This is a genomic window from Rhodococcus ruber NBRC 15591 (assembly GCF_001894945.1).
Classification (GTDB): Bacteria; Actinomycetota; Actinomycetes; order Mycobacteriales; family Mycobacteriaceae; genus Rhodococcus; species Rhodococcus ruber.
The window spans coordinates 229042-286712 of the sequence record NZ_BCXE01000021.1; the positions used below are offsets into that span (position 1 = coordinate 229042).

At 71.2% G+C, this 57671-nt stretch carries 52 protein-coding genes (2 of these 52 only partly in view); 20 read left to right on the forward strand and 32 right to left on the reverse strand.

What is annotated here, in order from left to right; all coding sequences use genetic code 11:
• The 7 genes from RR3_RS14145 to RR3_RS14175 form a co-directional block, all read right to left on the reverse strand.
• Positions 1-1225, reverse strand: partial view of an ammonium transporter gene (locus RR3_RS14145; RefSeq protein ID WP_010592763.1) — the 5' portion only. It extends 83 nt beyond the left edge of the window; 1225 of the gene's 1308 nt are visible here — the first part of the coding sequence; it begins with the start codon at positions 1223-1225; its stop codon lies off the left edge, out of view.
• Between the two features lie 457 nt (positions 1226-1682).
• On the reverse strand, positions 1683-3290 hold the full coding sequence (gene ftsY, locus RR3_RS14150; protein ID WP_017680545.1) for a signal recognition particle-docking protein FtsY: 1608 nt from the start codon (positions 3288-3290) through the stop codon (positions 1683-1685).
• Complete coding sequence (gene smc / locus RR3_RS14155; protein WP_017680544.1) at positions 3287-6922, reverse strand: chromosome segregation protein SMC; 3636 nt, start codon at positions 6920-6922, stop codon at positions 3287-3289. Before smc ends, ftsY begins: the two co-directional genes overlap by 4 nt.
• Before the next feature lie 25 nt (positions 6923-6947).
• Positions 6948-7235: an acylphosphatase gene (locus RR3_RS14160; RefSeq protein ID WP_003939033.1), complete on the reverse strand. Its 288-nt coding sequence runs from the start codon at positions 7233-7235 to the stop codon at positions 6948-6950.
• On the reverse strand, positions 7235-8161 hold the full coding sequence (locus RR3_RS14165; protein WP_017680543.1) for an SMP-30/gluconolactonase/LRE family protein: 927 nt from the start codon (positions 8159-8161) through the stop codon (positions 7235-7237). The genes RR3_RS14160 and RR3_RS14165 overlap by 1 nt, the downstream gene beginning before the upstream one ends.
• Positions 8162-8187: 26 nt before the next feature.
• Positions 8188-8625 (reverse strand): OsmC family protein, encoded by a 438-nt coding sequence (locus RR3_RS14170; RefSeq protein WP_017680542.1) that lies wholly within the window; start codon positions 8623-8625, stop codon positions 8188-8190.
• A 19-nt stretch (positions 8626-8644) separates the two neighbouring features.
• Entirely contained in the window at positions 8645-9592 is a 948-nt protein-coding gene (locus RR3_RS14175) for a LysR substrate-binding domain-containing protein (protein ID WP_017680541.1), read from the reverse strand.
• A gap of 114 nt (positions 9593-9706) precedes the next feature.
• Between RR3_RS14175 and pcaH the strand changes: the two genes are divergently transcribed.
• The 9 genes from pcaH (at position 9707) to RR3_RS14220 (ending at position 17948) form a co-directional block, all read left to right on the forward strand.
• Positions 9707-10459, forward strand: a complete 753-nt coding sequence (gene pcaH, locus RR3_RS14180; protein WP_017680540.1) for a protocatechuate 3,4-dioxygenase subunit beta — start codon at positions 9707-9709, stop codon at positions 10457-10459.
• Positions 10456-11136: a protocatechuate 3,4-dioxygenase subunit alpha gene (pcaG, locus tag RR3_RS14185; RefSeq protein WP_026137707.1), complete on the forward strand. Its 681-nt coding sequence runs from the start codon at positions 10456-10458 to the stop codon at positions 11134-11136. The genes pcaH and pcaG overlap by 4 nt, the downstream gene beginning before the upstream one ends.
• A gap of 147 nt (positions 11137-11283) precedes the next feature.
• The gene (locus tag RR3_RS14190) at positions 11284-12480 is read left to right on the forward strand and encodes a cation:proton antiporter (protein WP_017680538.1); all 1197 of its coding nucleotides are present in this window, start codon (positions 11284-11286) and stop codon (positions 12478-12480) included.
• Positions 12481-12556: 76 nt separating this feature from the next.
• Positions 12557-13261 carry a TetR/AcrR family transcriptional regulator gene (locus RR3_RS14195; RefSeq protein ID WP_017680537.1) on the forward strand — a complete coding sequence of 235 codons (705 nt, stop codon included), beginning with the start codon at positions 12557-12559 and terminating at the stop codon, positions 13259-13261.
• 31 nt (positions 13262-13292) lie between these two features.
• Positions 13293-14207, forward strand: coding sequence for an ABC transporter ATP-binding protein (locus RR3_RS14200; protein WP_010592776.1), 915 nt, complete (start codon positions 13293-13295; stop codon positions 14205-14207).
• The gene (locus RR3_RS14205; protein ID WP_017680536.1) at positions 14204-15805 is read left to right on the forward strand and encodes an ABC transporter permease; all 1602 of its coding nucleotides are present in this window, start codon (positions 14204-14206) and stop codon (positions 15803-15805) included. The genes RR3_RS14200 and RR3_RS14205 overlap by 4 nt, the downstream gene beginning before the upstream one ends.
• 57 nt (positions 15806-15862) lie before the next feature.
• Entirely contained in the window at positions 15863-16441 is a 579-nt protein-coding gene (locus RR3_RS14210) for a TetR/AcrR family transcriptional regulator (RefSeq protein WP_017680535.1), read from the forward strand.
• On the forward strand, positions 16438-17172 hold the full coding sequence (locus tag RR3_RS14215; RefSeq protein WP_017680534.1) for an ABC transporter ATP-binding protein: 735 nt from the start codon (positions 16438-16440) through the stop codon (positions 17170-17172). Before RR3_RS14210 ends, RR3_RS14215 begins: the two co-directional genes overlap by 4 nt.
• Positions 17169-17948, forward strand: a complete 780-nt coding sequence (locus RR3_RS14220) for an ABC transporter permease (protein WP_017680533.1) — start codon at positions 17169-17171, stop codon at positions 17946-17948. Before RR3_RS14215 ends, RR3_RS14220 begins: the two co-directional genes overlap by 4 nt.
• Positions 17949-18031: 83 nt before the next feature.
• Here RR3_RS14220 and RR3_RS24920 read toward each other — a convergent pair whose 3' ends face one another.
• The 3 genes from RR3_RS24920 to nhaA all read right to left on the reverse strand — a co-directional run bounded on the left by RR3_RS24920 (position 18032) and on the right by nhaA (position 22573).
• On the reverse strand, positions 18032-18178 hold the full coding sequence (locus RR3_RS24920; protein ID WP_017680532.1) for a hypothetical protein: 147 nt from the start codon (positions 18176-18178) through the stop codon (positions 18032-18034).
• Positions 18179-18204: 26 nt separating this feature from the next.
• The gene (locus RR3_RS14225) at positions 18205-21207 is read right to left on the reverse strand and encodes a UPF0182 family protein (RefSeq protein ID WP_017680531.1); all 3003 of its coding nucleotides are present in this window, start codon (positions 21205-21207) and stop codon (positions 18205-18207) included.
• A 139-nt stretch (positions 21208-21346) separates the two neighbouring features.
• Positions 21347-22573, reverse strand: a complete 1227-nt coding sequence (gene nhaA, locus RR3_RS14230) for a Na+/H+ antiporter NhaA (protein WP_010592782.1) — start codon at positions 22571-22573, stop codon at positions 21347-21349.
• Between the two features lie 591 nt (positions 22574-23164).
• Here nhaA and RR3_RS25180 point away from each other — a divergent pair.
• Complete coding sequence (locus RR3_RS25180) at positions 23165-23440, forward strand: hypothetical protein (RefSeq protein WP_225222746.1); 276 nt, start codon at positions 23165-23167, stop codon at positions 23438-23440.
• Positions 23437-24291: an SDR family oxidoreductase gene (locus RR3_RS14240; RefSeq protein WP_234420184.1), complete on the forward strand. Its 855-nt coding sequence runs from the start codon at positions 23437-23439 to the stop codon at positions 24289-24291. The genes RR3_RS25180 and RR3_RS14240 overlap by 4 nt, the downstream gene beginning before the upstream one ends.
• Positions 24292-24300: 9 nt before the next feature.
• Here the strand turns inward: RR3_RS14240 and RR3_RS14245 are convergent, their stop codons facing one another.
• The 11 genes from RR3_RS14245 to RR3_RS14295 form a co-directional block, all read right to left on the reverse strand.
• Positions 24301-24771, reverse strand: a complete 471-nt coding sequence (locus RR3_RS14245) for a hypothetical protein (protein ID WP_230831617.1) — start codon at positions 24769-24771, stop codon at positions 24301-24303.
• Positions 24772-24864: 93 nt separating this feature from the next.
• Complete coding sequence (gene mutM, locus RR3_RS14250; RefSeq protein ID WP_017680528.1) at positions 24865-25734, reverse strand: bifunctional DNA-formamidopyrimidine glycosylase/DNA-(apurinic or apyrimidinic site) lyase; 870 nt, start codon at positions 25732-25734, stop codon at positions 24865-24867.
• Between the two features lie 6 nt (positions 25735-25740).
• Positions 25741-26502: a ribonuclease III gene (gene rnc, locus RR3_RS14255; protein WP_010592787.1), complete on the reverse strand. Its 762-nt coding sequence runs from the start codon at positions 26500-26502 to the stop codon at positions 25741-25743.
• A gap of 20 nt (positions 26503-26522) precedes the next feature.
• On the reverse strand, positions 26523-26705 hold the full coding sequence (gene rpmF, locus RR3_RS14260; protein WP_003939052.1) for a 50S ribosomal protein L32: 183 nt from the start codon (positions 26703-26705) through the stop codon (positions 26523-26525).
• Positions 26706-26707: 2 nt separating this feature from the next.
• Complete coding sequence (locus tag RR3_RS14265; protein WP_017680526.1) at positions 26708-27322, reverse strand: YceD family protein; 615 nt, start codon at positions 27320-27322, stop codon at positions 26708-26710.
• 117 nt (positions 27323-27439) lie between these two features.
• Positions 27440-28201: a DivIVA domain-containing protein gene (locus RR3_RS14270; RefSeq protein ID WP_010592789.1), complete on the reverse strand. Its 762-nt coding sequence runs from the start codon at positions 28199-28201 to the stop codon at positions 27440-27442.
• A gap of 167 nt (positions 28202-28368) precedes the next feature.
• Positions 28369-28863: a pantetheine-phosphate adenylyltransferase gene (gene coaD, locus RR3_RS14275; protein ID WP_003939055.1), complete on the reverse strand. Its 495-nt coding sequence runs from the start codon at positions 28861-28863 to the stop codon at positions 28369-28371.
• The gene (gene rsmD, locus RR3_RS14280; RefSeq protein ID WP_228287162.1) at positions 28860-29492 is read right to left on the reverse strand and encodes a 16S rRNA (guanine(966)-N(2))-methyltransferase RsmD; all 633 of its coding nucleotides are present in this window, start codon (positions 29490-29492) and stop codon (positions 28860-28862) included. Before rsmD ends, coaD begins: the two co-directional genes overlap by 4 nt.
• Positions 29449-32850, reverse strand: a complete 3402-nt coding sequence (locus RR3_RS14285) for a pyruvate carboxylase (RefSeq protein ID WP_010592791.1) — start codon at positions 32848-32850, stop codon at positions 29449-29451. Before RR3_RS14285 ends, rsmD begins: the two co-directional genes overlap by 44 nt.
• Before the next feature lie 184 nt (positions 32851-33034).
• Entirely contained in the window at positions 33035-35338 is a 2304-nt protein-coding gene (gene recG / locus RR3_RS14290) for an ATP-dependent DNA helicase RecG (protein WP_040271770.1), read from the reverse strand.
• Between the two features lie 59 nt (positions 35339-35397).
• Positions 35398-37035 carry a DAK2 domain-containing protein gene (locus tag RR3_RS14295; protein WP_017680525.1) on the reverse strand — a complete coding sequence of 546 codons (1638 nt, stop codon included), beginning with the start codon at positions 37033-37035 and terminating at the stop codon, positions 35398-35400.
• 197 nt (positions 37036-37232) lie between these two features.
• On the opposite strand from RR3_RS14295, the gene rpmB reads away from it, so the two are divergent.
• Together rpmB and RR3_RS14305 are read left to right on the forward strand one after the other, a co-directional pair.
• On the forward strand, positions 37233-37424 hold the full coding sequence (gene rpmB, locus RR3_RS14300; RefSeq protein WP_003939060.1) for a 50S ribosomal protein L28: 192 nt from the start codon (positions 37233-37235) through the stop codon (positions 37422-37424).
• A 204-nt stretch (positions 37425-37628) separates the two neighbouring features.
• Positions 37629-38420: an enoyl-CoA hydratase-related protein gene (locus RR3_RS14305; RefSeq protein WP_010592795.1), complete on the forward strand. Its 792-nt coding sequence runs from the start codon at positions 37629-37631 to the stop codon at positions 38418-38420.
• 68 nt (positions 38421-38488) lie between these two features.
• Here RR3_RS14305 and RR3_RS14310 read toward each other — a convergent pair whose 3' ends face one another.
• Genes RR3_RS14310 through RR3_RS14320 form a run of 3 tightly spaced genes read right to left on the reverse strand, consistent with a single transcriptional unit; the run spans position 38489 to position 40682 of the window.
• Positions 38489-39166, reverse strand: a complete 678-nt coding sequence (locus RR3_RS14310) for a uracil-DNA glycosylase (RefSeq protein WP_010592796.1) — start codon at positions 39164-39166, stop codon at positions 38489-38491.
• An 18-nt stretch (positions 39167-39184) separates the two neighbouring features.
• Positions 39185-39706: a gamma carbonic anhydrase family protein gene (locus RR3_RS14315; RefSeq protein WP_010592797.1), complete on the reverse strand. Its 522-nt coding sequence runs from the start codon at positions 39704-39706 to the stop codon at positions 39185-39187.
• 10 nt (positions 39707-39716) lie between these two features.
• A complete protein-coding gene (locus tag RR3_RS14320) occupies positions 39717-40682 on the reverse strand; it encodes a thiamine-phosphate kinase (protein WP_072786457.1) in 966 nt (321 codons plus the stop codon).
• Between the two features lie 90 nt (positions 40683-40772).
• Between RR3_RS14320 and RR3_RS14325 the strand changes: the two genes are divergently transcribed.
• On the forward strand, positions 40773-41369 hold the full coding sequence (locus RR3_RS14325) for a DUF3515 domain-containing protein (protein ID WP_010592799.1): 597 nt from the start codon (positions 40773-40775) through the stop codon (positions 41367-41369).
• Positions 41370-41392: 23 nt separating this feature from the next.
• Here the strand turns inward: RR3_RS14325 and scpC are convergent, their stop codons facing one another.
• Positions 41393-42946: a succinyl-CoA:acetate CoA-transferase ScpC gene (gene scpC / locus RR3_RS14330; RefSeq protein WP_017680522.1), complete on the reverse strand. Its 1554-nt coding sequence runs from the start codon at positions 42944-42946 to the stop codon at positions 41393-41395.
• A 404-nt stretch (positions 42947-43350) separates the two neighbouring features.
• Between scpC and RR3_RS14335 the strand changes: the two genes are divergently transcribed.
• The 6 genes from RR3_RS14335 (at position 43351) to RR3_RS14360 (ending at position 49749) form a co-directional block, all read left to right on the forward strand.
• The gene (locus tag RR3_RS14335) at positions 43351-45453 is read left to right on the forward strand and encodes a RecQ family ATP-dependent DNA helicase (RefSeq protein WP_026137702.1); all 2103 of its coding nucleotides are present in this window, start codon (positions 43351-43353) and stop codon (positions 45451-45453) included.
• Between the two features lie 141 nt (positions 45454-45594).
• Entirely contained in the window at positions 45595-46134 is a 540-nt protein-coding gene (ectA, locus tag RR3_RS14340; protein WP_026137701.1) for a diaminobutyrate acetyltransferase, read from the forward strand.
• A gap of 43 nt (positions 46135-46177) precedes the next feature.
• Positions 46178-47458, forward strand: a complete 1281-nt coding sequence (ectB, locus tag RR3_RS14345; RefSeq protein WP_010592803.1) for a diaminobutyrate--2-oxoglutarate transaminase — start codon at positions 46178-46180, stop codon at positions 47456-47458.
• A gap of 55 nt (positions 47459-47513) precedes the next feature.
• The gene (locus RR3_RS14350; protein ID WP_010592804.1) at positions 47514-47909 is read left to right on the forward strand and encodes an ectoine synthase; all 396 of its coding nucleotides are present in this window, start codon (positions 47514-47516) and stop codon (positions 47907-47909) included.
• A gap of 49 nt (positions 47910-47958) precedes the next feature.
• Entirely contained in the window at positions 47959-48894 is a 936-nt protein-coding gene (locus RR3_RS14355; protein ID WP_017680520.1) for a D-isomer specific 2-hydroxyacid dehydrogenase family protein, read from the forward strand.
• Positions 48895-48915: 21 nt separating this feature from the next.
• The gene (locus RR3_RS14360) at positions 48916-49749 is read left to right on the forward strand and encodes an NAD-dependent protein deacetylase (RefSeq protein ID WP_064066182.1); all 834 of its coding nucleotides are present in this window, start codon (positions 48916-48918) and stop codon (positions 49747-49749) included.
• A 10-nt stretch (positions 49750-49759) separates the two neighbouring features.
• Here RR3_RS14360 and proB read toward each other — a convergent pair whose 3' ends face one another.
• The 7 genes from proB to RR3_RS14395 all read right to left on the reverse strand — a co-directional run.
• Positions 49760-50860 carry a glutamate 5-kinase gene (gene proB, locus RR3_RS14365; protein WP_010592807.1) on the reverse strand — a complete coding sequence of 367 codons (1101 nt, stop codon included), beginning with the start codon at positions 50858-50860 and terminating at the stop codon, positions 49760-49762.
• A 26-nt stretch (positions 50861-50886) separates the two neighbouring features.
• Positions 50887-52341, reverse strand: coding sequence for a GTPase ObgE (obgE, locus tag RR3_RS14370; protein ID WP_010592808.1), 1455 nt, complete (start codon positions 52339-52341; stop codon positions 50887-50889).
• Between the two features lie 200 nt (positions 52342-52541).
• Entirely contained in the window at positions 52542-52805 is a 264-nt protein-coding gene (gene rpmA / locus RR3_RS14375; protein WP_003939075.1) for a 50S ribosomal protein L27, read from the reverse strand.
• 36 nt (positions 52806-52841) lie between these two features.
• Positions 52842-53153, reverse strand: coding sequence for a 50S ribosomal protein L21 (gene rplU / locus RR3_RS14380; protein WP_003939076.1), 312 nt, complete (start codon positions 53151-53153; stop codon positions 52842-52844).
• 202 nt (positions 53154-53355) lie between these two features.
• On the reverse strand, positions 53356-56565 hold the full coding sequence (locus RR3_RS14385) for a translation initiation factor IF-2 N-terminal domain-containing protein (RefSeq protein WP_040271720.1): 3210 nt from the start codon (positions 56563-56565) through the stop codon (positions 53356-53358).
• 389 nt (positions 56566-56954) lie between these two features.
• Positions 56955-57374: a nucleoside-diphosphate kinase gene (ndk, locus tag RR3_RS14390; RefSeq protein WP_006937234.1), complete on the reverse strand. Its 420-nt coding sequence runs from the start codon at positions 57372-57374 to the stop codon at positions 56955-56957.
• A gap of 16 nt (positions 57375-57390) precedes the next feature.
• Positions 57391-57671: the 3' portion of a DUF4233 domain-containing protein gene (locus RR3_RS14395; RefSeq protein WP_010592810.1), read on the reverse strand. Its footprint extends 145 nt past the window's final position; 281 of the gene's 426 nt are visible here — the last part of the coding sequence; the start codon falls outside the window, past its right edge; the stop codon is at positions 57391-57393.

A 57671-nucleotide genomic window follows, 5' to 3' on the forward strand; every position in this document is an offset into this window, starting at 1 on the left:
CCCGCCAGCCGAGCGGCTTGAGCGCGAAGGCGACGATCGCGGTGACGATGCCGGTGTAGACCAGGGCGAATACTGCGATGACGATCTGGATCACGAGCTGCTTGTAGTCGCCGCCGTAGAACAGTCCCGTCTCGGTGCCGAGGAAACCGATCGCGACGGTGCCCCACAGGCCCGCGACGAGGTGCACGCCGACGACGTCGAGGGAGTCGTCGTACCCGAACCTGTACTTCAGGCCGACCGCCAGGGCGGACAGGACGCCCGCGACCGCGCCGAGCACGATGGAGCCCACCGGGCTGAGCGCACCGGCCGCCGGAGTGATGGCGACCAGGCCGGCGACGGCACCCGAGGCGGCACCGAGGCTGGTGCCCTTGCCGTCGCGGATCCGTTCGGCGAGGAGCCAGCCGAGGATCGCGGCGGCGGTGGCCGTGGTGGTGTTGACCCAGGCCAGGCCGGCCACGCCGTCGGCGGCGAACGCGGAGCCGGCGTTGAACCCGAACCACCCGAACCACAGCAGCGCGGCGCCGAGCATGACGAACGGCAGGTTGTGCGGACGGAAGGCCGTGCGGCCGAACCCGGCGCGCTTGCCGATGATCAGCACCAGGACGAGCGCGGCGATGCCGGCGTTGATGTGCACGACCGTGCCACCGGCGAAGTCGATGGGCGCGACGGTCGCGACGAGCCCGCCCTCACCGTCGTCGGAGGTGCCGAAGATCTTGGCGGCGAGGCCGTCCTCGGAGCCGGAGAGCAGGCCGCCACCCCACACCATGTGGGCGAGGGGGAAGTACGCGACGGTGACCCAGACGGCGGCGAAGGTCAGCCAGGTGCCGAACTTCACGCGTTCGGCGAGGGCACCGCTGATCAGGGCGGTGGTGACGACCGCGAAGGTCACCTGGAAGGCGATGTCGATGATCTGCGGATAGTCGCCGAGACCGGGCAGGAACTCACCGGCGTCGTCGTAGATGGCGCCCTGCAGACCGAACATCTGGAACGGGTTGGCGAAGATGCCCCCGATGTCCTCGGTGCCGTAGGACATCGACCAGCCCCACAGCACGTAGATCACCGCGATGACCGCCATCGCCCCGAAGGACATCATCATCATGTTCAGGACGGCCTTCGTGCGCGACATGCCACCGTAGAAGAACGCCAGACCGGGCGTCATCAACAGCACCAGGGACGCCGATATCAGCATCCATGCCGCGTCGCCGGTGTTCACCACTTCCTCCACTTGCAACCTCCCTGTTGGCCGCGCCGGTCAGCGCGTCGTCGAGAGAAGAATGCTGTGGTGATGTTTCGGTGGGAGCGCCGCGCTGTTTCAGCGCAGTGAACGCAAATCGGACATGTGTTTCGTTCGTGTTTCGCCGCGAACCCGGCCGCCGTGGACCGTCCTCCGCGTCTCCCCGACGGTGGTCGCGGGAGGCGACGGCGGCGGGTCGGCGGGACTCGGGCCGGACGGATCCGGCGGGACCGGGTGGCCAGCGCGGCGAGCTCCCGCAGGAGCCTCTCGTCGCTGCTTCCCCGTCGCCACCCGCTCCCGCGGGATCCGTCCGGCACCTGTTTCTACCGAACCCGAGTGGCAGATGGGAACCGAGTGACGATTTGTTATCTTTCCGTGACAAAAACCGGCCACCCGGTCGGAGGCCGGGTGGCCGGGGTCGGTCGCGAGGCGGCGGGGTGCCGGGGCGTCAGCCCAGCAGGGCGTCGACGAATGCCCCCGGCTCGAACGGCGCGAGATCGTCCGCGCCCTCCCCGAGTCCGACGAGCTTCACCGGGACCCCGAGTTCGTGCTGGACCTGGAACACGATTCCGCCCTTGGCGGTGCCGTCGAGCTTGGTCAACACCACGCCGGTGATGTCGACGACCTCGGCGAACACGCGCGCCTGCATCAGGCCGTTCTGCCCGATCGTCGCGTCGAGCACCAACAGCACCTCGTCGACCGCGGCCTTCTTCTCCACGACCCTCTTGACCTTGCCGAGCTCGTCCATCAGACCGGTCTTGGTGTGCAGGCGGCCGGCGGTGTCGACGAGCACGGCGTCCACGCCCTGCTCGGTACCCCGGGCGACGGCGTCGAAGGCGATCGCGGCCGGGTCGGCCCCCTCCTTGCCGCGCACGACCTCGGCCCCGACCCGCTCGGCCCACGTCTGCAACTGGTCGGCGGCCGCCGCCCGGAAGGTGTCGGCGGCGCCCAGCAGGACGCGGCGGCCGTCGGCGACGAGGACCCGGGCGAGCTTGCCGGTGGTGGTGGTCTTCCCGGTGCCGTTGACCCCGACGACCAGCAGCACCGCCGGGTGATCCTGGTGCGGCAGGGCCCGGATCGACCGGTCCAGCTCCGGGTGCAGCGCCTCGACCAGCACGTCCCGCAGGACGGCCCGGGCCTCGGCCTCGGTGCGCACGCTGCGGGCGGCCATCTGCACGCGCAGCCGCTCGACGATCTGCGTCGTGGTCGCGGCGCCGAGGTCGGCGATCAGCAGGGTGTCCTCGATCTCCTCCCACGAGTCCTCGTCGAGGTCGCCACCGCCGAGCAGACCGAGCAGGCTCTTGCCCACGGCCGACTGCGACCGCGCGAGCCGGCCACGCAGCCGGTCCAGCCGGCCCTCGGTCGGGGCGATCTCCTCGATCGGCGGCACCTGCGGGACCGGCGCAACCTCGGGCTCGACGGCCGGTGGCGCGATGACCTCGGGTTCGGCGGCGGGAGCCGGCGGGGCTTCCTCCACCGGCGGGGCCTCCTCCACCGGCGGGGCCTCCTCCACCGGCGGGGCCTCCTCCACCGGCGCGGCTTCCTCCACCGGTGCGGTCTCCTCGACCGGCGGGACGACCTCGGACGGTGCCGGCGCCGTCTGCGGCTCGACGCCGGGGACGGGCTCGACCCGGGGTGCCGGTTCGACGGTGGGGGCGGCGCCGGCTTCCGGAGCCTGCTCGGGTTCGACCGTCGGTGCCGGAGCCTCCGAGACCTCCGCCGGCAGTGGCACGACCTTCGGTTCCGGGAGCACCGTGGATTCCGGAGCGACCGGCGGTTTGGGGGACGCCGGCGGTTCCGGGATCACCGGAGGTGTGGGGGCCGGCCGCTCGACCGGCTGCGGTGGCGCCGTCGCGGTCGCACCCTGACTGAAGCTGAATCCGCCCGCAGCCTTGTAGCCGCCGGATCGGTCCTTCTGCTCGGTGCTTTCGAGCTGCGGTGTCTGCTGCGCTGTCAGCGACACCTGCCGCCTCCGGTACAGCGTCAAGCCGACGACGAGCGCGACGAGGAGGACGGCAAGCGCCGCCGCGATGGCTATCCAGGCTCCGGTACTCACGCCCCCATACTGTCAGGCGCGGCGGCGGCGTTCAGCTCTGGGCGAGAAAGATCCTGACCGCGCATCCGCTGGGAGATGACACGGGTGATGCCGTCACCGCGCATGCTGACTCCGTACAGGGCGTCGGCGATCTCCATCGTCGGCTTCTGGTGGGTGATGACGATGAGCTGGGACTTTTCCCGCAGCTGCTCGAACAACCCGATCAGCCGGCGCAGGTTCGTGTCGTCGAGGGCGGCCTCCACCTCGTCCATCACGTAGAACGGCGACGGCCGGGCCCGGAAGATCGCCACGAGCATCGCCACCGCGGTCAGCGACTTCTCGCCTCCGGAGAGCAGCGACAGCCGCTTGACCTTCTTGCCCGGCGGCCGGGCCTCGACCTCGATGCCGGTGGTGAGCATGTCCGACGGATCCGTCAGCACGAGGCGGCCCTCGCCGCCGGGGAAGAGCTTGGCGAACACCTGCTCGAACTCGCGCTCGACGTCCGCATAGGCCTCGGTGAACACCTGCAGGATGCGGGCGTCGACGTCGGCGACCACGCCGAGCAGGTCCTTGCGGGCGTTCTTGACGTCCTCGAGCTGCGTGGCGAGAAAGTTGTACCGCTCCTCGAGGGCGGCGAACTCCTCGAGCGCCAACGGGTTGACCTTTCCCAGGGTCGCCAGGTCCTTCTCCGCGCGCTTGGCGCGCCGCTCCTGGGTGGCACGGTCGTACGGCTGCGGCTGCGGCGCGACGACCTGCTCGCCGCGCTCGCGCGCCTGCTCGAACTCGGCGATCTCGAGTTCGCTGGGCGGCAGCGGCACGTCGGGGCCGTACTCGGCGACCAGGTCGTCGGGTGCTATGGCGAACTGCTCGACGACGGCCTGCTCGAGCTGCTCGATCCGCAGCGCCGCCTGCGCGCGGGCGACCTCGTCCCGGTGTACCGCGTCGGTGAGCTGGGCGCGCTGCGCGCCGAGGTCGCGTACCCGTTCCTTGACCCGGTCGAGTTGTTCGGCGCGCTCGGCGCGCTGACGGGTCAGCTCGTCGCGGTGGGCCGATGCGGCGGCGATCACCTCGTCCAGGTGGGCGGCGACCCGGGCTCCGGACTCGGCCACGGCCGCGGCGACGGTCGCGGCCTGCCTGCGGGCCCGCTGCGCCCGCTCGGCGCGGGCCCGCGCCTCCCGTTCGGCCTGGGCGGCACGGCGCAGCGAGTCCGCCTTGCCGCGCAGCGCCTGGGCGCGTTCCTCCGCGGTGCGGGCCGCAAGCCTCGCCTCCATCTCCACCGCCCGGACCTCGGCGAGGGCGGCCGCGGCGACCTCCCGGTCGAGGGCCGTCGCGTCCGTGCCGGGGTCGGCGCCGTCGTCGCCCTGCTCCTGCTCGGCCAGCCGCAGCCGCTCCTCGAGCTCGACGACCTCCCGGCGGGCCGTGTCCCGTTCCGTCTCGGCGCGGGTGCGCTGCGCGGCGAGCCGCTCGGACTCGGCGTGGGCGGCGCGCGCGGCCTGCCCGAGCCGGCCCAGTTGCTCGTACACCGCGGACATCGCGGCGTCGGATTCGTTGAGGGCCGCGAGGGTCTGTTCGGCCACCTCGGCACGTGCCGCCTGCTCGGCCAGGGCCCCGGCGAGGGCCGCCGAGAGTTCCTCGGAGCGCCGCACCGCGCGGTCGAGGTCGGTGCGGGACGCGTCGATCGCGGCCTGCACCTCGAGCGTGCTCGGCGCGCGCCCGGAGCCGCCGACGACCCAGCCGGAGCCCGCGAGATCACCGCTGCGGGTCACGGCCCGCAGGTCGGGACGCACGTGGCACAGTTCGATCGCGGAGGGCAGGTCGTCCACGACGACGGTGCGCGCGAGCAACGCGTCGAGTCCGCCGCGCAGTTCCGGCGGGCAGTCGATCACGCCCCGCACCCAGCGTGCCCCGGCCGGCAGGCTCGCCGGCTCGGACGGTGCGGTGGTGCCGCCGGCGACGAACGCGACCCGGCCCTGGTCGGCGTCCACCAGCGCGGCGACGGCCGCGGCGGCCGCCGGGACGGAGTCCGCGGCGAGCGCATCGGCGGCCGGGCCCATCGCCGCTGCGACGGCGACCTCGTATCCGGCCTCGACGCGGACGCGTTCCGCGAGCGGCCCCGCCAGTCCGAGATCGGGACGGTGCTCGAGGAGCCAGGCGGCGCCGTCCTTGCGTTCGAGGCCCATCGACAGCGCCTCGATGCGCGCCCCGAGGGAGGCGACCTCCTTGCCCGCCGCGCGCTCGGCGTCCTGCAGTTCCTGCACGCGCGCGTCGGCGAGCCGCAGGGCCTCGAGGGCGCGTTCGTGCTGGGCGTCGGCGTCGATCTCGCCGGCGTCGAGGTCGTCGATGCGGGCCTGGGCCGTCTCGAACTCGGCCTGGGCGGCGACACCCCGCAGCCGGGCCTCCTCGATGGCGACGGTCAGCCGGGTGACCTCCGCGTCGATGGACTCGGCGCGCGTGCGCACGGTCTCGACCTGTCCGGCCAGGCGCGCGAGTCCCTCCCGCCGGTCGGCGACGGCCCGCACCGCGGCCAGGTGCGCCCGCTCGGCGGCCGCGGCGGCCTCCTCCTGGGCGGCGAGTTGCTCCTTCGCGGCTTCGAGGGTGCCGTGGGCGATCTCGACCGCCTCGAGCAGGTCGGCCTCCTCTTCGGCGATCCGGTCGGCGCGGGCCTCCATCTCGTCCGGGTCCTGGCCGTCGCGGGCCGCCGGGGCGGTGTCGAGGTGGCGGGCGCGTTCCTGGGCGATGCGCACGGTGGCACCGAGGCGTTCGGCGAGCGCGGACAGGCGGAACCAGGTCTGCGACGCGGCCTCGGCGCCGGGGGTGAGCCGAGCGACCGCCTCCTCGTGGCGTGCGAGTTCGGCGTTGGCGTCGTCCAGCTCCGCAGCGACGTGGTCGAGTCGTTCGCGCAGGACGCGTTCCTGCTCGTCCTGATCGGCGAATTCGGCGCGCCGGGTGACGAGGTCGTCGGCGGCGAGCCGCAGGCGGGCGTCGCGCAGGTCGGCCTGGATGGTCTGGGCGCGGCGCGCCACCTCGGCCTGACGGCCGAGCGGTTTGAGCTGGCGGCGCAGCTCGGCGGTGAGGTCGGTCAGGCGCGCCAGGTTGGCCTGCATCGCGTCGAGCTTGCGGACCGCCTTCTCCTTGCGCTTGCGGTGTTTGAGGACACCGGCAGCCTCCTCGATGAAGGCACGGCGGTCCTCCGGCCGGGACTCGAGGATGGCGGAGAGGCGGCCCTGACCGACGATGACGTGCATCTCCCGGCCGATGCCGGAGTCGGACAACAGTTCCTGCACGTCCATCAACCGGCACGAGGTCCCGTTGATCTCGTATTCCCCCGCGCCGTCGCGGAACATCCGCCGGGTGATGGACACCTCGGAGTACTCGATGGGCAGCGCGCCGTCGGAGTTGTCGATGGTGAGGGTGACCTCGGCCCGGCCCAGGGGCTGCCGGCCGGCGGTGCCGGCGAAGATGACGTCCTGCATCTTGCCGCCGCGCAGCGCCTTGGCGCCCTGCTCGCCCATCACCCAGGTGAGGGCGTCGACGACGTTGGACTTGCCGGAACCGTTCGGCCCCACGACACACGTGATGCCCGGTTCGAACCGCAGAGTCGTCGCGGACGCGAAAGACTTGAAGCCCTTGAGCGTCAGACCCTTCAAATACATGTGCGAGAACCTTACCGGCGGACCGTCACCGCTCGACGAAGCCGGTCAGGTCGCCGCGCGCCGGCTCCCAGCTCTCCACCACCAGCCGCACCGTGCCCGGGGTCTCGCCCGAGCGCAGCGCGGCGAGCAGGCGTTCGAGGGCGTCGCGGGGGCCCTCGGCGATGACGAGCACGCGTCCGTCGGGGTGGTTGGTGGCGTGACCGACGACGCCGAGTTCGAGGGCGCGCGAGCGGGTCCACCAGCGGAATCCCACACCTTGGACGTACCCGTGCACCCAGGCGGTGAGCCGGACCGCATCCGGCGACGACTGCATCACGACGGCTCCCCGGCATCGCGGACCGGACGCACGGCGTGGACGGAGCCGTCGAATCCGGTGGTGTAGAGGACGTCCGGGTCCCAGCCGGGACCGTCGCCGAACGCGACGGCGGAGACGAAGGGGACCCCGGTGGCGATCGTGCAGCCGGCGCCGGTCACCGGGTCGACGCGCAGGATCCTGCCGGCGACGTTGAGCGGGACGTACAGCGCACCGTCGGGCCCCACGTCGAGGTCGTCGGCGGTTTCGAGGGGGCCGGGACCGGACGGGTCCAGAGTCCGGGCCGGGCCGTCGAGATCGTCGGCGTCGAGCGCATGAATCCGGGTGGTCGGATCGAATGTTGTTGCTGCATACACGGTTTTGCCTTCGATCGCGAGTCCGTTGACGGAACCGAGGTCGGTGCGGAGCGTCTCCGGGGCGCGGCCGTCGACCGGGACCCGGGTCAGGCCCGGGGGGCTGCCCAGATTCCGGCTGACGAGGAAGTCCCCGCCGGGGAGGCGGACGAGGCCGTTGGGCATCGTGAGGCCCGCCGCGACGGTGCGGCGCGCCCCGGTGCCGAGGTCGACGGCCTCCAGGGTGCCGTCGGTGCGGCCGAGCAGCCCGGAGACGGTGCCGTTGCCCGTCGTGAAGAACGCGGTGCCCTCGTCGACGACGATGCCGCCGGGCGCCGGGACCTCGGCCACCACGGTGTCGGCCCGCCCGTCGGGGGTGAGGGTCAGCAGCGACCCGCCGCCCGCCGGGGTGGACGCCGAGGCCAGCAGTCCGCCCCGGCCGTCGAAGGCGAGGTTCTCGAGGATGCCGAGCCCGGACGCGACGACGTCCACCCGCCACGGCGTGCAGCTCGTCGGGGCGGACGCGGCCGCCGCCGGCGCTCCGCCCGCGAGGAGCCCGACGGCGAGCGCGAGTCCGGCCGCTTTGCGATCCATCCGCCCTCCCTGCCGATATCCGCCGCTCACGCGTCCCGAACGATGTTCAGCGTCACCTTGGTGCCGGCCTCGAGGGTACGGCCGACGGTGCACACCTTGTCGACGGATCGCTCCACGAGCGCGACAAGACGCCGTTGCGCCTCCTCGTCCAGCTCGCTGAGGTCCAGCACCATCTCCTCGACGAGGTGCGGGTACACCTCGTTCTCCCGGTCCGCAGCGCCGGAGACCCGGATCGTGGCGTCGTAGTCGTCGCCGAGCCGGCGCGAGAGCGGGAAGTCCGAGCTCATCCCCGAGCAGGCCGCCAGCGCGATCTTCAGCAGCTCGCCGGGGGTGAAGACGCCGTCGACGGTCTCCGATCCGATCAGCACCTCGGCACCGCGGGAGCTGCGACCGGTGTAGCGGCGGGTGCCGGTGCGCTCGACCCACAGCTCGGTCGTCGGGGTGTCGGAAGTCTGTTCAGCCATGCGGGAGATCCTGCCATGATCACCCGACGGCCAGTTCGCGCAGGATCGCGACGAGCTCCTCGGCGGCGACGGGCGTGTCGGCGCTGGTGCGGCGCAGCAGCCCGACGGGTTCGGCGGTGCCGGGCGTGGGCACCGGCAGCCGCACGAGCGTGCCGTCGTCCAAATCGCCCTGCGGGACCCGCTCGGGGGTCAGCCACACGGCGTCGCCGGTGCGCACCAGCCCGCGCGCGACCGAGACATCGAGGGTCTCGATGATGCCGGACGGCAGCCGCAGCCCGTGCCGGGCGAGGAAGCCCTCGGTGTGGTGCCGCGGCACCGTGCCGGCGGTGGCGACGACGAGGGGATGATCCAGCACCGCCGGCACCGACACCGGACCCTCGGCCAGCGGATGATCCGGGCGCACGACCAGGGCCAGCGACTCGGCGTACAGAAGTTCGAACGAGAGCCCCCGCATGGTCTCCGGGTCGGCCGTCCGGCCGAGGACGAAGTCGAGTTCGCCCGCGCGCACCGCGCCGAGGAGGGCGGTGTTCGGGCCCGTGCGGATCTGTACGCCGACGTGTGGGCGCCGGTCCCGAAACCGGGTGATCGCGCCGGGCAGCAGGGTGCTCGCGACGGTGGGCAGGGCGCCGACCCGCACCGGGGCAACGGCCGGTTGTCCCGTTCCGGCCAGCACGCCTGCGGCGGATGCCAGCGCATCCGTGACCTCGACGGCACGACTCAGGAATTCTTCCCCGGCCCGCGTGAGCCGGGCGCCGTGCCGTCCCCGGTCCACGAGGCGCGCGCCGGAGAGCGCTTCGAGCTCGTTGAGGGTCTTGGTGACCGCCGGCTGGCTCAGGTGCAGCCGGGCGGCAGCCCGGCCGAGGTTGCCCTCCTGGGCGACGGCGACGAAACACGTCAGGTGACGTAACCGGATGCGATCGAGAAGCCGCGATGCCCGGTCACCCGGTGGGACACCCTCACTTTGCATCACTGAAAGTTATGCAAGATCGCCGAAATCGTCAATTTACATGACTCTTGCTCACCCATAGCGTGATGCACATCCCGTCCGTCGCAGTGCGACAGTTCCCAGGAGTACCGCCTCATGATCATCGCCGCCCCCGGCGCCGCGTCCGGCGAGTTCGTCGAACGCGACCACACCCAGCACCCGCCCGCGCTGACCCCCGGATACCGCACATCGGTGTTGCGTTCCCCACGCAATGCACTGATCGCACCGCGCCCCACGCTCTCGGAAACGACCGGGCCGGTGTTCGACCCGCGCGAGCTCGGCGAGAAGGACAACGACCTCATCCTCAACTTCGCCAAGGACGGCCTGCCGATCGGTGAGCGCCTGATCGTGCACGGCTACGTACGCGACGAGTTCGGCAACCCGGTGAAGGGCGCCCTGGTCGAGGCCTGGCAGGCCAACGCCGGCGGCCGCTACCGCCACAAAAAGGACCGCTACCTCGCGCCGATCGACCCGAATTTCGGCGGGTGCGGCCGCATGATCACCGACGAGAACGGCTACTACTTCTTCCGCACCATCAAGCCCGGGCCGTACCCGTGGGCCAACAGCACCAACGCCTGGCGGCCCGCGCACATCCACTTCTCGATCAACGGCACCGGCTGGGCACAGCGCCTGATCACCCAGATGTACTTCGAGGGCGACCCGCTCATCGAGCGCTGCCCCATCGCGAAGACCGTTCCGACGCTGGACCAGCTGCGCAGCCTGATCGCACAGGAGGATCCCGCCAACAACGCTCCCTTCGACGCGCGTACCTACCGCTTCGACCTCACCCTGCGCGGCCGCCGCGCCACCTTCTTCGACAACATCACCCTTCCCGGAGCCCCCCGATGAGCCTTTCCCCGCACAGCATGATCGCGCGCCGCCCGGAGACCCCCTCGCAGACCGGCGGCCCGTACGTCCACATCGGGCTCGCGCCGCAGCAGGCCGGGTTCGACATCTTCGACCACAACTTCGGCAACGTCCTCACCACGCCGGAGACGAAGGGCGAGCACATCACCCTCGAGGGCCGCGTGTTCGACGGCACCGGCACCCCCGTGCGCGACGTGCTGATCGAGATCTGGCAGGCCAACGCCGCCGGCAGGTACGCCCACCCCGGCGATTCCCAGGACGGCCACACCCAGGGCGGCCGTACCCAGGCTCGGGAGATCGATCCGACCTTCCGCGGCTGGGGCCGCACGGGCGGCGACTTCGACACCGGCGTCTACACCTTCGAGACGATCAAGCCGGGGCCGGTGCCGGCGAACGACGGCGGGACCCAGGCCCCGCACATCCTCATGGTGCTGTTCGCCCGGGGCATCAACCTCGGCCTGCACACCCGGGTCTACTTCGACGACGAGGCCGACGCCAACGCCGCCGACCCCGTCCTGACCGGGATCGAGTGGGAGACCCGCCGCGACACGCTGATCGCGACACGCTCCGAACGCGACGGCAGGGTGGTCTACACCTTCGACGTGTACCTGCAGGACACCCCGGCGGGCGGCCACGAGACCGTGTTCTTCGACATCTGAGCGGGATCCACGGGCGAGGGCGCGCGTTTCGGGGAGTGGCCGCGTGGGCATCCTTGCGCCGACCACATCGCAGCGAACGAAGGCCCGGCACTGGACACCGCGATCATCTACGTCTCCGCCGGGCTCGCGCTGCTCTTCGCCGTCACTGTGCCTCGGCTCTTCCACAACCGCGCGATCTCGGCACCCATGATCGTGCTGGTGGCCGGCGCGTTGCTCGGGCTGCTGTTCGACAATGTCGAAGCCGTCACCCCCGGCTGGCACCCGGCCGTGGCGGAGTACCTCAGCGAGGTCTGCGTGATCGTCGCGCTCATGGGAGTCGGCCTCGCGATCGACCGCCCGCTCGGGTGGCGGTCGTGGAAGTCCACCCGGCGGCTGCTGCTGGTCGCGATGCCCCTCGGCATCGTGGCCGTCGCGGTGCTGGGCTGGTGGGCCGCGGCCCTCACTCCCGCGGCCGCCGTGCTGCTCGGGGCCGCCCTCGCCCCGACCGATCCCGTCCTCGCGTCCGACGTGCAGGTCGAGGGGCCCACGTCCGGGGAGGGTTCCCACCGCGAGGACGACGAGGTGCGGTTCGCGCTCACGTCCGAGGCCGGCCTCAACGATGCGCTGGCGTTCCCCTTCGTCTACCTCGCCCTCTTCCTGTTCACGAAGGGCCCGATCGAGGACTGGATCGTGTCCTGGGTCCTGTGGGAGCTACTCGGCAAGATCGTCCTGGGCGCCGTGGTGGGCGCGCTGGCGGGCCATCTCGTCGGGCGGGCGGTGTTCCACTTCCCCGTCGCACACGTGCGGCTGGCCGACCGGGGTGAACCGATCGTCGCGCTCGCGGCCACCTTCGCGGTGTACGGAATCGCCGAACTGGTCGGCGGCTACGGCTTCCTCGCCGTCTTCGTGTGTGCGGTCGCCATGCGGCGCATCGAACGCGCACACGAGTACCACGCGGAGATGCACAGCCTCGTCGAGCAGCTCGAGCACGTCCTCACGCTTGCGGTCCTGCTCCTGCTGGGGGCCGGCCTCACCACCGGCCTGCTCGCCGAGTTGTCTTGGGGTTCGGTTCTCGTCGGGGCCGCCCTGGTCCTGGTGATCCGGCCCGTGGTCGGCTGGCTCTCGCTCCTGGGCTGTGACGAGATGGACGTCCGCGAACGCCGCGTCACGGCCTTCTTCGGCGTGCGCGGCATCGGCTCCGTCTACTACCTCGCGTACGCCGCGGCGGAGCTCGACATCGCGCAGGAGCAGGAGCTGTGGGCCGCCGTCGCCTTCACCGTCGTCTTCTCCGTTCTCGTGCACGGAGTGAGCGCGACGAGGGTGATGCGCATGCTCGACGACGCGCGCGCGCAGGGCCCGCCGTAGGCGCTCCTCGTCCTCGACAGGCGGGTTAAGCGCTCCCCTCTTGTCAGCGACTGAACACGCGTTTAACATACTGATCATGAGTTCAACGCCGGGTCGGCTCTCGGCGGCCGAGCGCCGGGATCTCACGTCCGCCGCGCGCATCCGGGAGGCCGCAATCCTCCGTTTCGCCCGCGACGGGTTCGGCGCGTCCCTGCGGACCATCGCCGCGGACGCGGGGGTGAGCGGGGCGTTGATCGTGCACCACTTCGGATCCAAAAAGGATCTGCGACGGGCGTGCGACGCGTGGGTCCTGGAACAGATCCGCGACTCCAAGCGGACGACTCTCGCGGACGGCGACTCCGGCCCGTGGCCGGCCCAACTCGGGCGGGCCGAGCGGTACGCTCCGCTCGCCGTCTACGTCGCCCGCACCTTTCAGGCCGGCGGCGAGAGCGCGGCCGAGTTCTTCGACCACTTGGTCGACGACGCGGTCGACTACCTCGCCGAGGGCGAACGCAGCGGCCTGATCCGGCCGTCCCGGGACAACCGCGCCCGGGCCCGCCTGCTCACCGCCATGAACGTGGGGTCGATGCTGCTGCAGATGACCCTGCACCCGGATCTCCTGCGGGGCGGGGACTTCACCGGGTTCTTCCGGCACCTGACCGAGACCGTCACCGCCCCGGCCCTCGAACTGTATTCCGAGGGCCTGCTCACCAGCCGCAAGCTGCTCGACGACTACCTGATGTACGTCCCGGACCCACCGGCGGGCGCCGGGGGCGGCGAATCCGCCGCTCCCCCTTCCTGATCCGGAACCCGCCTACCCTCAGGACACAGTCATGAACACGATCGTCGAGGTCCACGACCTCACCAAGACGTTCGGCGCCACGACCGCGCTGGACGGTCTCAGCTTTCAGGTCGGCCGCGGTGAGGTGGCCGGCTTCCTCGGCCCCAACGGTGCCGGCAAGTCCACGACCATCCGGATCCTGCTGGGGCTCCTGCGCGCCGACGGCGGCTCCGCAACCGTGCTCGGGTTCGATCCGTGGCGCGATGCCGTCGAGTTGCACCGGCACCTCGCGTACGTCCCGGGCGAGGTGAACCTGTGGCCGTCGCTCACCGGCGGCGAGGCCATCGACTTCCTGTGCCGACTGCGGGGAGGGGCCGACCGCGCACGTCGCACCGAGCTGGTCGAACGCTTCGAACTCGACCCTCGCAAGAAGTGCCGCGCCTATTCCAAGGGCAACCGCCAGAAGGTGGCGCTGATCTCGGCACTCGCCTCGGACGTGGATCTCCTCGTCCTCGACGAGCCGACGTCCGGCCTCGACCCGTTGATGGAGCGGGTGTTCCAGGACTGTGTTGCCGAAGCGACCCAGCGCGGGTCGTCGGTGTTGCTGTCGAGTCACATCCTCGCCGAGGTGGAAAAGCTCTGCGACACCGTGACGATCATCCGGGACGGACGGACCGTGGAATCCGGGTCGCTGGCCCAGCTGCGGCATCTCACCCGGTCGACGATCACGGTCCGCACCGACCTCGACGCGTCCGGACTGGCGCAGGTCGAAGGCGTACACGAGCTGCGAAACGAGCACGGGCACACCGTGTTCGAGGTCGACAACGGTCACCTCGAGGAGGTGGTCCGCCGGCTCGCGGAGTACGGCGTCCGCAGCCTCGAGAGCGCACCGCCGTCGCTCGAGGAGCTGTTCCTGCGCCACTACGGCAGCGATCGACAGGTCGCCGGCGTGGGCGGCGGACGATGAACGCCTTCGCCGGGACCGCCTTCCTGGTCCGCTTCGACCTGCGCCGGGACCGGATCCGGCTGCCGCTGTGGGTGATCGGCATCTCGGCCCTGGCGGCGTACTTCGTCGCGGCCCTGCGGCTGGCGTACCCGGACACCGAGGACCTCCGCAGCGTGGCCGGTTTCGCCGACAATCCAGCGGGGGTGATGATGTCGGGTCCCGGCTACGGCATGGACGACCCCACGCTCGAGGCATTCGTGGCGAACCAGTACGGGCTGTACCTGCTGGTCGCCGCCGGGTTCATGAATATCCTCCTCGTCGTCCGGCACACCCGGGGCGAGGAGGAGAACGGTCGCACCGAACTCGTCCTGGCGGGTCAGGTGGGCCGGCGCGCCCCGCTGACCGCGGCCCTGGTCACCGCGCTCGTCGCGAACGCCGCCCTCGTCGTGGCCGGCGGCGCGGCAATGACGGCGGCCGGGGTGGACGCCGGCGGGGCGGTGCTGTTCGCCGCCGGGTTCGCGGCGCTGGGGCTGTTCTTCGCCGCACTCACCGCCCTGGTGTGCCAGGTGTGCGAACACGCGCGCACCGCCACAGGACTGGCTGCAGCGGCACTGGGAACGGCCTTCGTCGTGCGGGGCGTCGGCGACGTCCTGGAGCGGCACGGCAGCGCGGTGTCCTGGCTGTCCCCCATCGCCTGGTCTCAGCAGACGCGAGCATTCGTCGATCCGCGATGGGGACCGCTGGCCTTGTCGTTCGGGTTCGCGGCGGTCGCCGCAGCGGCCGCGTACCGGGTCGTGGACCGTCGCGACCTCGGCGCCGGACTGGTGCCCCCGCGGCCGGGCCGCGACGAGGCGGCACCGGCGCTGGCGACCCCGTTCGCGCTGGCGCTACGGTTACAGCGCGGCAGCATCGCCGGGTGGGGCACGGGCCTGGCACTGACGGGATTGTTCTACGGCTCCCTGACCGGCTCGATCGCCGAGAGCTTCGCGAACCTGCCCGAGGACATTCTTGTGCTCATGGGTGGTTCGACCGCGAATCTCGTCGACGGCTTCCTGGGCCTGACCGGGTACACGATGGCCTTCCTCGCCTCCTGCTTCGCGATCCTGTCCGTCCGTCGCTTGCGGAGCGAGGAGCAGTCGGGCCGGATCGAGCCCGTCTTGGCGACCGCGACGGGCCGGGCCGGATGGATGGCAGCGGGGCTGTCCGTGACCGCCCTGGGCGTGGTGGCGCTCCTCGCACTCGCCGGCCTGGGGACCGGACTGGGGGCTGCGGCGTCCACCGGCGAGCCGATCCGGGTGGCCGCGTCGGTATGGGCGCTTCTCGGCTACGTTCCCGCCGTGCTCGGTGTCGCGGCGATCGCAACGGCGCTGTTCGGTCTCGTCCCTCGCGCCTTCGATCTGGTCTGGGTGCTGGTCGTCTACGGCTACCTGGTGGGCAGTTTCGGACCGATCCTGGATCTGCCCGGCAGCGCCGGCGCTCTCTCCCCGCTGAACCATGTACGGCAGATGCCGCTCGAACCGTTCGCCGCGGGTTCCTTCGTCGCTCTCGTCGTTCTTGCCGCGCTCGTCACGGCGGCCGGGCTGGCCGCGTTCCGGCGGCGCGACCTCCTGAGCGCATGACCCACCCGCGGCGGACTCTCCTTGCCCCTCCGTAATGTTAGTAGCTAACATTATGAGGTGTCCAAGTCCGCGCGAACCCGTCAGCGCATCCAGGCGACGGCGGTGCACCTGTTCACCGAGGACGGCTACGACGCCGTCACCGTGGACCGGATCGCCTCCGCCGCCGGGGTGTCGCACATGACGTTCTTCCGGCACTTTCCGTCCAAGGATGCGGTCCTGCTCGACGACCCCTACGACCCGGTCATCGCGGAGGCCGTGGCCGCGCAACCGGCGGACCGGAGCCCGCTGGAACGGGCGTGCCGGGGGATCCTCGAGGCCTGGGCGCAGATTCCCGAGAGCGACCTCGGGGACGTGCGCACCCGCCTGAGAATCGTCGCGACGCATCCCCGGCTGCGCGCGCGGATGTGGGAGAACACGCTGCGCACCCAGGAGGCCGTCGCCGCCGCGCTCGCCGAACCGGGCACCCGACGACTCGAAGCCGCCGTCGCCGCCGGGGCCTGCATGGGCGCCCTCATGGCGGCGCTGACGGACTGGGCAGAGACCGGCGACGGGACGCTCGGCAACCGCATCGCGTCGGCCCTGCGCCAGCTCGTACCGCAGGCCCATCCCTCGCGGCAGTCGCGGGAGACGTCATGACGACGGTCGGCGACGTCGTGCTCGAGTGCCGCGACGTGTGCACACGCTACGGCTCCACGACGGTGCTCGAGAACGTCTCCACCGAGGTGCGTGCGGGCGAGGTGCACGCCTTCGTGGGCCTCAACGGGGCGGGCAAGACGACCCTGATGCGCCTGTTCCTCGGCATGATCGAGCCCGACGACGGAATCGTGCGCGTCCGGGGCCTGGCACCGGCGTCGATGCCGGCTCGGCACTGGACGGGGGTCGGGCACCTCGTCGAAACACCGCTTCTCTACCCCGAACTCACCGTCGTGCAGAACCTGCGCATCGCGGGGCGTCTCGCCGGCCTGTCCGCGGCGGGCGCCACCGCCGCGGCCGACCGGTGGATCGAGGAACTCGTCCTGGCCCGGTGGGCGCGGACCGGTGCCCGGAAACTGTCCCTCGGCAACCGGCAGCGACTGGGGCTGGCCGCGGCACTGATCGCGGACCCGGATGTGCTGATCCTGGACGAGCCGACCAATGCGCTGGATCCGGCCGGGATCATGCTGTTGCGCACGCTGCTGCAGCGCAGCCGGGAGCGTGGCACGGCGACGCTGGTGTCGAGTCACCACCTCGACGAGGTCGCCCGCGTGGCCGACCGCATCACAGTCGTGAACGAGGGGCGCACCGTCGGCGCCCTCGACCCTCGCGGCATCGATCTCGAGCGGCAGTTCTTCGACCTGGTGTACCGCGACAGCGAGGCGCGCCGATGACCACGTCCGAGCAGGTCCGGGCCGCACTGGCGGTGGAATGGGCCAAGTTCCGGCGGGCGCGTCCCGTGTGGGTCACCACCGTCCTCCTCACGACGGGGGTGGTGGCCATGTGCGTGCTGACCCTGCGATCCGTGCACGGCGCCGACGCCACGATGGCGGGCAAGGCGCAGGCGATCGTCGAGGACGGCGGCCGTGCGGGGCTGTTCGCCGCAGCCGATACCATCGTCTCGGTGGGCGGGCTTCTCGGGTTCGGTGTGGTCGTCGGCTGGGTCTTCGGCCGCGAGTTCACCGACGGGGCGATCAGCGGGCTGTGGGCCGCCCCGGTCTCCCGCCCGGCCGTCGCTGCAGCGAAACTGCTGATCCTGCTGACCTGGTCCGTCGCCGTCAGCGTCGCGACGGGCGCCGCGCTTGCGGTCGCGGGAACGTTCGTCGACGACGATCCCCTCGACCCCGGGACGGCTGCGCTCGTCGGCCGATTCCTCGCCGTAGCCCTGCTCACCGCGGGGCTCGCCGTTCCCTGCGCCTGGGTCGCCACCGTGGCACGGGGATACCTGCCCGCGATCGGGACGATCATCGCCGTGGTGATCGCCGCCCAGATGGCGGTCATGACGGGAGCCGGCGGCTGGTTCCCGTTCTCCGCTCCGGGTCTGTGGGCGGCGGGACCGCAGGCCGGTTCCGTGACCGCTCCGCAGCTCGTGCTGGCCCTCACCGTTCCGGTCGTCTCGGCGGGCCTGACCCTGTGGTCGTGGCGTCGGCTCAGCCTCGTGCACCAGTGACTTCAGGCGGGACCGAGGCTCCCTCGATCCGGGCCTGATGCCCGGAGTGCCGGGAAATCCGGTCGGCGATCGGTGCTCGCATTTCACGACCAGGGAGGCACCATGGGCCGTGCCGCGGTGGACGTGCCGCCCGGGACGACGTCCCGCCGTCCGAGATCGTGGTCGTCGACACCGATCCGTTGATGCGCGAGGTCGCCGCCCACGGCAGCCACGATTGCGAGCGGCTCCACGACACCGGCATCGGCCGCGGTGAACCTCAGTTGGGGCTTCCCCCGGCCGCCAGGAAGTTGTCGACGGCGCGTTGGAGCCGGTCGAGCGCGGCGCCGTACGACGTGAAGTCGCCCGTGCGCTGAGCCTCGCGCAGATCCGCCAGGGCGCTGTTCAGTTCGACGACGGCGGCGGTCAGCTGCTCCGGGGTCGGCTCCGCGGCCGGCGGGGGCGCGGTGGTCGGCGGCACCGCGGCGCCGCCCTCGGACGGCGGTGCGGTCGCAGGATCCGGCGAGGTCGCGGCGTCTCCTCCGGGCGCGGTCGCCACCCGGCCCGTTCCCGCCCCGAAGACCTGGTCGAGGGCCTCGGCGAGGGTGGGCGCGTACCCGACACGGACGCCGCCGGCGCTGGGTTCGCGATAGCTGACCAGCACCCGCGACAACTGCGGGAACGTCGAACCGTCGGCGGTGCTCGTGAGACGTTCGGTGAACAGGGGCTCGACGTAGAGCACCCCGCCGTCCGCTATCGGCAGCGTCAGCAGATTGCCGTAGTGGATCCGGTTTGACCGCTCGAGCAGGGTGCGTTCGGAGGCCACCCGGGTGTCGGAGATCATCGAGTTCTGGGTCTGCTGCGGACCCTGGGTCTGCGTGTCGGTCGGCAGCTGCAGCACCTCCATCCGGCCGTAGTTGTCCGGGTCGGAGTCCACCGAGATGTAGGCGGAGAGGAATTCTCGGTTGAACCCCACCATCGCGCTGGCCAGACGGAAGGACGGTTCCGCGCTCTCGCGGTCACCGACCAGCACGTAGTACGGCGGCTGAGACCCCACGGCCTCGGAGGTGGGGTCGCTGGGAACGGACCAGAACGCATTGTTGGTGAAGAATTCCCGTGGGTCGTCGACGTGGTACTTCGCGAGCCGGTCCCGCTGGAGACCGAAGAGGTCCTCCGGGTAACGGAAGTGGGAGCGCAGTTCCGGGCTGATCGATTCCGGCGGTTGCACGGCGTCGGGGAAGGCGCCCATCCACGCCGCGAGGACCGGGTCGTTCGTGTCCACCTGGTAGAGGGTGACGGTGCCGTCGTAGGCGTCCACCGTGGCCTTGACCGAGTTCCTGATGTAGGAGACGGCCTCACCCGGCAATAGCCGGCCGGTCTCGGTGACGCCGGCGCCGGGCAGCGCGCCGGCCTGGGAGTACGGGTAGTGCGCGAGGGTGGTGTAGCCGTCGACGATCCAGACGATCCGGCCTGCCACCACCGCCGGGTACGGGTTGGCGTCGGTGCGCAGCCACGGCGCGACCCGCTCCACGCGGGTCTTCGGATCACGATCGAAGATGATCTTCGAATCCGCCCCGATGGCGCCGGAGAACAGGATGTTGCGCTCGCCGTAGCGCACCGCGAAGGCCAGCCGGTTGATCCAGCTCCCGATCGGCACTCCCCCGCTTCCGGTGTAGGTGTACTGGGAGGTGTCCGTGTCGTACTCGCGCGGCGCCGCACCTGCGGGCCCGCCGACGATCGCGTAGTCCGGGTCCGACGCCGCGATCAGCTCACCGAAGTAGATGCGCGGTTGCTCGACCGGGATCAGTTGCCGGCCGGAGGCCTGGGAAGCGATGTCGCTGACGGTGTAGATGGGGTAACCGCTGTCGCTTCCGCTGCCGGCCGCGGCCGCGTCCCGGACGGCGGCGTTGACCCGGTTCGCCGGCGCCGCCACGAATCCGTTGCCGTGGGTGTAGACGGTGTGCCGGTTGATCCACTGGGTCTGGTTGCCGCTCAGACTGTCCGGGGAGAGTTCCCGGGCGGCGACGATGTAGTCACCGACCTTCCCGTCGATGGTGTACCGGTCGATGTCCAGCTGCGGAGTGAACCCGTAGAAGTTCTTCAGCTGCTGTTGCTGGGTGAAGGTCCTGGAGAGCACGTTCGGGTCCAGCAGCCGGGCATTGGCGATCGTGGTGACGTCGGCCGGGATCTCCCGCGGCGGCCGGGTTCCGACCCCGGGATAGTCGAGGTACTCGACGCGATCGGCCTCGATCTCGTACGCCTGCCTGGTCGCGGCGATGTTGCGCTCGATGTACGGGCTCTCGCGATCGGCCGCATTCGGGCGCACCGAGAACTGCTCCGTGAGCGCCGGGAAGACACCGCCGACGACGATCGACGACAGGACCAGGAGCGCGGTCGCCATCAGCGGCACCCGCAGGTCGTCCAGCAGTATCGAGGCGAAGAACGCCGCCGCGCAGAGCACGGCGATCGCCACCAGGATCAGGCGCGCCGGCAGGACCGCGTTGATGTCGGTGAACCCGGCCCCGGTGAACGTCGGTTCCTTCCGGCCGCTCCACAACAACTCGTACCGGTCGAACCAGTACGCGACCGCCTTGAGCGCGACGAAGCTCCCGGCGAGAACCGCGATCTGGATCCGGGCCGCGCGCGTCGTCGCGCCGGTGGTACCGCGTCGGGTCTCGGAGCCGGTCGTGAAGGGCACCCGGAGTCCACCGAAGAGGTAGTGGGTAGCCGCGCAGAGCACGAGTGCCAGGAACAGCGCGACGAACGCCCACGTCAGCAGGAGCCGGTAGAAGGGCAGGTCGAAGACGTAGAACCCGATATCGTGCCCGAACTCGGCGTCGGAGCTACCGAATGCTCCGCCGTGGAGGAAGAGCTGCACTCTGGCCCACTGGCTCTGTGCGCTCAGGCCGAAGAACAGTCCCAGCAGCAGCGGAATGCCGATCGCGTACAGCTTCGGGCGCCGCAGCACCATGATCCGGTATCGCTCGATCGGATCGTCCGGACCGGTGGCGAACAGGGGGCGCGATCGGTACGCCCACACCGTCGCTCCGAAGAGCAGCCCCGTCACCACCAGCGTCACCACGGCGAACAGCACCAGCCGGGTCACGAGGACGGTGCCCCACACGTCTCGGTAGCCGACTTCCCCGAACCAGAGCCAGTCCGTGTACACCGCCACCAGCCGAGGTCCCACGACGAGCAGAGCGAAGAGGACCAGAAACGCGACGAGCGCCCGATACGCCCGGCGGGGTAGCACACGCGCGGGTTCGGAGGGATGCACGTCCACCTCCGATCACCCGCGTACACCGCGGTGGCCGGGGCGGCGCGGGATCGGGTGCCGCCGCGATGTCCGTCCGTCCATTCTAGGCGGGGTCGATCGCCTCGCCCAGGAATCGCCGATCCCTGTCACGCGACCCGGCGGAGCCTCAGCGCTGGTAGACGTCCGGGATGCCGTCGTGATCCGCGTCGACGGTCTCGAGTTCGGCGATCCTGCGGTAGGCCCGGTTCCGGGAGCGGAGCACGACCGAGGCGGCGAGCGCCGCCGTGAGGGAGCCGACGAGGACGGCGACCTTGACGTGGTCGGCCGCGACCGTGCCGGCGCCGTACGCGAGATCCCCGATGAGCAGGGAGACGGTGAAGCCGATGCCGCCGAGCAGCGCGACTCCGAGCACGTCCAGCCAGCTCAGACCCTCGTCCAGGTGGGCGCGGGTGAACCGGGCCATCAGGTAGGTGACGCCGAAGATCCCGACGACCTTGCCGAGCACGAGGCCCGCGACGACACCGATCGAGATCGGGTCGCGGAGCGCTTCACCCAGGCCGTCGAGGCCACCGATCGTCACGCCGGCGGCGAAGAACGCGAAGATCGGGACAGCCACCCCGGCCGACAGTGGCCGGAGGCGATGTTCGAACTGCTCGGCCATGGCTTCGGTTCCGGTGCGTGTCCGGCGGGCGACCGGCACGGTGAACCCGAGCAGGACGCCGGCCACGGTGGCGTGCACGCCGGATTCGTGGACGAGGAACCATGTGAGCGCCGCCAGCGGCACCAGCAGCCACCAGAACCGGATGCCTCGCTGCACCGCGAGCGCGAAGGCGAGCAGCGGCAGCAGCGCCAGTCCGAGGTATACGAAGTCGAGGTCGTCGGTGTAGAACACCGCGATCACGGTGACGGCGAGCAGGTCGTCGACGACGGCGAGCGTCAGCAGGAAGGTACGCAGGGCGGCCGGGAGGTGCGTCCCGATGACGGCGAGGATGGCCACGGCGAAGGCGATGTCGGTGGCGGTGGGCACGGCCCATCCCGCCAGGGCGTCCCCTCCGCCACGCAGATTCACCGCGACGAACACCACGGCGGGAACCGCCATTCCCCCTACCGCGGCGGTGATCGGCACCGCGGCGCGCCGTAGATCGCGCAGGTCGCCGGCGACGAACTCGCGCTTGAGTTCCAGGCCGACGACGAAGAAGAAGATGGCGAGCAGGCCGTCGGCCGCCCACGTCCCGAGAGACAGGTCCAGATGCAGGGCGGACGGGCCCACCGTGGTGTCACGGAGGCTGTGGTAGGCGTCGGACCACGGCGTGTTGGCCCAGATCAGGGCCGCGAGCGCGCCGATGAGCAGCAGGATGCCGCCGACCGTCTCCTTGCGGAGAATCTCGGTCACCCGCTTGGATTCCTCCCACGATCCACGTGAGAGCAACGGCAGGCGGGAGAAGGGTGTCGTCATCGATCGTCCTCGGATTTCGCGCAGCGGTCATCGTTTGCCGACCAGACTTCCCGGCGCACCGAGTCCACCGTATCCCACCCGGCGCCCCCGATCCGAGCCGAGAGGCACCGAAGGCGACATCGCCACGCAGACGGCAATGCGGGTCCTCGGCGTCGACGATGCGGTGCACACCGGGCGTCCGCGCGAAACGCCGGACGGTCTTCCCGTCGCCCTGGCATCGCCCCCGTACCGGACCCGGCAGCTCGAGCGAGGCATTCTGCAAGCAGACGCGCGAGTGCGTGGGTCCCCGATCGCCGCGAATCAGAATGCATGCCGCACGAACGGGATACGCTCCGGAAGGTGTTCACCGTCTCCGAGGTCGAGACATATTCGAAGCCTGCCCACTTCGCCCCCCGCGCCCCTGGGGTCGTGGACGTACTGCGATGTGACCGGTGTCGCCATCCGGTACCGCACAGATCCGCAGGCCCGACGCGTCACGTCCGGGGGGGCTTCGAGATCACCGAAGCGGTCGTCGAGATCGGATACGCGATGAACCGCGGCGTGGGGTCGATGGCCGGCGGCGGCTACATCCCACACATCGGCAGGCCCGGCACGGCCCTGAGCCACCCGACGCTGTACCCGATCGATCTCACCTACACGCAGGAGGGGCAAGCGGAGGGAACGATCGACCGGCATTTGCTCACCTGGGAGGAGAACCCCACCCAGAGGCACGTCGCCGACGCTCCGGCCGGATTGCCGATCGACGACGTCACGCGCGGCCACCAGGCCCTCCAGGTCGCCTCGGCACGGAGGTTGTGGACATGAGCGGGCATTTCGAAGGAGGGGTGTGCGTCGTCACGGGCGGGGCCTCGGGGATCGGCCGCGCCGTCGGCGAGGCGCTCGCGCGCGCGGGCGCGGTCGTCGTGCTCGCCGACCGCGACTCGGAGCGGCTCGCCGCGGCACGTGAGTCCCTCGTCGAGCACGCCGGCCGCGTCGAGTGCGCAACCGTGGACGTGATGCGGCAGCAGGAGGTCCAGCACCTGATCGAGGAGGCGGCCTCCCGCCACGGCCGCCTCGACTTCCTGTTCAACAACGCGGGGGTAGGCGGCACGTTGCCGATCGGTGAGGCGACGCTCGAACAGTGGCGGCGCATCGTGGATCTGAACCTGTGGGGTGTGATCTACGGGATCCATGCCGCCCTGCCGATCATGCGGAGGCAGGGCGGCGGTCACCTCGTCAACACCGCATCGGTCGCGGGGCTGGTGCCGTTCCCATATCAATCGCTCTACTGCACAACGAAATTCGGGATCGTAGGGTTGAGCGAAGCATTGCGGTACGAACTTGCCGCCGACGGCATCCGGGTCTCGGTGGTGTGCCCCGGCAACGTTGCCACCCGGATCTTCGAGACCTCGCTCATGGGAGATCCCGTCGCGGGCCGAGCCCCCGACGACTCGATCACCGCCGACGAGGCCGCGCGGACGATCCTGGACGCCGTCGCCGCGGGGGAAGGGATCATCGCCTTCCCCGAGGGCCCGAAACACCTTTGGGACGTCTACCGCACAGCCCCCGAGCAGGTCGCCGAATACATGCTGGGCCTGGCGGATCAACGCCGGTCCGCCTACGCGACGGACGACGCCGAGGCGCTGTTCCGCCCACGCCGGCTCGGAGACGGCTGAGCAGCGCCGCTACGGAGACGGATAGGTACTGATCGAGATCAGCGTCCCGTCACCACCCGACGAGACCGAGATGGAGGCGCCCTCCCCCGTCTTCCTGATCGTGAGACTCGTGCTGTACGGAGTGACACTTTCGGAGACCGTCTGCCACCCCTCCCGGCCCACGAAGTCGAGGTAGAAGGCGCCGACCTGTTCGATCGGGTCGGAGGTCGTCAGGACGGTCGAGCCGATCGATCGGCTGACGAGTGTCGACGGCTGATAGGCCGGGATCCCACCCGTCGCTTCGGTGACCTGCGGCTCGGTGCCCGGCTGCCCGGGTTCGGACCCGGCCGTCCCGGTCGGTGGGGTCGTCTCCGGGGCTGTCTCGGTGGTCGTCTGCGCCGACTCGCTCGGGTACGTGTCGTCGGTGCCGCAGCCGCCGACCGCGAGTGCCACCGCCAGCGCTGCCGCAGCCACGGGTACGGCCGTCCTCGATGTTCGCATGTGCGTCCTCCTCCGCCGCTCCCACTGTGCCTGCCCGGAGCGGGATCGTGAGGCGGATTCGCCGCTTCGACGGTTTCGGAGGTGGGCGGAAGCTCAGACTCGCCGCGCGCTCCGGGGCGGCGGCTGACAGGTCGGGCAACTGAACGACGAGCGGTTCATGAACTTCTCGCGCCGGACCGGCGTACCGCACCGTGGGCACGGCAGGTTCTCCTGGCCGTAGACGTTCAGCGACCGATCGAAGTATCCGGACTCGCCGTTGACGTTGACGTAGAGGGCATCGAACGAGGTGCCACCCTGCGCGAGTGCCTCGCCCATCACGTCGCGGGCCGCGTCGAGGAGCCGGCGCAGGGTCGGTCCCCCGAGCCGGTCGGCGGCACGGTTGCCGTGCACGCCGGCCCGCCACAGCGATTCGTCGGCGTAGATGTTGCCGATGCCCGACACGACGGTCTGGTCGAGGAGGAGGCGCTTGATCTCGGAGTGCTTGCCGCGCAGCACCTTCACCACGGCGGCCGCGTCGAACGCGGGGTCCAGGGGGTCGCGGGCGATGTGCGCGACGGGTTCCGGCAGGACGGCACCGTCGACCTCGACGAGCGGGGCGAGGGCCCAGCCGCCGAAGGTGCGCTGATCCACGAACCGCAGATCGGTGCCGTTGTCGAGAACGGCACGGATGCGCAGGTGTTTCTCGTCCGGCACCGCAGGCGGCTGGACCAGCATCTGTCCGCTCATCCCGAGATGCACGACCAGCGCGACGTCGGCGGGCTCGAGGACGAGCCACAGGTACTTGCCGCGACGCTGGACCGCGGCGACGGCCTGCCCGGTCAGCCGCAACGCGAGATCCCGCGGACCGGGTTCGTGCCGGCGCACCGCACGCGGATGCAGCACCTGGACGGACTCGATGGTGGCGCCCCGGACGTGCGCGTCCAGGCCGCGGCGGACGACCTCGACCTCGGGCAGTTCGGGCACGTCGGGTCAGTTCTGGTCGGCGGCGGCGCCGGTGGGGGCGGCGTCGCTGTCGGACAGGCTCTGCCAGGCCGCGGCGGCGGCCTTCTGCTCGGCTTCCTTCTTCGTGCGTCCCACGCCGACGCCACGGGCGTCGCCCGCGACGATCACGGTCGCGGTGAATTCCTTGTCGTGGTCCGGGCCGGTGGCGGTGATCTCGTACGCGGGCACGCCCACGCCGCGTTCCGCGGTCAGTTCCTGCAGGCTCGTCTTCCAGTCGAGGCCGGCGCCGAGGCGCGGGCCCCGCTCCAGGAGTTCGGCGAACAGGCGCAGCACGACGGTGCGTGCGACGTCGATGCCGTGCTGCAGGTGGACGGCACCGAGCAGCGACTCCATGCCGTCCGCGAGGATGCTGGGCTTGTCACGGCCCCCGGTGAGTTCCTCACCCTTGCCGAGCAGCAGGTGCGGACCGAGGCCCCCCTCCCCGAGGGAGCGCGCGACCTCGGCGAGGGCGTGCATGTTCACCACCGAAGCGCGGATCTTCGCGAGTTCACCCTCGGACTTGTCCGGGTGTGACAGGTACAGCTTCTCGGTGACGGTGAGGCCCAGGACGGCGTCACCGAGGAACTCGAGACGCTCGTTGGTCGGCAGGCCGCCGTTCTCGTAGGCGTAGGAGCGGTGCGTGAGCGCAAGCGTCAGCAGCTCCGGATCCACATCGACACCGAGGGCGGCGAGAAGGGACACGTGTTCCCCTTCGCCGCCCTCGGATGCGGTGGTCGAATCGCTCGTCACGATGTCTCAGAATTCGAGAACTAGACGGCGGCGGTCACCTGACGGCCGTTGTAGGTGCCGCACGACGGGCACGCCACGTGGGGCAGCTTCTTCTCACCGCAGCCACGGTTCGGGCAGGTGACGAGCGTCGGCGCAGTGGTGTTCCACTGGCTCCGCCGCGACCGGGTGTTCGAACGCGACATTCTGCGCTTGGGGACGGCCACGTCTACTTCTCCTCGTTGTTCTTGCTGTCGGGTGCACTGCTGGGTTCTTCGGAGCCTGCGCCGAAAGCGGCTGCCAACCCAGCCCAGCGAGGATCCATTCTCTCATGCCCGTGCCCGGATTCCGCAATCGCCAGGCGAATGCCGCATTCGGGGCACAGTCCCGCGCAGTCGTCACTACACAACGGCCGCAGCGGAAGTTCCAGTCCGACGGTGTCGACGATGACCGGCTCGAGGTCGATCGTGTCGTCCACCAGGCGGTGGACCTCGTCCTCGTCGGTGGTCTGCTCCGTGACGCTGTTCGGGTAGGCGAACAGCTCCGTCAGGTACAACTCCACCGAGTCCTCGAAGGGTTCGAGGCAGCGCGAGCACTCGCCGACTGTATCGGCACGCACGGTCCCGGTGACGAGGACCCCCTCCGAGACCGCTTCCAACCGGAGGTCGAGTTCCACATCCGTGCCTTCCGCGATCGCGATCGCGTCGAGTCCGATCCGCACCGGCGCGGGTACCACTTCGTGGACGGTGCGCATGGAGCCCGGACGGCGGCCGAGCGAGAGTACGTCCAGCACGAGACCCGAATCCCGGGCGGGATGCTGGGAGCTGTGACGGCGGGCAGACACGGGAATGCTTCTTCCTCTTTCCAGGTGGCGGATGCCGCGGGGCGGCTGGGCAACCACTCCACGATACGCGACGGACCCGGGCTCGGCGAAATCGCCCCCGCGCGGACGCCGGTGGCGTCAGCGGCGCCGCTCGGACCGGCGTTCGGCCTCCGTGTAGTCGGGCACCCCGGCGCCTGTTCGCAACTGCTGCCGGCCGCGGCCCACCGACCGCAGGGTCGTGCCGAGCACGTCCTCGAACTCGGCGAGCTTGGAGTCGACGTACTCGTCGCATTCCGACCGCAACCGATCCGACTCGGCGTGTGCGGCGTCGATGACCCGGGCCGACTCGGCGTGCGCGGCCTGGACGACCTCCGTCTGCGACACCAGCCGGGCCTGCTCGGCCTCGCCGTCGGCGACCGACCGCTCGTACGAGGCCTTGCCTGCCTCGATCATGCGGTCGGCCTCGGCCTGCGCGCGGGCCGTCACGGACTCGTACTGGTCCTTGGCGTCGGCGATCGTGTCGTCGGCTTCGGCCTGGGCGTCGCGCAGCAGATCGTCGGCGTGGGCGCGGGCCTCCTGCACCATCCGGTCCGCCTGCGCCTTCGCGTCGGCGAGCATGCGATCCGCGTCCGCGCGGGCGTTGTCGAGAGTCTCGCGGGCCTCCGCGTCGGCATCCGCGACCGTCTTGTCGGCCTGAGTCCGCGCGTCCCCGATGAGCTTGTCGCGATGGTCCAAAACGTCCTGCGCGTCGTCCAGTTCCGCCGGCAGCGCGTCGCGGACGTCGTCGAGCAGATCCAGTACGTCGCCGCGCGGGACCACGCAGCTCGCGGTCATCGGGACACTGCGTGCTTCCTCGACGATCGCGACCAGCTCGTCGAGTGCCTCGAATACGCGGTACACGCCCAACCCCAATCGTCGTCCCGGCGCGGCCGGTGCGACCGGCGCCGGATGCAAGTCTGCCGCAGGTACCGTCCGAGTCGCGCATCGCGCACCCGGTGTGTCGGCAATCGAACGGGCCGCGCCGACCCGCCCGTCGGATCCGATCAGTGCTGCGCGGCTGGGTCCGATCAGCGCTGCGCGGCTGTCCGCTCCGCGATCCGCGCCAGGAGCCGCTTGTGCACCGTTGCCGGAAGCATGTCGGCGACGTCGCCGCCGTAGGTGGCGACCTCCTTGACGAGAGAGCTCGACAGGTAGCTGTAGGCCGGGTTGGTCGCGACGAAGAGGGTGTCGACGCCGGTGAGCTTGTGGTTCATCTGCGCCATCTGCAGCTCGTAGTCGAAGTCGTTGGCCCCGCGCAGGCCCTTGACGATGGCGGTGATCCCGTGGGCGCGTGCGTAGTCCACCAGCAGGCCCTGCCAGGAGTCGACGCGCACGTTGCCGAGATGGGCGGTGGCTTCGGTGAGCATCTCGATGCGCTCGGGGACCGTGAACATTCCCTGCTTGTTGGGGTTGATCACGACGGTCACCGTCACTTCGTCGAACTGCACGGCAGTCCGCGAGATGACGTCGAGGTGGCCGTTGGTCACGGGATCGAACGAACCGGGGCAGACCGCACTGCTCATGAGTCCGAACCGTAGCAGGTGGCGATCTCGATCCGGGTCTCACCGTACTTGCGGACGCGTTCCGGTTCGAGGGCGTCCGGCCAGACCGTCTCCGGCGAGCGGGAAGAACGCTCGAGCACCACCACCGAGCCCTCCCCCACCCAGCCCCCGTCGACCAAAACGGTGAGCATCGCGGACACCGCCTGCTCGGTCACCGCATACGGCGGATCTGCGAGCACGAGGTCGTAGACCCGGTCCGGGGCACCGCCGAGCACCGCGGCCACCGGCGCCGCCCGCAGCACCGCAGGCAGCCCGAGTTCGCGGATGTTCCGGCGAATCACCGCGGCGGCCTGCGCGTCGGACTCGACGAGCAGGGCGTGGGCAGCGCCCCGGGACAACGCCTCGAGCCCGAGGGCGCCGGAGCCGGCGTACAGGTCCAGCACCGACGCGCCGTCGAGCTCCATCCGGGCCGTGAGCGAGCTGAACAGCGCCTCGCGGACCCGCTCGGAGGTGGGGCGGGTCCCGCGGGGCGGCACCTTCAGGCGCCGCCCCCCGGCCCGGCCGGCCACGATCCGGGTCATCGCACCGTCCCGGAGAACCGTCCGATCACTCCGCGCTCTCCTCGGTGGACACGACGACCAGCAGGTCACCGCCCTCCACCTGGGACACCCCGGCGAGGGCGACGCGAGTGACCACGCCGCCGCGCGGAGCGGTGATCGCGGCCTCCATCTTCATCGCCTCGATGGTGGCGACGGTGTCGCCGGCGGCGACCCGGTCACCCTCGGCGACCAGGAGGGTCACGGCGCCGGCGAAGGGCGCGGCGACGTGCCCGGGGTTGGCGCGATCGGCCTTCTCCGCGGCCGGAACCTCGCTGGCGACGGACTTGTCGCGCACCGACACCGGGCGCAGCTGCCCGTTGAGGATGCACATCACGGTCCGGAAGCCGCGCTCGTCCGGCTCGGAGATCGCCTCGAGCCCGATCAGCAGCTCGACGCCCTTGTCCAGGCGCACCCGGTGTTCCTCCCCGCGCCGCAGCCCGTAGAAGAACTGGTTGGCCGACAGCTCCGAGGTGTCGCCGTAGCGGTCCCGGTGCTCGAGGAACGCCTGGGTCGGGCCGGGGAACAGCAGCCGGTTCAAGGTGGCGCGGCGCTCGGTGGAGGTGTCGTCGAGGGCCTTCTCCTCCTCGGACGTCAGCGGCACCTCGGCCTTGGGGGCGCCCCGGCCCTCGAGGGCCTTCGAGCGGAACGGCTCGGGCCACCCGCCGGGCGGAGTGCCGAGCTCGCCGCGGAGGAATCCGATCACCGAGTCCGGGATGTCGAAGCGGGACGGATCGGCCGCGAACTCCTCGCTGGCGACGCCGGAGCCCACCAGGTGCAGAGCCAGGTCACCGACGACCTTCGACGAGGGGGTGACCTTGACCAGCCGGCCGAGCATCCGGTCGGCGGCGGCGTACTTTGCCTCGACCTCCTCGAACCGGTCACCCAGGCCCAGCGCGATGGCCTGCTGCCGCAGATTCGACAGCTGCCCGCCGGGGATCTCGTGGGTGTAGACGCGGCCCGTGGGTGCGGGCAGGCCCGACTCGAACGGCGCGTACACCTTGCGCAGCGCCTCCCAGTACGGTTCGAGGTCGCACACGGCCTGCAGGTCGAGGCCGGTGTCGTGCTCCGAGTGGGCCGCCGCGGCGACGATCGCCGACAGCGCGGGCTGACTGGTGGTGCCGGCCAGCGCGGCGGACGCCCCGTCGACGGCGTCGGCGCCGGCCTGCCACGCCGCGAGGTACGTCGCGAGCTGGCCGCCGGGGGTGTCGTGGGTGTGCACGTGCACCGGCAGGTCGAAGTTGCTGCGCAGCGCCGAGACCAGGGTGGCGGCCGCGGGGGCGCGCAGCAGTCCGGCCATGTCCTTGATCGCCAGCACGTGGGCCCCGGCCTCGACGATCTGCTCCGCCAGGCGCAGGTAGTAGTCGAGGGTGTAGAGCGTCTCTCCGGGATTCGACAGGTCCCCGGTGTAGGACATCGCGACCTCGGCCAGGGCGGTCCCGGTCTCGCGGACCGCGTCGATCGCCGGCCGCATCTGGTCGACGTTGTTCAGCGCGTCGAAGATGCGGAAGATGTCGATGCCGGTGTCGGTGGCCTCACGGACGAACGCGCGGGTGACCACCTCCGGGTACGGGGTGTAGCCGACCGTGTTCCGGCCGCGCAGCAGCATCTGCAGGTTGATGTTGGGGATGGCCTCGCGCAACGCCGCAAGACGCTCCCACGGATCCTCGTGCAGGAACCGCAGCGCGACGTCGTAGGTGGCGCCGCCCCACGCCTCGATCGACAGCAGTTGCGGGGTCATCCGCGCGACGTGACCGGCGACGGTGAGCAGGTCCTTGCTGCGCACGCGGGTCGCGAGCAGCGACTGGTGCGCGTCGCGGAAGGTGGTGTCGGTGACGGCGAGGGCCTTCTGTTCGCGCAGCGCCTTCGCGAAGCCGTCCGGGCCGAGGGCGAGCAGCCGCTGCCGCGAGCCTGCCGGCGGGGCGACGTCGAGGTCGATCTTCGGCAGCTTGTCGTGCGGGTACACCGTCGTCGGGCGCTCGCCGTGCGGCTTGTTCACCGTCACGTCGGCCAGGTACTCGACGATCTTGGTGCCGCGGTCCGCGGACGTCTTGGCGGTCAGCAACTGGGGTCGCTCGTCGATGAACGACGTGGTGACGTTGCCGGCCCGGAAGTCCGGGTCGTCGAGCACGGCCTGCAGGAAGGGGATGTTCGTCGACACGCCGCGGATGCGGAACTCGGTGACCGCGCGGCGGGCGCGGGCGACGGCGGTGGGCAGGTCGCGGCCGCGGGCCGTGAGCTTGACCAGCATCGAGTCGAAGTGGGCGGAGACCTCGGCGCCGACGGAGGTGCCGCCGTCGAGGCGGATGCCGGCGCCGCCGGGCGTGCGGTAGGCACTGATGCGGCCGGTGTCGGGCCGGAAGCCGTTGGCCGGATCCTCGGTGGTGATGCGGCACTGCAGCGCCGCGCCGCGGATGGCGACCTTGTCCTGCGACAGGCCCAGGTCGGTCAGCGACTCGCCGGAGGCGATGCGCAGCTGCGCCTGCACCAGGTCGACGTCGGTGATCTCCTCGGTGACCGTGTGCTCGACCTGGATGCGCGGGTTCATCTCGATGAAGACGTGGTTGCCGCGGGAGTCGAGGAGGAATTCGACGGTGCCGGCGCAGCTGTAGCCGATCTGCTTCGCGAACGCGACGGCGTCCGCGCAGATCCGCTCGCGCAGCTCGGGCGCGAGGTTCGGTGCCGGGGCCAGCTCGATGACCTTCTGGTGGCGGCGCTGCAGCGAGCAGTCCCGCTCGAACAGGTGCATGACGTTGCCCTGGCCGTCGGCCAGGATCTGCACCTCGATGTGCCGGGGATCGACCACGGCCTGCTCGAGGAACACCGTGGGATCGCCGAACGCCGCGTCCGCCTCTCGGGACGCCGCCTCGATCGCCTCGCGCAGCTGGCTGCGCTCGGCGACGCGCCGCATGCCGCGTCCGCCGCCGCCGGCGACGGCCTTGACGAAGATCGGGAACTCCATCGACTCGGCCGCCTCGAGCAGCTCCTCGAGGTCGGCCGACGGCTCGGACGACGCCAGCACCGGCAGGCCCGCCGCCTTCGCCGCGGCGATCGCCCGGGCCTTGTTCCCGGTCAGCTCCAGCACGTGCGCCGACGGACCGATGAAGGTGATGCCTTCCGCCGCACACGCCGCCGCCAGATCCGGGTTCTCGGACAGGAAGCCGTAGCCGGGGTAGACCGCGTCGGCCCCGGCCTTCTTGGCGGCGGCGACGATCTCAGCCACGGACAGGTACGCGCGGACCGGATGCCCCTGCTCCCCGATCTGGTAGGCCTCGTCGGCCTTGAGCCGGTGCAGGGAATTGCGGTCCTCGTACGGAAACACCGCGACGGTACCGGCACCCAGTTCGTAGGCGGCACGGAACGCGCGGATCGCGATCTCGCCTCGGTTGGCGACAAGCACTTTGGAGAACATTGGACGACGGTACCGCGACGTAACACTCCGTTCGGCGCCTGCATCCCAGATCGTGGGACGAACGGCAGTCTTCGGCCGACTGAAACGATGCAGGTCGAGAGATCTTTAACGCGCCGGAAACACGGAGGAGGCGTCCGCCGTCACCTCACGCGGGCGCCGCACCCGACGTGCGCGAAACGTAACCTCACGACTTCTCGAGGTACGCGACCCGTTCGGTGTCGAGCGCGGCCGAGACCATGCGGGCCAGACCGGGGTGGTCCTCGAGCCGCGGATCACGGTCGGTCACCGCACGGGCGAAGGCCTGCGCGGCCGAGATGACCTCGACGTCGTCGACGAGCGAGAGCATCCGCAGCGTCGACGTGGTGCCCGACTGGGCGACGCCGAGCACGTCCCCCTCGCGGCGCTGCTGCAGGTCCAGCTGGGCGAGCGCGAATCCGTCGGTCGTCGCGGCGACGGCCTCGAGGCGGGCCATGGCGGGCGCGCCCGGTTTTGAATCGGTCACGAGCAGGCAGAGCCCCGCATGCCCGCCCCGGCCCACCCGGCCGCGCAGCTGATGCAGCTGGCTGACCCCGAAGCGATCGGCATCCACGATGACCATCACCGTCGCGTTGGGCACATCCACGCCCACTTCGACGACGGTGGTGCACACCAGCACGTCGATGTCGCCCGCGGCGAAGTCGCGCATCACCGCGTCCTTCTCGTCGGCGGGCAGGCGCCCGTGCAGCAGCCCGACCCGCAGATGGGCGAGCGGCCCCCCGGCGAGCTCCTCGAACTGCTGGAGAACCGACTTCGTCTCGGGAGGCGTGCCCTTTCCCCTGCGCCCGCCGGTCGTCTCCGCCTCGTCGACGTCGACGTCGACGAGGTCGGCGTCCTCGTCGCTGTCGCCGTCGCCGATGCGCGAGCACACCACATACGCCTGCCGGCCCGCCGCGACCTCCTCGCCGATGCGTTCCCAGGCGCGCGTCACCCAGCTCGGATGCACCTTCGCCGCCACGACCCGGCTGGTGATGGGCGACCGGCCGCGGGGCAGTTCCCGCAATGTGGACACCTCGAGGTCGCCGAGGACGGTCATCGCGATGGTGCGCGGGATCGGTGTCGCCGTCATCACCAGCACGTGCGGGCTGGCACCGTCGCGGCCGCGGTTGCGCAGCACGTCGCGCTGCTCCACCCCGAAGCGGTGTTGTTCGTCGACGACGACCAGCCCGAGGTCGTGGAACTCGACGCCCTGCTGGATCAGCGCGTGGGTGCCGATCACGAGCCCCGAGTCGCCGCTCACGATGTCGAGCAGGGCCTGCCGCTTGCGGGCGGTGCCCATCGATCCCGTCACGAGGGTGACCTTCGTGGCCAGTTCGTGGGCACCGAGTTCGCCCGCCTCGGCGAGGTCGCCGAGCATCCTCGTCAGCGACCGCGCATGCTGGGCGGCGAGAACTTCGGTCGGGGCGAGCAGCGCGCACTGGTGCCCCGCGTCGATGACCTGCAGCATGGCCCGCAGCGCCACGATCGTCTTGCCCGAACCGACCTCGCCCTGCAGCAACCGATTCATCGGATGCTCGCCGGCGAGGTCGGCCGCGATCTCGCCCGCGACGGCGAGCTGGCCGGCGGTCAGTTCGAACGGCAGCCTCCGATCGAACTCGTCGGCGATACCGCCGCTGCGGCGCGGGCACGCCGGGGCGGTGCGCACCGCGACGTCGTGTCGGCGCCGGGCGAGCACGAGCTGCACCGCCGCGGCCTCGTCGAACCGCAGGCGCTCGCGGGCGGCGGTGACGTCGTCCCGGTCGTCGGGCAGGTGGATGCGGCGCAGCGCCTCGTCCAGCCCGATCAGGCCGTGCTCGCGACGCACCCAGTCGGGCAGCGGGTCGTCGATGGTCTCGAGCTGGTCGAGGATCTGCCGCACGCATCGCATCACGGTCCACGATTCGACGTCGCGGGTGGCGGGATACATCGGGATGAGGGCCCGGTCGAAGATCGACATGTCGATGCCGCCGTCGCCCTGGGCACTGCGGGCCATCCCGGCGAGGGCGCCGGCGCCACGTACCCGGGCGGGCCGGGGGGCCGCGCCGCCGATCTCGGGGCCGCGGGGCTCGGGCAGGATGATGTAGCTCGGGTGGGCCAGGCTCCACTTGTCACGGAAGTACTTGACGGTGCCGGAGAACATGCCGCGCACCCCGGGCTTGATGTTGTACTTGACCTTGTGCGGGTTGAAGAAGGTCACGTCGATCTTCTGCCGGTCCGATTCGAGCACGACAGCGAGACGGGTACCGGGGCGGCTCTTCATCCGCACCTCGTCGGCCTTGGCCACCCGCGCGATGATCGTCACGTGCTGGCCCTCGGCCGGTTGCGAGTCGCCGAGCTCGGCGCCCTGGGTGGCGTACCGGTGGGGGTAGTGGCGCAGCAGGTCCTCGACGGTGGTCATGCCGAACGACTCGGCGAGTGCCTCCGCGGTCTTGCGGCCGAGAAGATGATCGAGTCGGTCCGCGAGTGTCGCCACTGCCGCCCTCTCCGCTCCGATCGACACCGGTACCCGGCGTCCGACTGTTCCTGTGCCGGCTATTCCACGCCGAGCTGCAGCAGGTCGCTGCGCTGCCCTCCGTGGTACACCAGCACCTCCACCTCGGGGTGGCGGTCGTTGACGTGCCGGGTCAGCTGCTCGGCGAGTCCGTCGGGGGCGTCGAGACCGACGAGCATCGTCACGAGCTCTCCGCCCGCGGCGAGCACCTTGTCGAGCAGCGACGCTCCCGCCGTCACGAGATCATGCTCGATGACTACGACATCGTGACCCGACAGGCCCAGGCTGTGCCCCGGCTCGCAGGTTCCCACCCAGGTCAGGGCGCGTTCGTTCGCGATGCGCAACGAGCCCCACCGCGTCGCGGCGGCCGCCTCCGACATGGCGAAGGCGTCGTCGGCGGAATCGCGGCTCGGGTCGTGCACCGCGAGCGACGCCAGCCCCTGCACCATCGACGAGCAGGGCAGGAACATCACCTCACGCCGGTGGTCGCGGGCCGCCGCACCCACGGCGACGAGTTCCTGGGCGGGCAGCGCACCGTTGGGCAGAACCATCACGTCGCGGCTGCCCAGCCGGCGGATCGCGTCGAGCAGATGCCGGCGGGTGATCGGATGGTCCGCTCGCACGATCGCGGCACCCTCGGCTTCGAACAGTTCCGCCGCTCCGTCGCCGGCCACGACGGCGAGCACCGAGCGAGTTCCGGCACCGGAACCGACCGGATCGACGCCGCTCCGCTGCCGAGCCTCCAGCGCGAAGCAGGTGACGCTGACCTGGTGCAGCCTCCCGGCCTCCAGGCCGGCCTCGACGGCGGCTCCCGCGTCGCAGCAGTGCACGTGCACGGACCAGGTGCCGGCGCCGTCACCGACGACGGCAACCGAGTCCCCCAGCGCGTCGAGACGGGCACGCAGGACGTCCATGCGGGTGGTGTCGGAGCCTTCCACGAAGTACATGACCTCGAAGTCCTGGCCGTCGTCGCGGAGGCCGCGCCCGTCGTGCCCGACATGCCGGACGGGGGCGCCGGGCCGCGACGTCGCGATCGGCGCCCGGTCCGGACGCCGGCCGGAAACCGTCTCGACGAACGCGTCCAGCAGCAGGAGCAGACCGAGTCCACCGGCATCGACGACCCCAGCCTCGGCCAGCACGTCGAGCTGTGCCGTGGTGCGTTGCACGGCCTCGGCGGCGGCATCGGCCGCCGCGGTCGCCACCGCCACGAGCGAACCGGATCCGCCGGCCGCGTGCGCGCCGTCGGCGGCCGCGTGCAGCACACTGACGATCGTGCCCTCGGCGGGGCAGCTCAGGGCGCGGGTGACGAGGTCGGCGGCGTGACACCAGGCGCGCCCGAGTTCGGCGCCGTCGACCACGACGGCACCGTCGAGCGCATCGGCCAAGCCACGCAGCATCTGGGCGAGGATGACCCCGGAGTTGCCGCGGGCGCCGTGGAAGGCGCCGCGCGCCAGGGCGCCGACGATCGTGGCGACATCGTCGGCGTCGGCCGCGGAGGTGTCGAGTTCCGCTGCCGCGGAGCGCAGGGTGACGAGCAGGTTGGTGCCGGTATCGCCGTCGGGGACGGGGAAGACGTTGAGACTGTTGATCTCGTCGCGGCGCTCGGCGAGGACCCGCAACCCGAGATCCACCCATCTGCGCAGGGCGGTCCCGTCGACTGCTTCCCCGACCTCGAGCACCTGCTTCCCCCTCTTCGCCCACCACGCAACCGGTGACGCAAGGGTAACGGTGTGCCCGCAGGCCGGCCGGTTTGGCCATTGCCACACCCACCCGCTACGCTTGCAGGGTTGCCTCGCACGGGTGGCGGACGCCTTCCCGTGTTCGCAGGCCGACGAAGACACGAAAATATCCACTACTCACCAAGGAGTTCGCGACTATGGCTGCCGTCTGCGACGTATGCGCCAAGGGCCCCGGCTTCGGTAAGTCGGTCTCGCACTCGCACCGGCGTACCAACCGTCGTTGGAACCCGAACATCCAGAGCGTTCGCGCTCAGGTTGCCCCGGGCAACACGCGCAAGGTCAACGTGTGCACCTCCTGCCTCAAGGCAGGCAAGGTCGTCCGCGGCTGATATCCGGTTCGACGAGGCCCCGGCGTTGCGACGCCGGGGCCTCGTCGTGTCCGGTCCCCCTCGCGAGGGACTCGCAGCCACCCGTCGCGACGGACTCGCAGCCACCCGCCGCGAGGGACTCGCAACCACCCGTCACAAGAGGCTCGCCCGGACGGTAGCGACGGCCTCGCACCGACCGTCGGGGCACCCGGTAGGGTGCCCCGGGTGACCGAATCAGTACTGTCCCACGTCCGTATCGAGGACGGCGTGCTGCGCATCGCCGTGGCGACCGCCGAGCGTGGCACCTCCCTCTCCCCCGCGGGCATGGCCCAGGGGATCGAGGCCCTGCGATCCGCCGGCGCCGGGGTCGGCGCCGTTCTGCTCGTCGGTGAAGGCGCCAACTTCTGCGCGGGCGGCGACGTCCGTGCGTTCGCCGCCGCGCCGGACCGCGGCGAGTTCGTCGGCGACGTCGCACGCCTGTTCCACGACTTCGTCCGTGCCCTCGACGCGGCTCGCATGCCCGTGGTGGCCGCGGTCCAGGGCTGGGCGGCGGGCGCGGGCATGAGCATCGTGCTGCACGCAGACATCGCGCTCGGCGGTCCCTCGACGAAGCTGCGCCCGGCGTACCCGTCGATCGGGTTCACACCCGACGGCGGGATGTCGTGGACCTTGCCGCGCGTCGTCGGGGTCGCCCGCGCGCGGGAGATCATCCTGACCGACTGTGTCCTGAACGCCGACGAGGCCGTGCGGCTCGGGGTGCTCAGCCGTCTCGTGGCCGACGACGAGGTGCAGGGCGAGGCGATGCGGGTGGCTCGCACCCTCGCGAACGGTCCCACCGCCGCCTACGCCGGCATCCGGCGACTGGTGGCCGAGTCCACGGGACGGTCGTTGTCCGAGCAGCTCGACGCGGAGGCCGAGGCGATCGCCGCGGCGGCCACCACCCCCACGGGCATCGAGGGTGTCGACGCGTTCGTAGAGAAGCGGCGCCCCGACTTCGAGTCGATCGACCGGGGCTGAGCGACTGCGGCTGAGCGACCGGGGCTGAACGACCGGGCCTGAACGACCGGGGCTCAGCCGCACCCGGTTCAGGCCAGGCGCCAGTCCACCGGGTTCCCGCCCTGATCGGCCAGCAACGCGTTCGCTCGGCTGAAGGGGCGGGAACCGAAGAACCCGCGGGAGGCCGACAGCGGCGACGGGTGCGCCGACTTCACGGTGGGCACGTCGCCGAGCATCGGCTCGAGCGTGGCCGCGTCCCGACCCCACAGGATCGCGACGAGTGGTGCCGTGCGCGCGACGAGCGCTCGGATCGCCTGCTCGGTCACGCGCTCCCAGCCCTTGCCGCGGTGCGACGCGGGCTGGCCGGGCTGCACCGTCAGGACGCGGTTGAGCAGCAGCACCCCCTGCGCCGACCACGGCGTGAGGTCGCCGTTCGGTGGTGTCGGCAGGCCGAGGTCGTCGCTGTACTCGCGGTAGATGTTGGCCAGGCTGCGCGGCACCGGACGTACGTCCGGTGCGACCGAGAAGCTCAGCCCGACGGCATGACCCGGCGTCGGGTACGGGTCCTGGCCGACGATGAGCACCTTCACCCGGTCGAACGGCTCGGTGAAGGCCCGCAGCACGTTCGCGCCGGCGGGCAGGTAGCCACGTCCGGCGGCGTTCTCGGCGCGCAGGAAATCACCCATCGCGGCGATGTCGTCGGCGACGGGGGCCAGTGCCCGCGCCCAGCCCTCCTCGACGATCTCCGGCAAGGGTCGTACAGCCATCGGTGGTGCCCGGTCCTTCTAGTCGATCCGCCGCAGCGCGCCGCGGTAGTACTCGGCGTTCGCCGCGTACATCTTGGCGTTGGCGTCGATGTGCCCCTCCGGCACCTCGTATCCCTCCCGGACCTTCGCCGGGACACCCATCGCCATCGAGCGCGGCGGGACCTGGAAGCGGGGAGCCACGAGCGCACCGGCCGCGACGATCGCCCCGTCGCCGACGACGGAGCCGTTGAGCACGAGGGAGCCGGAACCGATCAGGCAGCCGTCGCCGATGGTGGAGCCCTCGATGTGGGCGTTGTGGCCGACGACGGTTCCGGCGCCGATGACGGTGGCGTCCACGGCGGTGCAGTGGATGATCGTCCCGTCCTGGATGTTGCTCTCGGCGCCGACGACGATCCGGCCGTAGTCGCCGCGCAGGACCGCGGTGGGCCACACCGAGGCGCGGGCACCGAGGGTGACGTCGCCGATGACCACCGCATCGGGATGGACCCAGGCGTCGGGATGAATATCGGGCACACGGTCGCCGAGCGCATACACAGCCATGTCCTGAAACCTATCTCGAGAAGCTCTGCCAGCCTCCGGGGCCCGGCCGGTCGTGACCGTCGACGGTGACGCCGCGGCCCTCACGCACCGTGCCGACGGGACGCCAGCCGGCGGGTAGCGACGCGTCCGGGGGAAAGCAGGCGGCCAGGGCGTGGTCCTCGCCGCCGGTGAGCACCCACTCCCACACGTCGACACCGAGTTCCGCGGCGGCGGACCGCAGCCCGGGTCCGGGCTCGAGCAGCTCGTGCGAGACGTCGATCGCGACGCCGGACGCGGCGGCGATGTGCCCGAGGTCGGCGAGCAGGCCGTCGGAGATGTCGGTTGCGGCGTGGGCCCCGGCGGCGGCCGCGGCGGGGCCCGCGGCGTACGGGGGCGACGGCACCTTGTGGGCGGCCACCAGATCCGGGTGACCGGCGAGTCCGGCGGTGAGCACGGCCAGTCCGGCGGCGGAACGCCCGGTCGGACCGGCCAGCGCGACGATGTCGCCGGGCCGGGCCGCGGACCGCAGGAGAGGCGGGTTCCCGCCGAGGTCGCCGAGGACGGTCACCGCCACGACCAGTTGCGACGCCTGCACCAGGTCGCCGCCGACTACGCCGGCGCCGAGCGCCTCGGCGGCCTCCCCGATCCCGGCGGAGACGCCGTCGAGCACGCCGACCGGGGTGTCGGGCGGGCAGCCGAGCCCGACGAGGAAGGCGGTGGGGCGAGCGCCCATCGCCGCGACGTCGGCACCGTTCTGGGCGACGGCCTTACGCCCGACCTCGTGCGGGGTGGACCAGTCGAGGCGGAAGTGCCGGCCCTCGACGAGCATGTCGGTGGAGACGGCGACCCGTCCGTCGGCGGCGGCGACGAGAGCCGCGTCGTGTCCCGGTCCGACGAGGGTGGTGGGGGGCTGGCGGCGTCCGGCGACCGCGCGGTCGATCACGGGGAACTCGCCGAGGTCGGCGACGGTGGGGCCGGGGCGGTCGGGCGCGGTGATGCGATCCTCCCGTTCGTGGGTCGATGCGGGGCGGGCGGTGGCGGACACGGTAGTTTCGACCACGCTACCGTTCCCCGACTCCGAGAGATCATGACCGAGCCGACAGTCTCCCCCGACCCCGATCCCGACGGCACGTCCGGCGACGACGAGCACCGCCGCAGCCCTGCCCTCGTCGCCACGGCCGTCGCGCTGCCGGTGGCGTTGCTGATCGGCATCGTGGTGGCGGCGGTGCTGGCGAACCGCACCCCGGAACTGGCGCCCGTGGCGCTGGGACCGGTGGTGGCGCCGCAGGCCGAGTCACCGGAGTGCGCGGCCCTGCTGGGAGCGTTGCCCGAGGAGGTCGGCGACCTGCGCCGCGCGGAGCTGACGGACCCGGCCCCCGCGGGCGCCGCGGCGTGGCAGCCCGTCGAGGGCGAGCCGGTGGTGCTGCGGTGCGGACTGGAGCGGCCCGCGGAGTTCGATCGCGCGGCGGCGCTGCAGGTGGTCGACGGCGTCCAGTGGTTCGAGGTGTCCGGCGCCGCGGAGGGCATCGACGCGAGCACGTGGTTCGTCGTGGACCGGCCGGTGTACGTGGCGCTGACGGTGCCGAACGGTTCGGGTCCGACTCCGCTGCAGACGGTGTCGGCGGCGGTCACGCAGTCGCTGCCCCAGCAGCCGATCGATCCCGCGCCGGTCGCCGGCGGCTGACGCCGGTCGGCGACCCGCGGGATTCACTGCGCCAGCATGGATCCCGTCTCCAGGAAACGCTGGTGGAAGGACAGGGACTCGCCGAGCAGGTGCGGGGTGTGTCCCGCATCCGGCACGGCCTCGGCCCGGTCGACGTAGTCGTGCAACATGTCCCGGTAGTCCGGGTGGGCGCAGTTGTCGACGACGACCCGCGCCCGGCGCCGCGGCGACAGCCCGCGCAGGTCCGCAAGTCCCTGTTCGGTGACCAGGACCTGCACGTCGTGTTCGGTGTGGTCGACGTGCGGCACCATCGGCACGATCGACGAGATGCTCCCGCCCTTCGCGGTGGACGGACTCAGGAACATCGACAGGTAGCCGTTGCGCGCGAAGTCGCCGGATCCCCCGATCCCGTTCATGATCTTGGTGCCCATGACGTGGGTGGAGTTGACGTTGCCGTAGATGTCGGCCTCGAGCATGCCGTTCATGGCGATGATGCCGAGGCGGCGCACGATCTCGGGATGGTTGCTGATCTCCTGCGGACGCAGCACGATGTGCTCGCGGTAGAAGTCGATGTTGGACACCAGCTCGTCGATCCCGGCCTCGCTCAACGCCAGCGACGTGGCGGACGCGAAGCGGACGGTGCCGTGCTTGATCAGGTGCAGCATCCCGTCCTGGATAACCTCGGAGTAGCAGGTCAGCCCCTTGTGGGGTCCGGCGTCGAGACCCTGGAGGACCGCGTTGGCCACGTTGCCGATGCCGGACTGGAGCGGCAGGAGCGAATCCGCGGGCAGCCGTCCGCGGGAGACCTCGTGCTCGAAGAAGTCGAGCACGTGCGCGGCGATCGCCCGGCTCACCGCGTCCGGCGGGGTCAGCGGGCTGGCGCTGTCGCGGGCATGGGTCTCGACGACCGCGACGACCTTGCCGGGGTCGACGCGGAACGTGCTCTGGCCGATGCGGTCCTCGACGTCGGTGAGCATGATCGGCTTGCGGTGCGGCGGCAGCGCGGTGCCGTAGTACACGTCGTGGATGCCCGTCATCGCGGCCGGAACCCACGAGTTGACCTCGAGGATCACCTTCTCGGCGACGTCGAGCCAGGTCTTGTTGTTGCCGATCGACGCGGACGGGATCAGTTCCCCGGTCTCGGTCACGCCGGAGACCTCGACGACCGCGACGTCGACGTGTCCGTAGTAGCCCTCCCAGACCTGCTGGGCGACGTGGGACAGGTGGATGTCGACGTAGTCCATCCGGCCGTTGTTGATGTTGCGGCGGGCGGTGGGTTCGGCCTGGTACGGCATCCGCAGGGAGATGCCGGCCACCTCGGACAGCATCCGCTCGGTCTCGGCGGAGACCGACGCGCCGGTGAGGAGGTTGACCGTGAAGTCGGTGCCGGCCGCGCGGGCCGCCCCGATGCGTTCCGCGAGCGCGGGGGTGATCGCCTTCGGCGTGCCGGCGCTGGCGAAGCCGCTGATGGCGACGGTGTGGCCGGGCTGGATCCAGCGGACGGCTTCCTCCGCGGAGACGACCTTCTGCCGGAACGCCGGGTGGTCGATTCGGCTCGGGGAAGAGTCGGATGCGGGGCGGAGGAACTGCGTCTGCATAGCGAACAGGGTACGAGCATGCCCGGCGGTCGACGAAGTCTCCGTCACAGCGATCGGCCGGTTGGGGCGCGGACCACTCCCCCGCCGCAGGCCACCCCACCGGATCCACGCGGCCGCACGCCGCCCCCGCGACGGTGCCCGAAAGTGCCTGTGCGGCAGCCGGTCCTACCATCGCGACTGCACCGCTCCCGGCTCCGGGCGGCTGGGACGCCGACGGTCCCGACGCGAACGGCGTCCCGCGTCCACGCGGGGACGGGACGCGGCATCCCGACCGGCCCGACGGGTCGTTCGCCGCCGGAACGACCCCGTTCGTCGCGGAACCGGGCACGTTCGTCCCCGAAGCGGACACCACCGCCGGCCTCGCCGGCGCCCCGATGTCGTCACCGTCCGGCACGATGGGTCCCATGAGCACCGCCACCACGGATCTACGCGACGACGCCGAACGACTGCTCCGCGATCTCGCCGGACCCGGGGCCCGGTTGCGCGAGGACCAGTGGAACGCCATCGAGGCACTGGTGGTGCATCGCCGGCGAGCGCTGGTCGTCCAGCGCACGGGGTGGGGCAAGTCGGCGGTCTACTTCATCTCCGCCAAGTTGCTCCGTGCCCGCGGGCACGGGCCGACCGTGATCGTCTCCCCCCTTTTGGCCCTGATGCGCAACCAGGTGGAGGCGGCGCGGCGCGCGGGTGTCCATGCCGCCACGATCAACTCCGGCAACGTCACCGAGTGGGAAGAGATCCATCGGCAGGTCGCCGACGGCGCGGTGGACGTGCTGCTCGTCAGCCCGGAGCGACTGAACAATCCGGACTTCCGCGACCAGGTGCTGCCGTCGCTCGCTCGCGACGCCGGGCTGGTGGTGGTCGACGAGGCGCACTGCGTCTCGGACTGGGGCCACGACTTCCGCCCGGACTACCGGCGTATCCGCACCCTCGTCGCCGACCTCGGCGAGGGCATCCCGGTGCTCGCGACCACCGCGACCGCGAACGACCGCGTCGTCGCGGACGTGGCGGCACAACTCGGCGTCGGGGAGGGCCGGGGCGAGACCCTCGTACTGCGCGGGGGCCTCGACCGGCCGTCGCTGCACTTGTCGGTCCTGCGGATCGACGAGCCCGCCCGCCGGGCGGCGTGGCTCGCCCAGCACCTCGACGAGCTGCCCGGGTCCGGGATCGTCTACACCCTCACCGTGTCGGCCGCGCACGACCTGGCCGCGCTGCTGTCCGAGCACGGTCACACCGTCGCGGCATACACCGGGCAGTCGGACCCCACCGAGCGGGAACAGCTCGAGGCGGACCTGCTCGGCGACCGGGTCAAGGCGCTGATCGCCACCTCGGCCCTGGGCATGGGCTTCGACAAACCGGATCTCGGGTTCGTCGTGCACCTGGGAGCCCCGTCGTCGCCGATTTCCTACTACCAGCAGGTCGGGCGCGCGGGGCGCGCGACCGAGCGCGCGGAGGTGATTCTGCTTCCGGGTCCCGAGGACCGGCAGATCTGGAGCTGGTTCGCGTCGGTGGCCTTCCCGCGGGAGGAGGTGGTGCGGCGGGTGATCGAGGTGCTCGAGCCGGAGCGGCCGCAGTCCACGCAGGCCCTCGAGCCGCTGGTCGACCTCACCCGGTCCCGGCTGGAGATGGTGCTCAAGGTGCTCGACGTGGACGGTGCGGTGCGCCGGGTCAAGGGCGGCTGGATCGCCACCGGTGCGCCGTGGGAGTACGACGCCGACCGGTACGCCAAGCTCGAGCAGGCGCGTGCGGCCGAGCAGGAGGCGATGCTCGAGTACGAGCGGACCACCGGGTGCCGGATGGTGTTCCTGCGCACCCAGCTCGACGATCCCGGCCTGACATCCGAGACCGCGGGCTGCGGTCGGTGCGACAACTGCTGCGGGGCCCGGTGGTCGGCGGACGTCGACGACACCGAACTGGGCCGGGTGCGGGCCCGGTTGGATCGGCCGGGGGTGGACCTACCGCCGCGGCGGCAGTGGCCGACCGGAATGGCCAAGCTCGGCGTGGCGCTGTCCGGAAAGATCACCGACGGACCCGAGCCGGGGCGGGTCCTCGGCCGGCTGTCGGACCTGGGATGGGGGCCGCGGCTGCGGGCGCTGCTGGACGGCCCGGACGCGCCGGTGCCCGATGCGGTCGTGCAGGCCGCCGTGGACGTGCTCCGAGCATGGGACTGGGCGCAGCGGCCGACCGCGGTGATGGCCCTGGAGTCGGCGACCCGGCCCCTGCTGGTCGGTTCCCTCGCGACGCGCCTGGCGCAGCTGGGCCGGCTCGAGGATCTCGGCGTGCTGCGTGCCCGGCCCGGCCGGCCCGCGGTGACGGCAGCGAACTCGGCGTACCGGATCGCCGGCCTCGTGGACGCGTGGGAGAGCCCCGACCTCCACGGAAACTCTGGGCCGATCCTGCTCGTCGACGCGGTCACCGACACCGGCTGGACGCTGACGATGGCGGCCCGGACCCTGCTCCGCGCGGGTGCGTCCGCGGTGCTCCCGCTGGCTCTCGCGAGCCCGAAATAATCGCCGCGACCGGTCCGGGCGCTACATCGAGTGATCCTTCTCACACCCGCGTCTCACCTGCACGGAGGCGGGGTATCCGGTGACGGATTCCGACAAGGCGGGTGAATCCCGCCCGCGAAGTTGTTAGGTTCGAGACCGCTTATGACGCCTGTGACACCGAGAAGTACCCCGCCCACCGCGCCTGCCGAAACGGTGAACGCACCTGCCGAGCCGAATTTCCGCGCACCGCGCATTTCCGACGGAATTCGCATGTGGCAGATCGCGCGCGATTCGAAAGTGCTCGACGTCAATTCCAGTTACGCGTACGTGCTGTGGTGCCGCGACTTCGCGGCGACCTCGGTGGTCGCCACCGCTGGTGACGACGAGGCGGTCGGTTTCGTCAGCGGCTACCGCCGTCCGGAGGCACCGGACACGCTGTTCGTCTGGCAGGTGGCCGTGGACCAGGACCAACGGGGCCGCGGCGTCGCGGGCCGGATGCTCGACAGCCTGTGGGACCGACTCACCGACGCCGGTGTGACCCGGCTCGAGACGACGGTCAGCCCGGACAACGAGGCATCGATCGCGATGTTCACCGCGCTCGCCCGGCGACGCGGACTGCGCATCACCCGGAGCGAATTGTTCACCCCTTCGGATTTTCCCGATTCACACATGGCCGAGGATCTCTACACGATCGGCGAATGAATACACGACCGGCGAAAACGAATTCGCCGCAGGAGGACGAGGAATGACCATCCTGGAGCACCCCGAAACCCCCGCCAAGCACAGCATTTTCGATCACCTCGAATCCGAGGTGCGCAGCTACAGCCGTGGCTGGCCGGCCGTGTTCGAAACGGCATCCGGATCGTGGATCCGCGACGAGAACGGCAAGGACTACCTCGACTTCTTCGCCGGTGCGGGAGCCCTCAACTACGGGCACAACAACCCGATTCTGAAGACCGCGCTCGTGGACTACATCATGGGCGACGGCATCACCCACGGCCTGGACATGGCCACCCCCGCCAAGCGGGAACTGCTGGAGTCGATCGAGAGCCACATCCTGGCTCCGCGCGGCCTCGACTACAAGGTCCAGTTCCCCGGCCCCACGGGCACCAACTCGGTCGAGGCGGCCCTCAAGCTCGCCCGCAAGGTCACCGGTCGCGAGTCGATCATCAACTTCACCAACGCGTTCCACGGGATGACGCTGGGTGCGCTGTCGGTGACGGGCAACTCGATGAAGCGGGCCGGGGCCGGCGTGCCGCTGGTGCATGCCACCCCCATGCCGTTCGACAACTACTTCGACGGCGTCACCGAGGACTTCCACTGGTTCTCCCGCGTGCTCGACGACTCCGGCAGCGGCCTGAACCGCCCGGCGGCGGTCATCGTCGAGACCGTGCAGGGCGAGGGTGGCGTGAACGTCGCCCGTCCCGAGTGGCTGCGAGCCCTCGCGGACCTGTGCGCCGAGCGCGACATCCTGCTCATCGTCGACGACGTGCAGATGGGCTGCGGCCGCACCGGCCCGTTCTTCTCGTTCGAGGTCGCCGGGATCACCCCGGACATCGTGACCCTGTCGAAGTCGATCGGCGGGTACGGCCTGCCGCTCGCGCTGACGCTGTTCAAGCGTGAACTCGACGTGTGGGGCCCGGGCGAGCACAACGGCACGTTCCGCGGCAACAACCCGGCGTTCGTCACCGCGGCGAAGGCGCTGCAGCACTACTGGGCCGACGACCGTCTCGAGCGCGACACGCTGCGCAAGGGCGAGCGGATCCGGCAGACCTTCATGAACCTGTCCGACATGTTCGACGGCGTCTCCACCCGCGGCCGCGGCATGGTTCAGGGCCTGGTGTTCGACGAGCCGAGCGACGCGCAGAAGGTGTGTGCCCTGGCGTTCGAGCAGGGCCTGCTCGCGGAGACCTCCGGCCCCTCCGACGAAGTCGTCAAGCTGCTCCCGCCGCTGACGATCAGCGACGACGAGCTCGAGCACGGCCTGAACATCCTGTGCGAGGCCACCTCGGTGGTCCGGGCCTGAGCCCCGGCCACCGTCGAACCCCGCACGCGAAGACGAGCACCGGAAGGACCTGCGCATGATCGTCCGTACCACCGAAGAAATCACCGGCACCGACCGCGACATCACGTCGGACAACGGCAACTGGCGCAGCAAGCGCATCGTGCTCGGCGGCGACAAGGTCGGTTTCTCGTTCCACGAGACCACGATCGAGGCCGGCACCGTCAACGAGTTCCACTACGCCAACCACGTCGAGGCCGTGTGGCTCATCGAGGGCACCGGCACGCTCACCGACCTCGAGACCGGCACCGTGTACCCGCTCGCGCCCGGCACGATGTACCTGCTCGACGGCCACGAGCGGCACCGGGTCGAGCCCGACACCCGGATGCGCATGTTCTGCGTGTTCAACCCGCCGGTCACCGGCCGGGAGGTCCACGACGAGAACGGCGTGTACCCCCTCGTCGAGGTCGTCTGAGCGCCCGCAGCGTGTGACCGGCCGGCCCTTCGCGCCTAGAGTCGGATCCATGACCTACGAGCGACAGCCGCGGATCGCCGTCGGCCCCGCCCCGGACATCGTGTTCGACCGGGCGATCGGGGCCGGCGGCGGTCGCGTATGCGGGTTCGACGACCACCCGGACGCGGTGGTCTGGACCGGCGGATCGGACGAATTCCCCGCGGCGTTGCCGACGTCGGTGCGATGGGTCCAGCTACCCGCCGCCGGCGTGGAGGACTGGCTCGACGCCGGCATCATCCGCGCTCACCCCCAGGTGACGTGGACGTCGGCTGCCGGGGCGTTCGCCGCGACGGTCGCCGAGCATGCGCTCATGCTGCTGCTCGCCGGGGTGCGGGCGCTGCCCGACCATCTGGCCGCGACGTCGTGGACGCCGGGCGTGTTCTACCCCCAGCTGGGAACCCTGCGCGGCGCCACCGTCGGCATCATCGGCGCCGGGGGCATCGGCCGGGCCCTGATCCCCATGCTCGGCGCGCTGGGCGCGCAGGCGCTCGCGGTCACCCGCAGCGGCCGTCCGGTCCCGGGCGCCGTGGAGACCGTCCCCGTCGCACGGATCGACGAAGTATGGTCCCGCGCAGATCATTTCGTGATCGCCGCCCCGGCCACGGCTGAGACCGAGCAGCTGGTGGGGGCCGACGAACTCGCCGCGATGAAGCCCACCGCGTGGGTGATCAACGTTGCCCGCGGCAGCCTCGTCGACACCGACGCGCTGGTGGATGCTCTCAGCCGCCGTGTCATCGCGGGCGCCGGTCTGGACGTCACGGATCCCGAACCGCTGCCGGACGGGCACCCCCTGTGGTCCCTGCGCAATGCCATGATCACGCCACACGATTCCAATCCCCCGGCGCTGCGCATCCCCGCGTTCGCCGAGCACGTCACCGAGAACGTCACGCGCTTCGCGGCCGGCCTCGACCTCGCCGCGGTCGTCGACCCGAGCGCCGGGTACTGACGCACCGCTATCCTGGGCGGGGTGATCGAACCGCTGCACCACCTGCTCGACGGCCGGCGGTTGTGCGTGCTCACCGGCGCCGGGATCTCCACCGATTCCGGCATCCCGGACTACCGCAGTCCCGGCGCGCCACCCCGCAACCCGATGACCTACCAGCAGTTCGTGGGCGATCCCGAGTTCCGGCGCCGCTACTGGGCGCGCAACCACGTCGGGTGGCGGCACATGGACTCCGCGCGGCCCAACGCCGGGCACCGTGCCCTCGCCGCGCTCGAACGGCGCGGCGTCGTCCTCGGTGTCCTCACCCAGAACGTGGACCTGCTGCACACCAAGGCCGGCAGCCGGCGGGTGATCGACCTGCACGGCTGCTACGCGCAGGTGCGCTGTCTGGCGTGCAACCACCGGCTCTCGCGGTTCACCCTCGCCGAGCAACTCGCCGCCGCGAATCCGGGCTTCCTCGACCGGGTCCGGGGGACGACAGGCCTGGAGGTGGCCCCGGACGCCGATGCGGTCGTCGACGACACCGACAGCTTCCGCCCGGTGGACTGCGAGCGGTGCGGGGGAATGCTCAAACCGGACATCGTGTACTTCGGTGAATCGGTGCCTCGCGAACGTGTCGAGCGCGCGTTCGCGCTCGTCGACGAGGCGGATGCGCTGCTCGTGGTCGGCAGCTCGCTCACCGTGATGTCCGGACTGCGCTTCGTGCGGCACGCCGCGAAACTCGGCAAGCCCGTGGGCATCGTCAACCGGGGCACCACCCGGGGCGATGCGCTGGCCACGGTGAAGGTCGACGCCGGGTGCTCGGAGGTGCTCACGGCCCTCGCTGCCGGATCGCCGGCTGCCGCACCGGTCCGGTGAGCGCCCGCCTCTACAGGGTCACGAGGTCGTCGGCGTGCACCACCGGCCGCTGCAGGTCCGCCGGCAGCTGCCGGGTGGAGAACCCGATCATCCAGTCCAGTTCGGCCGCGTCGTAGGCCACTACTCCGCGCCCCACCGTCCGACCGTCGGGACCGACCAGCGCCACCACGTCCCCGCCGTGGAAGCGACCGCTCATGCCGGTGATGCCCGCCGCAAGCAGCGAACGGCGCCGTTCGACCACTGCCCGCACCGCGCCCGCGTCCAGGTGCAGGGTGCCGTGGGTGTCGGCAGCGTGCCGCACCCAGAATCGCCGCGCGGACATCCGGTCGGGCCGAGGGGCGAACGCGGTCCCCACATCCGCGGCACCGAGGGCGCGGTCGGCCTGGGACGCGGCGGTGAGCAGCACCGGCACCCCCGAGTCGGCGGCCAGTCGCGCCGCGGACAGCTTCGAGGCCATCCCGCCCGTGCCGAGGGCGCCCCCGGACCCCGCGACGACGCCGTCGAGGTCCTCCGGGCTCGTCACCTCCGCGATGAGGTGCGCATCGCCCTTGCGGGGATCGCCGTCGTAGAGGCCGTCGACATCGGAGAGCAGGATCAGCGCGTCCGCCCCGACGAGGTGCGCGACGAGCGCGGCGAGACGGTCGTTGTCACCGAAGCGCAGTTCGGCGGTCGCGACGGTGTCGTTCTCGTTGACCACCGGCACGGCGTGCAGCGCGCGCAGCCGGTCGAGGGTGCGCTGGGCGTTGCGATGCTGGGTGCGTCGCGCGATGTCGTCGGCAGTGAGCAGCACCTGCCCGACGGTGCGGCCGTACCGCGCGAAGGAGGTACCCCACGCGTGGGCGAGGGCGAGCTGCCCGACGCTGGCCGCGGCCTGCTTGGTGGCCAGGTCACGGGGCCGGACGGTCAGGCCGAGCGGGGCGAGTCCGGCACCGACCGCACCGGAGGACACCACCACGACGTCCGAGCCGCCGCGCATGCGCCCCTCGAGCGCGTCGACGAGACGGTCGAGTCGGTCCCGGTCCAGTCCGCCGACCAGGCTGGTGATGGCGGACGAGCCGATCTTCACCACGACGCGGCGTGCGCCGGCGACGGCCTCCCGGGTATCGCTCACGATCTCCTGCTTCTGGTTCGAGGTGGTCAGAACTCGTCGTCGGTCGCGAGACCGCGTCGCACCTTCTTGGCGTGGCGACGTTCGGCCGCCCCGACGCGATCGACCTGGTCGAGGCGGGCGTCGGTGCCGCGTCCGGTGGGCACAACGTCCACGCCGGCCTGCGTCTGCGGCTCCCACTCGAAGGAGACGTCGCCGATCGTGACGGACGCGCCCGGTTCGGCGCCCTGCTTGACGAGTTCGTCCTCGACACCGAGGCGGGCCAGCCGGTCCGCGAGGTAGCCGACGGCCTCGTCGTTGTCGAATGCGGTCTGCCGCACCCAGCGTTCGGGCCGGGTGCCGCGCACGATGAAGCCGCCCGGCGTCTCGGGATCGGCAACGACGCTGAACCCGGTCTCGTCGACGGCGACGGGCCGGATGACGGGCCGTCGCGGCGCCGCCGGCGGATGCGCCTTCCGGTACTCCTCCACCATTCGCGCCAGCGCGAACGTCAGTGGCCGCAACCCCTCCCGGCTGACGGCGGAGATCCTGAACACCGGCCAGCCCCGCTCCTCGAGATCCGGGGTGACGAAGTCCGCGAGTTCGGCGGCGTCGGGCACGTCGACCTTGTTCAGGATGACGATGCGGGGACGGTCGGCGAGATCACCCAGGCTGCTGTCGCCGGACAGCGCCGGCCGGTAGGCGGCCAGCTCGGCCTCGAGCGCATCGATGTCGGAGATCGGGTCGCGGCCCGGCTCGAGCGTGGCGCAGTCGACGACGTGGGCCAGCACAGCGCACCGCTCGAGGTGGCGCAGGAAGTCCAGGCCGAGCCCGCGGCCCTCGCTGGCACCGGGAATCAGGCCCGGCACGTCGGCGACGGTGAACGTGGTGTCGCCCGACTGCACGACCCCGAGGTTGGGGACGAGGGTGGTGAACGGGTAGTCGGCGATCTTCGGCTTGGCCGCGGACAGCACCGACACCAGGGACGATTTGCCCGCCGACGGGAAACCGACCAGCCCGACGTCCGCGACGGACTTGAGTTCGAGGACGAGGTCGCGCTCCTCCCCCTCCTCGCCGAGCAGGGCGAAGCCGGGGGCCTTGCGGGCCTTCGACGCCAGGGCCGCGTTGCCGAGACCTCCGCGGCCGCCGTGCGCGGCGACGAAGCGGGTGCCGGAGCCGACCAGGTCGGCCAGGATCCGGCCGTCCTTGTCGAGCACGACGGTACCGTCGGGCACCTTCAGCACGAGGTCGCCGCCGTTGGCGCCGTCGCGGTTGCTGCCCGCGCCCTGGGTGCCGTTCGTGGCCTTCGCGTGCTGGTGGAAGTGGAAGTCGAGGAGGGTGTGGACACCCTCGTCCACCTCGAGCACGACGTTGCCGCCGTTTCCGCCGTTACCCCCGTCGGGGCCGCCGAGCGGCTTGAACTTCTCCCGGTGGACGGAGGCGCAGCCGTTACCACCCTTGCCGGCGGTGACGTGCAGCACCACCCGGTCGATGAAGCGGGACATGGGTGGACCTCCGTCGAATGGTGGAACTGTTGTGTCGGCCGGTGCTCCCGCTGTGCCGGGATCACCGGAGTCGTGCCGGGACCACCGCGCTGCCGATGGTCCGAAAACAGTAGGGGCGGACCCGGGTGTGCGACCCTGGTCCGCCCCTACTGGGAGTATGTGCGAAGGAGACCTTCGCGGTGTCCGATTCGGACGGCAGATCAGGCGTCTGCCGCGACCGGAACGATGTTGACCGTCTTGCGACCACGCTTGGTGCCGAACTCGACGGCACCGGCAGCAAGCGCGAAGAGCGTGTCGTCGCCGCCACGACCGACGTTCACGCCGGGGTGGAAGTGGGTGCCACGCTGGCGCACCAGGATCTCACCGGCGCTGACGGCCTGGCCGCCGAAGCGCTTGACGCCGAGACGCTTGGCGTTCGAATCGCGACCGTTGCGGGAGCTGGATGCACCCTTCTTGTGTGCCATGACGAACCCTCCTGGGGTTTGAAGCGGAAGCCCGAATTACTTGATGCCGGTGACCTTCAGGACCGTCAGCTTCTGACGGTGACCCTGGCGCTTGTGGTAGCCGGTCTTGTTCTTGAACTTGTGGATGCGGATCTTCGGGCCCTTGGTGTGCTCGACGATCTCGCCGGTGACCGTGACCTGCGCCAGCTTGTCGGCGTCGGTGGTCAGCTCGGCTCCGTCGACGACGAGGACCGGAGCAAGCGAGACAGCAGTGCCGGGCTCACCCTCGATCTTCTCGACCTTGACGAGATCGCCCTCAGCGACCTTGTACTGCTTACCGCCGGTCTTGACGATCGCGTACGTTGCCATCGGACGGCTACCCCTTGCTAGTTCGAACGTGCTCGCGCCACGGTGTGCAACGCGACTGGTCTGGTGGTTGCTGACTCGGGGCCGCCACAATCCCGCATCGGGCGCAGCAGGGCCGTATCGCCGAGTAGCGACTGACCAAGATTACGGGAAGGTGACTGCCAGGGTCAAACCGGGCCCGGCCGCGGTCGGGCCCGGTTCGACCTCATGCCTGCGCTTCGACCGGCGGGCCGGCAGGCCGGCCGGCGGCCCGGCGACGACGTGGCCGTCGAACGGTCACCGGTTCGGCGCTGTCACCGTCCGAAACCGCCGCGGTGGTCACCGGCTCCGGGGCCGGAGCGGTGGCCACGGGCTCCGGGGTCGGAGCGGTGGCCACGGGCTCCGGGGCCGGAGCCGGCACCACGAAGACGGTGCCGGTGCCGTCGCCCGTCGGAGCCGAAGGAGCCCGCGAGACCCGGCGACGGCGACGGGCCGCCGGCTCGGCGGCCTGCTTACCGGCCTCCGGTGCTTCTGCCGGTTGCGCCTCGCCCGATTCGGCCGGCGCCTCGCGCGATTCGACCGGGCGCGCCTCGCGGGGTTCTGTCACCGGTGCCGACGCGGCTTCGGTGGGCGTCTGCGCGGGCGCTGCCTCCGCCGGCTCGGCACCGGACTCGGTCGGGTGCTCGTCGTGGTTGTCGTGGTGCGCGGCCATCGCCAGAGCGACCGGGTGGGCGCGCTTGACCGTCGCGTCCACCACCGGCGCCTCGGGGGCCGGCTGGGGTGCGGCCGTCTCGGTCGTCGCCGGTTCCGGCTGGGTGCCCCGATCACGGCCGCGGCGGCGACGGGAGCCGCTCTCGCTGCGCGCGGGCCGGCCACCGTCCTCGGCGGCGGCGACCTCGACGGGTTCGCTGTGCACGAGGATGCCGCGGCCGTGGCAGTGCTCGCAGGTGGTGGAGAACGCCTCCACGAGCCCCGTCCCGAGCCGCTTGCGCGTCATCTGCACGAGTCCCAGCGAGGTCACCTCGGAGACCTGGTGACGGGTGCGATCCCGGCCGAGCGCCTCGGTCAGGCGTCGCAGCACGAGGTCCCGGTTCGACTCGAGCACCATGTCGATGAAGTCGACGACGATCATGCCGCCGATGTCGCGCAGCCGCATCTGCCGCACGATCTCCTCGGCTGCCTCGAGGTTGTTGCGCGTGACGGTCTCTTCGAGGTTGCCTCCGGCGCCGGTGAACTTGCCGGTGTTGACGTCGACGACCGTCATCGCCTCGGTGCGATCGATGACGAGAGTGCCACCGGACGGCAGCCACACCTTGCGGTCGAGCGCCTTGGCGAGTTGCTCGTCGATGCGGTGTACGGCGAACACGTCACGCGCGCCCGACTCGGAATCGTGCCGCTCCACGCGGGGCAGCATGTCCGGGGCGACGGTCCGGATGTAGTTCTCGACAGTGTTCCAGGCGTTCTCACCCTCGATGACGAGCTTGGAGAAGTCCTCGTTGAACAGGTCGCGAATCACCTTGACCAGCAGGTCGGGCTCTTCGTAGAGGGTCTTCGGCTGTCCCGAACCGTCGGCCTCGAGCTTGGCGGCCTGCTCCTCGATCGAGGCCCACTGCGTCTGCAGGCGCTGTACGTCGCGGGCGAGTTCGTCCTCGCTCACGCCCTCCGCCGCAGTACGGATGATCACACCGGCCTCGGCCGGGACGACCTCACGCAGGATCTCCTTGAGCCGCTTGCGCTCGGTGTCGGGCAGCTTGCGGCTGATGCCGGTGGACGAGCCGCCCGGCACGTACACCAGGAATCGGCCGGCGAGACTGATCTGCGTGGTGAGCCGGGCGCCCTTGTGCCCCACCGGGTCCTTGCTGACCTGCACGAGCACCCGGTCGCCCGGCTTGAGGGCCTGCTCGATCTTGCGCGAGTTGCCACCGAGCCCGGCGGCGTCCCAGTTGACCTCGCCGGCGTAGAGGACGCCGTTGCGACCCCTGCCGATGTCGATGAACGCCGCCTCCATCGAGGGAAGCACGTTCTGGACGCGGCCGAGGAAGATGTTGCCGACCATCGAACCGGAGCCGGCGCTGGTCACGAAATGCTCGACGAGGACGCCGTCCTCGAGGACCGCGACCTGGGTGATGTTCCCGGGGTTCGCGGTGTCACCGGTCTTCTCCCGCACCACCATGACGCGGTCGACGGACTCGCGGCGGGCGAGGAACTCCGACTCCGTGAGGATCGGGGGCCGACGGCGGCCTGCGTCCCGGCCGTCGCGGCGGCGCTGGCGCTTGGCTTCGAGCCGGGTGGAACCGGTGATGCCCTGAACCTCGTCCTTGGGGGCGCGCGTCTTGGATCGCGGCTCACGTTCGTGGACGACAGTGGGGACCGAGTCGTCCTCGACGGCGGTGTCGGCTCCGTCCGCACTGCCCTTGCGACGACGACGACGACGGCGACGACGGGAAGACCCTTCCCCGGACTCGTCCTCGCCCGGCCCGGACTCCTTCTGCTCGGGCTCCGTCTGTCCGGACTCCTTCTGCCCGGACTCCTTCTGCTCGCCTTCGGCCTGGTCCGCGCTCGGCTCGTCGGTCGCGACCTCTTCCGTCGCCGGCTCCTCGGGCTTTGCTTCCGGGCCCTCGCCCTTCTCCGGCGCAGCGCCCTTCTCCGGAGCGGCGCCCTCCTCGGCAGCAGTCTCCGTGGGGGACGTCTCCTCGGCGGTGGTCTCCTCCGACGTCTCGGATTGCTCGCCACGTCCACGGCCCCGGCCGCGTCGACCACGACGGCGACGGCGCGGCTCCTCCTCGGCGGACTCCTCACCCGGCTCCGCCGCAGCGGTCTCCTCGGTGACCTCCTCGGCGACTTCCTCGACGACGGTGGGCTCGGGCGCCTCGGCCGCCCGGCGGGAACGGCGGCGGCGCGGTGCCGCCTCGGCGGGGGCGGTGACTTCCGGCTGCAGGAACAGTGGCGCGCTGACGACGGGTTCGACGGCGCCCGGTTCCGGCGCGGTGAACGCCGGGGTCTCCTGTTCCATGCCGGTGAACAGGGTCGGAGCCGCAGGTGCCGCGGCGGGTTCCTGAGCGGTGGTGTCCTCGACCGCGGTCTCCGGCTCGGCGGCCGGTTCCCCGGCGGGCCCCTCGGCGCCGGCCGGTTCTCCGAGGGGAGCCTCGGCGGTCTCGGCGGCGGGCACCTCGGGTACCTCACCCACCGGTTCCGGTGCGGCTTCCGTCCCGGTCTCGGCGGGCGCACCGAGAGCGGCGCGGATCTGTTCGGCGAGGTCGCGCTGCAGGCTCGAGTGGGCACTGCGCAATTCGGTGCCGAGGTCGGCGGCTTTGGCCATGACCTGCTTGCTCGTGAGACCGAGCAGTTTGGCGAGTGCGTGCACGCGCATCTTCGGCGGCAGCACCACGGTGCCCTCATCGATGGAAGTGTCGTTCGGCGGCGCTTGTTCGGCCACGTAGGTCTCCTCGGGCCCCCGGGCGCGTCCATCCTCGATCTCGAGCGATGTGACGCGGCCACGCGGGGGCGCTGTCTGTGTGGGCTCGCACCGGGAGGCGCGAGATGTGCGGTCTCGCATCGCACGGTCGTCCGGTGCCCGTTTTCACTGCACGGCCGAGCGGTGCCTGGCTGGATCGCGGATCGAGCGCCGGTGCATCCAGCGTGCCACCGGGCGAGGTGTCTCCTGCGTCCCCGGTCACAGCGATGTCGGGCATCGATCCGTGATGTCGTTCGGTCGTTCCGCAACACTCCGAAGCGGGGCGACCTACCTCAGTATCCCACACAGAGGTCCGTGAATACGCCAACGGCGCCCCGAAGGGCGCCGTGGCACGTAGGTCGACGGACGGATCAGGACCCGGCGAGGGCCGGGAACCACAGAGCGATTTCACGCTCGGCCGACTCCACCGAGTCGGAACCGTGCACCAGGTTCTCGCCGGCGTCGAGCCCGAGATCACCGCGAATCGAGCCGGGTACGGCCTTCTCGACGGGGTCGGTGCCGCCCGCGAGCTGGCGGAATGCGGCGATGGCGCGGGGCCCTTCGAGGACCGCCGCGACCAGCGGCCGCGAGGTGATGAACTCGATCAGGCCGGGATAGAAGGGTTTGCCCTCGTGCTCGGCATAGTGGGCGGCGGCCACCTCCTCGGTGGCGGTGCGCAGCTCGAGTGCCACGATGTCGAGTCCCTTGCGCTCGATGCGCGAGAGGATCTCGCCGACATGACGACGGGCCACGCCGTCGGGCTTGATCAGTACCAGGGTCCGCTCAGTCACGCGCACAGCGTAGTGGTCAGCCCCGCTGCCCCGGTAGCAGGCCCCGCGCCTCGCGGTCCTTCATGTCCTTGCGCAGGTACAGGATGTAGCCCCACACCGCACTGAAGATCACGCCGACGATGCCGAGCGCGAGGTCGACGAAGAAGCCCAGCAGGGTCAGCACCTGCAGCGCGAGGTTGTACCGGAGCGCCCAGGGCCGGCCCTGCAGCCCGGCGCCCGCGATCATCGCGACGGCGAGGAACACGATGTAGCCACCCGAGAGCCACGTGAGTCCCCCGCCGACGACCGCGACAACCG

Coding starts and splice junctions, on each gene's coding strand:
- smc (WP_017680544.1), bottom strand. CDS start 6,922: ATGTATTTGAAGGGTCTGACGCTCAAGGGCTTCAAGTCTTTCGCGTCC.
- RR3_RS14160 (WP_003939033.1), bottom strand. CDS start 7,235: ATGCAGTCGTCGCCGGATGCGGTCCGGCTCACCGCCTGGGTGCACGGG.
- RR3_RS14165 (WP_017680543.1), bottom strand. CDS start 8,161: ATGGATCGCAAAGCGGCCGGACTCGCGCTCGCCGTCGGGCTCCTCGCG.
- RR3_RS14170 (WP_017680542.1), bottom strand. CDS start 8,625: ATGGCTGAACAGACTTCCGACACCCCGACGACCGAGCTGTGGGTCGAG.
- RR3_RS14175 (WP_017680541.1), bottom strand. CDS start 9,592: ATGCAAAGTGAGGGTGTCCCACCGGGTGACCGGGCATCGCGGCTTCTC.
- pcaH (WP_017680540.1), top strand. CDS start 9,707: ATGATCATCGCCGCCCCCGGCGCCGCGTCCGGCGAGTTCGTCGAACGC.
- pcaG (WP_026137707.1), top strand. CDS start 10,456: ATGAGCCTTTCCCCGCACAGCATGATCGCGCGCCGCCCGGAGACCCCC.
- RR3_RS14195 (WP_017680537.1), top strand. CDS start 12,557: ATGAGTTCAACGCCGGGTCGGCTCTCGGCGGCCGAGCGCCGGGATCTC.
- RR3_RS14200 (WP_010592776.1), top strand. CDS start 13,293: ATGAACACGATCGTCGAGGTCCACGACCTCACCAAGACGTTCGGCGCC.
- RR3_RS14205 (WP_017680536.1), top strand. CDS start 14,204: ATGAACGCCTTCGCCGGGACCGCCTTCCTGGTCCGCTTCGACCTGCGC.
- RR3_RS14215 (WP_017680534.1), top strand. CDS start 16,438: ATGACGACGGTCGGCGACGTCGTGCTCGAGTGCCGCGACGTGTGCACA.
- RR3_RS14220 (WP_017680533.1), top strand. CDS start 17,169: ATGACCACGTCCGAGCAGGTCCGGGCCGCACTGGCGGTGGAATGGGCC.
- RR3_RS25180 (WP_225222746.1), top strand. CDS start 23,165: ATGAACCGCGGCGTGGGGTCGATGGCCGGCGGCGGCTACATCCCACAC.
- RR3_RS14240 (WP_234420184.1), top strand. CDS start 23,437: ATGAGCGGGCATTTCGAAGGAGGGGTGTGCGTCGTCACGGGCGGGGCC.
- RR3_RS14245 (WP_230831617.1), bottom strand. CDS start 24,771: ATGCGAACATCGAGGACGGCCGTACCCGTGGCTGCGGCAGCGCTGGCG.
- coaD (WP_003939055.1), bottom strand. CDS start 28,863: ATGAGCAGTGCGGTCTGCCCCGGTTCGTTCGATCCCGTGACCAACGGC.
- RR3_RS14285 (WP_010592791.1), bottom strand. CDS start 32,850: ATGTTCTCCAAAGTGCTTGTCGCCAACCGAGGCGAGATCGCGATCCGC.
- rpmB (WP_003939060.1), top strand. CDS start 37,233: ATGGCTGCCGTCTGCGACGTATGCGCCAAGGGCCCCGGCTTCGGTAAG.
- RR3_RS14310 (WP_010592796.1), bottom strand. CDS start 39,166: ATGGCTGTACGACCCTTGCCGGAGATCGTCGAGGAGGGCTGGGCGCGG.
- RR3_RS14315 (WP_010592797.1), bottom strand. CDS start 39,706: ATGGCTGTGTATGCGCTCGGCGACCGTGTGCCCGATATTCATCCCGAC.
- RR3_RS14325 (WP_010592799.1), top strand. CDS start 40,773: ATGACCGAGCCGACAGTCTCCCCCGACCCCGATCCCGACGGCACGTCC.
- scpC (WP_017680522.1), bottom strand. CDS start 42,946: ATGCAGACGCAGTTCCTCCGCCCCGCATCCGACTCTTCCCCGAGCCGA.
- RR3_RS14335 (WP_026137702.1), top strand. CDS start 43,351: ATGAGCACCGCCACCACGGATCTACGCGACGACGCCGAACGACTGCTC.
- ectA (WP_026137701.1), top strand. CDS start 45,595: ATGACGCCTGTGACACCGAGAAGTACCCCGCCCACCGCGCCTGCCGAA.
- ectB (WP_010592803.1), top strand. CDS start 46,178: ATGACCATCCTGGAGCACCCCGAAACCCCCGCCAAGCACAGCATTTTC.
- RR3_RS14350 (WP_010592804.1), top strand. CDS start 47,514: ATGATCGTCCGTACCACCGAAGAAATCACCGGCACCGACCGCGACATC.
- RR3_RS14355 (WP_017680520.1), top strand. CDS start 47,959: ATGACCTACGAGCGACAGCCGCGGATCGCCGTCGGCCCCGCCCCGGAC.
- obgE (WP_010592808.1), bottom strand. CDS start 52,341: ATGTCCCGCTTCATCGACCGGGTGGTGCTGCACGTCACCGCCGGCAAG.
- rpmA (WP_003939075.1), bottom strand. CDS start 52,805: ATGGCACACAAGAAGGGTGCATCCAGCTCCCGCAACGGTCGCGATTCG.
- rplU (WP_003939076.1), bottom strand. CDS start 53,153: ATGGCAACGTACGCGATCGTCAAGACCGGCGGTAAGCAGTACAAGGTC.